At 52.1% G+C, this 57,671-nt stretch carries 54 protein-coding genes (2 of these 54 only partly in view); 27 read left to right on the top strand and 27 right to left on the bottom strand.

Going from position 1 to position 57,671, the window contains the following annotated elements:
• The 3 genes from mnmG to JJD41_RS21250 all read left to right on the top strand — a co-directional run.
• On the top strand, positions 1–652 hold the end of the coding sequence (mnmG, locus tag JJD41_RS21260) for a tRNA uridine-5-carboxymethylaminomethyl(34) synthesis enzyme MnmG (protein WP_200669499.1). The gene continues 1,268 nt to the left of window position 1, outside the view; the window shows 652 of its 1,920 coding nt (coding positions 1,269–1,920); its start codon lies off the left edge, out of view; its stop codon occupies positions 650–652.
• 173 nt (positions 653–825) lie between these two features.
• Positions 826–2,049: a hypothetical protein gene (locus JJD41_RS21255; protein ID WP_200669498.1), complete on the top strand. Its 1,224-nt coding sequence runs from the start codon at positions 826–828 to the stop codon at positions 2,047–2,049.
• A 162-nt stretch (positions 2,050–2,211) separates the two neighbouring features.
• Positions 2,212–2,811: a TIGR04376 family protein gene (locus JJD41_RS21250; protein WP_200670234.1), complete on the top strand. Its 600-nt coding sequence runs from the start codon at positions 2,212–2,214 to the stop codon at positions 2,809–2,811.
• A gap of 196 nt (positions 2,812–3,007) precedes the next feature.
• On the opposite strand, the gene JJD41_RS21245 is transcribed toward JJD41_RS21250, so the two are convergent.
• The gene (locus JJD41_RS21245) at positions 3,008–3,178 is read right to left on the bottom strand and encodes an NblA/ycf18 family protein (RefSeq protein ID WP_168567678.1); all 171 of its coding nucleotides are present in this window, start codon (positions 3,176–3,178) and stop codon (positions 3,008–3,010) included.
• Positions 3,179–3,419: 241 nt separating this feature from the next.
• On the opposite strand from JJD41_RS21245, the gene JJD41_RS21240 reads away from it, so the two are divergent.
• The 3 genes from JJD41_RS21240 to JJD41_RS21230 all read left to right on the top strand — a co-directional run bounded on the left by JJD41_RS21240 (position 3,420) and on the right by JJD41_RS21230 (position 5,890).
• Complete coding sequence (locus JJD41_RS21240; RefSeq protein WP_200670233.1) at positions 3,420–4,043, top strand: phycobiliprotein lyase; 624 nt, start codon at positions 3,420–3,422, stop codon at positions 4,041–4,043.
• 9 nt (positions 4,044–4,052) lie between these two features.
• The gene (locus JJD41_RS21235; RefSeq protein WP_234489042.1) at positions 4,053–4,664 is read left to right on the top strand and encodes a hypothetical protein; all 612 of its coding nucleotides are present in this window, start codon (positions 4,053–4,055) and stop codon (positions 4,662–4,664) included.
• A gap of 461 nt (positions 4,665–5,125) precedes the next feature.
• Positions 5,126–5,890 carry a phycobilisome rod-core linker polypeptide gene (locus JJD41_RS21230; RefSeq protein WP_200669497.1) on the top strand — a complete coding sequence of 255 codons (765 nt, stop codon included), beginning with the start codon at positions 5,126–5,128 and terminating at the stop codon, positions 5,888–5,890.
• A 210-nt stretch (positions 5,891–6,100) separates the two neighbouring features.
• Here JJD41_RS21230 and JJD41_RS21225 read toward each other — a convergent pair whose 3' ends face one another.
• Positions 6,101–6,976, bottom strand: coding sequence for an S-layer family protein (locus JJD41_RS21225; RefSeq protein ID WP_200669496.1), 876 nt, complete (start codon positions 6,974–6,976; stop codon positions 6,101–6,103).
• 76 nt (positions 6,977–7,052) lie between these two features.
• Between JJD41_RS21225 and JJD41_RS21220 the strand changes: the two genes are divergently transcribed.
• Positions 7,053–7,813 (top strand): IS5 family transposase gene (locus JJD41_RS21220; RefSeq protein WP_200664346.1). Its coding sequence is split into 2 segments (ribosomal slippage): positions 7,053–7,479 and positions 7,479–7,813, totalling 762 coding nucleotides; the frame shifts between segments, so codons are not numbered across the junction.
• Here the strand turns inward: JJD41_RS21220 and JJD41_RS21215 are convergent.
• Positions 7,716–9,434, bottom strand: a complete 1,719-nt coding sequence (locus tag JJD41_RS21215; protein WP_200669495.1) for a filamentous hemagglutinin N-terminal domain-containing protein — start codon at positions 9,432–9,434, stop codon at positions 7,716–7,718. The genes JJD41_RS21220 and JJD41_RS21215 overlap by 98 nt on opposite strands.
• 282 nt (positions 9,435–9,716) lie before the next feature.
• On the opposite strand from JJD41_RS21215, the gene JJD41_RS21210 reads away from it, so the two are divergent.
• The 6 genes from JJD41_RS21210 (at position 9,717) to JJD41_RS21185 (ending at position 17,520) form a co-directional block, all read left to right on the top strand.
• The gene (locus JJD41_RS21210; RefSeq protein WP_200669494.1) at positions 9,717–12,488 is read left to right on the top strand and encodes a CHAT domain-containing protein; all 2,772 of its coding nucleotides are present in this window, start codon (positions 9,717–9,719) and stop codon (positions 12,486–12,488) included.
• Between the two features lie 262 nt (positions 12,489–12,750).
• Positions 12,751–13,953 (top strand): DUF389 domain-containing protein, encoded by a 1,203-nt coding sequence (locus tag JJD41_RS21205; protein WP_200669493.1) that lies wholly within the window; start codon positions 12,751–12,753, stop codon positions 13,951–13,953.
• Positions 13,954–14,062: 109 nt separating this feature from the next.
• Positions 14,063–15,340 (top strand): adenosylhomocysteinase, encoded by a 1,278-nt coding sequence (gene ahcY, locus JJD41_RS21200; protein ID WP_168567649.1) that lies wholly within the window; start codon positions 14,063–14,065, stop codon positions 15,338–15,340.
• 144 nt (positions 15,341–15,484) lie between these two features.
• Positions 15,485–16,108 carry an exopolysaccharide biosynthesis protein gene (locus JJD41_RS21195; RefSeq protein ID WP_200669492.1) on the top strand — a complete coding sequence of 208 codons (624 nt, stop codon included), beginning with the start codon at positions 15,485–15,487 and terminating at the stop codon, positions 16,106–16,108.
• 109 nt (positions 16,109–16,217) lie between these two features.
• A complete protein-coding gene (locus JJD41_RS21190; RefSeq protein ID WP_234489041.1) occupies positions 16,218–16,859 on the top strand; it encodes a DedA family protein in 642 nt (213 codons plus the stop codon).
• A 64-nt stretch (positions 16,860–16,923) separates the two neighbouring features.
• Positions 16,924–17,520 (top strand): YqaA family protein, encoded by a 597-nt coding sequence (locus JJD41_RS21185; protein ID WP_234489040.1) that lies wholly within the window; start codon positions 16,924–16,926, stop codon positions 17,518–17,520.
• A 67-nt stretch (positions 17,521–17,587) separates the two neighbouring features.
• Here JJD41_RS21185 and JJD41_RS21180 read toward each other — a convergent pair whose 3' ends face one another.
• Positions 17,588–18,244, bottom strand: coding sequence for an ImmA/IrrE family metallo-endopeptidase (locus JJD41_RS21180; RefSeq protein ID WP_200669491.1), 657 nt, complete (start codon positions 18,242–18,244; stop codon positions 17,588–17,590).
• 2 nt (positions 18,245–18,246) lie between these two features.
• The gene (locus JJD41_RS21175) at positions 18,247–18,609 is read right to left on the bottom strand and encodes a helix-turn-helix domain-containing protein (protein WP_370583917.1); all 363 of its coding nucleotides are present in this window, start codon (positions 18,607–18,609) and stop codon (positions 18,247–18,249) included.
• A gap of 280 nt (positions 18,610–18,889) precedes the next feature.
• On the opposite strand from JJD41_RS21175, the gene JJD41_RS25065 reads away from it, so the two are divergent.
• From JJD41_RS25065 to JJD41_RS21150, 5 genes are all read left to right on the top strand, one after another.
• Complete coding sequence (locus tag JJD41_RS25065) at positions 18,890–19,225, top strand: hypothetical protein (RefSeq protein ID WP_234489039.1); 336 nt, start codon at positions 18,890–18,892, stop codon at positions 19,223–19,225.
• A gap of 61 nt (positions 19,226–19,286) precedes the next feature.
• Positions 19,287–19,982 (top strand): hypothetical protein, encoded by a 696-nt coding sequence (locus JJD41_RS21165; RefSeq protein ID WP_200669490.1) that lies wholly within the window; start codon positions 19,287–19,289, stop codon positions 19,980–19,982.
• A 91-nt stretch (positions 19,983–20,073) separates the two neighbouring features.
• On the top strand, positions 20,074–20,406 hold the full coding sequence (locus JJD41_RS21160; protein WP_200669489.1) for a hypothetical protein: 333 nt from the start codon (positions 20,074–20,076) through the stop codon (positions 20,404–20,406).
• 71 nt (positions 20,407–20,477) lie between these two features.
• Positions 20,478–21,491: a coiled-coil domain-containing protein gene (locus JJD41_RS21155; RefSeq protein WP_200669488.1), complete on the top strand. Its 1,014-nt coding sequence runs from the start codon at positions 20,478–20,480 to the stop codon at positions 21,489–21,491.
• 61 nt (positions 21,492–21,552) lie between these two features.
• Complete coding sequence (locus JJD41_RS21150; RefSeq protein WP_200669487.1) at positions 21,553–22,653, top strand: coiled-coil domain-containing protein; 1,101 nt, start codon at positions 21,553–21,555, stop codon at positions 22,651–22,653.
• A gap of 86 nt (positions 22,654–22,739) precedes the next feature.
• Here JJD41_RS21150 and JJD41_RS21145 read toward each other — a convergent pair whose 3' ends face one another.
• From JJD41_RS21145 to JJD41_RS21125, 5 genes are all read right to left on the bottom strand, one after another.
• Positions 22,740–24,149 (bottom strand): glutaredoxin family protein, encoded by a 1,410-nt coding sequence (locus JJD41_RS21145; protein ID WP_370583916.1) that lies wholly within the window; start codon positions 24,147–24,149, stop codon positions 22,740–22,742.
• A gap of 110 nt (positions 24,150–24,259) precedes the next feature.
• Entirely contained in the window at positions 24,260–24,886 is a 627-nt protein-coding gene (locus tag JJD41_RS21140; protein ID WP_200669486.1) for a 4Fe-4S single cluster domain-containing protein, read from the bottom strand.
• A 73-nt stretch (positions 24,887–24,959) separates the two neighbouring features.
• Positions 24,960–25,520 carry a ferritin-like domain-containing protein gene (locus JJD41_RS21135; RefSeq protein ID WP_200669485.1) on the bottom strand — a complete coding sequence of 187 codons (561 nt, stop codon included), beginning with the start codon at positions 25,518–25,520 and terminating at the stop codon, positions 24,960–24,962.
• A gap of 119 nt (positions 25,521–25,639) precedes the next feature.
• The gene (gene hemN, locus JJD41_RS21130; RefSeq protein WP_200669484.1) at positions 25,640–27,028 is read right to left on the bottom strand and encodes an oxygen-independent coproporphyrinogen III oxidase; all 1,389 of its coding nucleotides are present in this window, start codon (positions 27,026–27,028) and stop codon (positions 25,640–25,642) included.
• 56 nt (positions 27,029–27,084) lie between these two features.
• Complete coding sequence (locus tag JJD41_RS21125; RefSeq protein WP_200669483.1) at positions 27,085–27,801, bottom strand: biliverdin-producing heme oxygenase; 717 nt, start codon at positions 27,799–27,801, stop codon at positions 27,085–27,087.
• A 251-nt stretch (positions 27,802–28,052) separates the two neighbouring features.
• On the opposite strand from JJD41_RS21125, the gene acsF reads away from it, so the two are divergent.
• Together acsF and JJD41_RS21115 are read left to right on the top strand one after the other, a co-directional pair.
• Positions 28,053–29,129, top strand: a complete 1,077-nt coding sequence (gene acsF / locus JJD41_RS21120; RefSeq protein WP_200669482.1) for a magnesium-protoporphyrin IX monomethyl ester (oxidative) cyclase — start codon at positions 28,053–28,055, stop codon at positions 29,127–29,129.
• A gap of 166 nt (positions 29,130–29,295) precedes the next feature.
• A complete protein-coding gene (locus JJD41_RS21115; protein WP_200669481.1) occupies positions 29,296–29,871 on the top strand; it encodes a Uma2 family endonuclease in 576 nt (191 codons plus the stop codon).
• Between the two features lie 6 nt (positions 29,872–29,877).
• Here the strand turns inward: JJD41_RS21115 and recJ are convergent, their stop codons facing one another.
• The 3 genes from recJ to JJD41_RS21100 all read right to left on the bottom strand — a co-directional run bounded on the left by recJ (position 29,878) and on the right by JJD41_RS21100 (position 33,825).
• Entirely contained in the window at positions 29,878–32,205 is a 2,328-nt protein-coding gene (recJ, locus tag JJD41_RS21110; RefSeq protein WP_200670227.1) for a single-stranded-DNA-specific exonuclease RecJ, read from the bottom strand.
• Between the two features lie 122 nt (positions 32,206–32,327).
• Complete coding sequence (coaE, locus tag JJD41_RS21105; protein ID WP_200669480.1) at positions 32,328–32,951, bottom strand: dephospho-CoA kinase; 624 nt, start codon at positions 32,949–32,951, stop codon at positions 32,328–32,330.
• A gap of 220 nt (positions 32,952–33,171) precedes the next feature.
• A complete protein-coding gene (locus JJD41_RS21100; RefSeq protein WP_200669479.1) occupies positions 33,172–33,825 on the bottom strand; it encodes an S-layer homology domain-containing protein in 654 nt (217 codons plus the stop codon).
• A 482-nt stretch (positions 33,826–34,307) separates the two neighbouring features.
• Between JJD41_RS21100 and JJD41_RS21095 the strand changes: the two genes are divergently transcribed.
• On the top strand, positions 34,308–34,493 hold the full coding sequence (locus JJD41_RS21095) for a hypothetical protein (RefSeq protein ID WP_168567620.1): 186 nt from the start codon (positions 34,308–34,310) through the stop codon (positions 34,491–34,493).
• Positions 34,494–34,595: 102 nt separating this feature from the next.
• Here the strand turns inward: JJD41_RS21095 and cobA are convergent, their stop codons facing one another.
• Positions 34,596–36,155: a uroporphyrinogen-III C-methyltransferase gene (gene cobA / locus JJD41_RS21090; RefSeq protein ID WP_200670226.1), complete on the bottom strand. Its 1,560-nt coding sequence runs from the start codon at positions 36,153–36,155 to the stop codon at positions 34,596–34,598.
• Between the two features lie 145 nt (positions 36,156–36,300).
• Here cobA and JJD41_RS21085 point away from each other — a divergent pair, with 145 nt between their 5' ends.
• Positions 36,301–37,110 carry a hypothetical protein gene (locus JJD41_RS21085; RefSeq protein WP_200669478.1) on the top strand — a complete coding sequence of 270 codons (810 nt, stop codon included), beginning with the start codon at positions 36,301–36,303 and terminating at the stop codon, positions 37,108–37,110.
• Between the two features lie 165 nt (positions 37,111–37,275).
• Here the strand turns inward: JJD41_RS21085 and JJD41_RS21080 are convergent, their stop codons facing one another.
• Positions 37,276–38,241: a sensor histidine kinase gene (locus JJD41_RS21080; RefSeq protein ID WP_200669477.1), complete on the bottom strand. Its 966-nt coding sequence runs from the start codon at positions 38,239–38,241 to the stop codon at positions 37,276–37,278.
• Positions 38,242–38,509: 268 nt separating this feature from the next.
• Positions 38,510–40,120 carry a hypothetical protein gene (locus tag JJD41_RS21075; protein WP_200669476.1) on the bottom strand — a complete coding sequence of 537 codons (1,611 nt, stop codon included), beginning with the start codon at positions 40,118–40,120 and terminating at the stop codon, positions 38,510–38,512.
• A 337-nt stretch (positions 40,121–40,457) separates the two neighbouring features.
• On the opposite strand from JJD41_RS21075, the gene JJD41_RS21070 reads away from it, so the two are divergent.
• Positions 40,458–42,158 carry an ArnT family glycosyltransferase gene (locus tag JJD41_RS21070; protein WP_200669475.1) on the top strand — a complete coding sequence of 567 codons (1,701 nt, stop codon included), beginning with the start codon at positions 40,458–40,460 and terminating at the stop codon, positions 42,156–42,158.
• 25 nt (positions 42,159–42,183) lie between these two features.
• On the opposite strand, the gene JJD41_RS21065 is transcribed toward JJD41_RS21070, so the two are convergent.
• The 4 genes from JJD41_RS21065 to JJD41_RS21050 form a co-directional block, all read right to left on the bottom strand.
• The gene (locus tag JJD41_RS21065) at positions 42,184–43,458 is read right to left on the bottom strand and encodes an RNA-guided endonuclease InsQ/TnpB family protein (protein WP_200669115.1); all 1,275 of its coding nucleotides are present in this window, start codon (positions 43,456–43,458) and stop codon (positions 42,184–42,186) included.
• A 174-nt stretch (positions 43,459–43,632) separates the two neighbouring features.
• On the bottom strand, positions 43,633–44,034 hold the full coding sequence (locus JJD41_RS21060) for a hypothetical protein (protein ID WP_200669474.1): 402 nt from the start codon (positions 44,032–44,034) through the stop codon (positions 43,633–43,635).
• Positions 44,035–44,603: 569 nt separating this feature from the next.
• A complete protein-coding gene (gene surE, locus JJD41_RS21055) occupies positions 44,604–45,401 on the bottom strand; it encodes a 5'/3'-nucleotidase SurE (RefSeq protein WP_200669473.1) in 798 nt (265 codons plus the stop codon).
• Between the two features lie 111 nt (positions 45,402–45,512).
• On the bottom strand, positions 45,513–45,920 hold the full coding sequence (locus JJD41_RS21050; protein ID WP_370583915.1) for a hypothetical protein: 408 nt from the start codon (positions 45,918–45,920) through the stop codon (positions 45,513–45,515).
• Between the two features lie 113 nt (positions 45,921–46,033).
• On the opposite strand from JJD41_RS21050, the gene pheS reads away from it, so the two are divergent.
• On the top strand, positions 46,034–47,038 hold the full coding sequence (pheS, locus tag JJD41_RS21045) for a phenylalanine--tRNA ligase subunit alpha (RefSeq protein ID WP_168567630.1): 1,005 nt from the start codon (positions 46,034–46,036) through the stop codon (positions 47,036–47,038).
• A 152-nt stretch (positions 47,039–47,190) separates the two neighbouring features.
• Here the strand turns inward: pheS and JJD41_RS21040 are convergent, their stop codons facing one another.
• The gene (locus JJD41_RS21040) at positions 47,191–49,113 is read right to left on the bottom strand and encodes a GTPase family protein (RefSeq protein WP_200669472.1); all 1,923 of its coding nucleotides are present in this window, start codon (positions 49,111–49,113) and stop codon (positions 47,191–47,193) included.
• A 121-nt stretch (positions 49,114–49,234) separates the two neighbouring features.
• Between JJD41_RS21040 and JJD41_RS21035 the strand changes: the two genes are divergently transcribed.
• A complete protein-coding gene (locus JJD41_RS21035) occupies positions 49,235–49,864 on the top strand; it encodes a CatB-related O-acetyltransferase (protein ID WP_200669471.1) in 630 nt (209 codons plus the stop codon).
• Here the strand turns inward: JJD41_RS21035 and JJD41_RS21030 are convergent.
• The gene (locus JJD41_RS21030; protein ID WP_200669470.1) at positions 49,838–49,990 is read right to left on the bottom strand and encodes a hypothetical protein; all 153 of its coding nucleotides are present in this window, start codon (positions 49,988–49,990) and stop codon (positions 49,838–49,840) included. The genes JJD41_RS21035 and JJD41_RS21030 overlap by 27 nt on opposite strands.
• 41 nt (positions 49,991–50,031) lie before the next feature.
• Here JJD41_RS21030 and JJD41_RS21025 point away from each other — a divergent pair, with 41 nt between their 5' ends.
• Positions 50,032–51,012, top strand: coding sequence for an aldo/keto reductase (locus JJD41_RS21025; RefSeq protein WP_200669469.1), 981 nt, complete (start codon positions 50,032–50,034; stop codon positions 51,010–51,012).
• 381 nt (positions 51,013–51,393) lie between these two features.
• Here the strand turns inward: JJD41_RS21025 and JJD41_RS21020 are convergent, their stop codons facing one another.
• The 4 genes from JJD41_RS21020 to JJD41_RS21005 form a co-directional block, all read right to left on the bottom strand.
• A complete protein-coding gene (locus JJD41_RS21020) occupies positions 51,394–52,710 on the bottom strand; it encodes a recombinase family protein (protein ID WP_200669468.1) in 1,317 nt (438 codons plus the stop codon).
• A 57-nt stretch (positions 52,711–52,767) separates the two neighbouring features.
• The gene (locus tag JJD41_RS21015; protein ID WP_200669467.1) at positions 52,768–53,133 is read right to left on the bottom strand and encodes a VOC family protein; all 366 of its coding nucleotides are present in this window, start codon (positions 53,131–53,133) and stop codon (positions 52,768–52,770) included.
• 140 nt (positions 53,134–53,273) lie between these two features.
• Positions 53,274–53,633: a c-type cytochrome gene (locus tag JJD41_RS21010; RefSeq protein WP_200669466.1), complete on the bottom strand. Its 360-nt coding sequence runs from the start codon at positions 53,631–53,633 to the stop codon at positions 53,274–53,276.
• 74 nt (positions 53,634–53,707) lie between these two features.
• Complete coding sequence (locus JJD41_RS21005; protein WP_200669465.1) at positions 53,708–55,612, bottom strand: protein kinase domain-containing protein; 1,905 nt, start codon at positions 55,610–55,612, stop codon at positions 53,708–53,710.
• An 82-nt stretch (positions 55,613–55,694) separates the two neighbouring features.
• Between JJD41_RS21005 and JJD41_RS21000 the strand changes: the two genes are divergently transcribed.
• The gene (locus tag JJD41_RS21000; RefSeq protein ID WP_200669464.1) at positions 55,695–56,621 is read left to right on the top strand and encodes a DMT family transporter; all 927 of its coding nucleotides are present in this window, start codon (positions 55,695–55,697) and stop codon (positions 56,619–56,621) included.
• 78 nt (positions 56,622–56,699) lie between these two features.
• On the opposite strand, the gene JJD41_RS20995 is transcribed toward JJD41_RS21000, so the two are convergent.
• A protein-coding gene (locus JJD41_RS20995; RefSeq protein ID WP_200669463.1) for a WD40 domain-containing protein crosses the window boundary here: on the bottom strand, positions 56,700–57,671 show its 3' end. Its footprint extends 2,679 nt past the window's final position; 972 of the gene's 3,651 nt are visible here — the last part of the coding sequence; the start codon falls outside the window, past its right edge; its stop codon occupies positions 56,700–56,702.

The raw sequence follows: 57,671 nt of genomic DNA, 5'->3' as shown, positions 1-57,671 counted from the left end.
CGATTTGTGTACGAAGGATTTACGCGAACCGTACCGGATGTTGACGAGTCGTTCGGAGTACCGTTTGTTGCTGCGATCGGATAATGCGGACCGCCGCCTGACGCCGTTGGGTCGGGAACTGGGAACGATCGACGATCGCCGTTGGCAGTTGTTTACCCGCAAGCAGGGGCAAATCGAGGCGGAGAAAAAACGGCTGCAGGAGACGCGGATTAAGGAACAGGAGGAATTGGGGGTGGCGATCGCCTCGGATACCCAACAACGGATTAAAGGGTCGATTACGTTGGCCGAACTCTTGCGCCGTCCGGGGTTCCATACCGCCGACCTCGACCGCTACGGTCTGGGGAATCCGTCCCTGAGTGTCCCGGAACGAGAAGGGGCGGAAATCGATATTAAATATTCCGGTTATATCGAACGCCAACAACACCAGATCGAGCAAATGTCTCGCCAAGCCAACCGCAAGTTACCCGCGAATTTGGATTACAGCCAAATCGAAACTCTTTCGATGGAAGCGCGGGAAAAATTGGCGAAGGTCAAACCGCTTACGGTCGGTCAAGCTAGCCGTTTGGGTGGGGTGAATCCGGCGGATATTAATGCTTTGTTAATTTATTTAGAAGTGCGAGGACGGCAATTGGCGACCTCGGCTTCGAGTTAAGGGCGATCGCGACCCGATCTCCCTCCCCTTCTCCCTCCTCGTCTGTGGTTGCACGATCTCCCGTGCAAGTGGTAAGACTAAACCAAAGATAATGGAACGCGGGAGCGGCGATCGCTCGTTTCTGTTGTCTCCTTCGCGGCGGTATCCCATCATTTCCCTTTCCCTAAAAAGCTATGTCTCAGGATCTCAGCACTAAACCCATCGACCCCGCCCAAGCGGGAACCTCCGGCGATCGCATTCCGGGAGAACCGTGGTCCGTGGATGCGTCTGCCGATCGCCTGATGGACGAACTGTTTGAAGATGTAGACCGGGTGCTCGAAGGCGGCACCTCCCTGCCGAAATCCGTCAAAGCCCCGGAAACGGTCAAGTTAAAGTCGATCCAAGTTCCCCAGATCGTCATGCCGCCGTTGGTGATGCCGCGTCCCCCTCGCGAAGACGCGACCACCGTGGACGCGAAAGCTACCCGAACGGGAGACAAGAAGAAACAAAAAACGGGCAAATCCTTCGATCGCCTCTTGTTCGGCGGCGCCTGCGCCTTACTCGCCCTCACCGTCGGCTTATTGCTCGCCAATCGCGAACCGTTGCAGCGTCTCTGGTTCAAATTTCAACCCCAAACGGCTCAAGCCCCCGTTCCGGCGGCCAAAACCCCCGAACAGCTCCAAGCCGATGCCGATGCCGCTTTTGTGGAATACATGCAGCGATCGCTCGAAGCGATGGATCGCCAAGCAGTCGGCGCCCCGACCGAACCCGTCCCGGTGCCGAATACGGCCCTGCAAGTGCCGATGCCCCCGGCGCCCACGGTCAACGTCAACGTCCCGCCTCAAAACGTGACGGTGACCGCACCCCATCAGGGCAATTTGGCAGAAGTGTTGAATCGGATCGCGATCGCCCTCGAACGCGGCATCAATCCCACCCTGGTTCAACCGAATCTCACGGTTACCGTTCCCAAATCGCCCAAACCGCCACAACAAACCGCCGCCGCCCCGTCTCCTGCGGCTTCCCCGTCTCCTGCGGCTTCCCCTTCTCCGACGACGGCCCCGTCGCCCAAACCCGCCCCGAAAGTCGTCGCCCCAGAACCGACGGTCGCCGCCGCGCCACCCCCCGCCGCCGCGAGTCCGTCCCCCGAACCCGCCCCCGAACCCGCGCCCCCGGCGCCGACGGCTGAACCGACGACCCCCGCTTCTAGCGCCCCGGGAACGGTTCACACCTTAGTGGGGATTTTGGAGTTGGGCGATCGCTCCGCCGCCCTGTTCGAGATTAACGGCGTCGCCCGCCGCGTCAACATCGGCGAAAGCATCGGCTCTAGCGGCTGGACCTTGGTCGAAGTCGAGCAAGGCGAAGCCGTCATCCGCCGCAACGGAGAAGTGAGATCTATTTTTGCCGGACAATCGTTCTAACTCGTGTATTACTACTCGTGTTGTTCGTTATTGGTCGAACGGCGTGAGGTTTATTGGGGTCAATAAACATTTGTACCGATGGGGGGAACGGTTGGCACGGATCCGGCGATCGCGCTCGACCGCCGCCGTCCGATAACGAACCTATGCGAGGAGTTTTTGCCGATGAGCTTATTCGATGATGTCAGTCGTTTTTTAGAAAGTCGTCTCGACGAATTCATGCGTAACAATCCCCATCTAGAATTACAAGTTTTAGAAGAACAGTTACGCGAACAAGAAGAAGACGCCCTCAAGCTAATTGCCGAGTCCCAGCTCAAAGAAAAGCAGTTACAAGACCAAATCCTCTCCACCGCTCAAGAGATCCAACGCTGGCACGAACGCATCTCTAAAGCGCGCCAAGCCGGACGCGACGACCTCAAACGCGCCGCCGAGGAACGCGAAGCCGCCCTTCTGCGCCAAGGAAATCAGTTGTGGGGACAAATGCAAGGGGTCAAAGATCGGATTGCAAAAGCCAGAGAGTTACAACGCCAGATCCAAGTCCGCCGCCAAGAAGTGAGAGCGAAAGCGACTGAGGCGGCAGCGTCGCGAGCCAAAGCCGAAGCCCAAAACAGTCAAAACACTCAAAGCAGTCAGAGCAGTTGGGATACGGGGTGGAATCAGAATTATCGCAGCTTTAGCAGTTCCATGGACCCCCTAGAGCAAGAGTTCCAACGCTGGGAGACCGATGACGAATTGGAAAAGATGAAACGCAATATGGGAAGGTAGAGGGTTTTAGATTTTGGATTTTAGATTTTGGATTTTGGATTGAGACCGTAATGCTTCCGTTCTAGATTCTAGCTTCGAGGCGGGCAAGATGCTCGCCCTAGGGTTTCCCACTTGCCACGCCACACACCAAAAACGCTCCCCTCGTTCGGACGAGTGGGAGCGCTTTTGTCTTTTCCGTTGCTCGGGCGCAGTTGCACTACGCCCCTCGCTTCAGTAAGTGCTTGAACAAATTGTCTTTGACCATGTTTTGTCTAAGGACTTCGAGTAGGTATTCTTGCGCCTGTTCCCGGCTGAGGCTCTTGACTTGGTCGCGCAGGACTTCGAGTTTGAATTGTTGTTCTAAGCTGAGTTGAGTGGGAATATCCATGATTTTCGCTCCTTGTGGTCTGTTGTTGTTTGTCTCCCCCGTCTTTAAAGACGCGGTTTCGAGCAAACGGGTTTCGCTTAAATGTAAATTATCGTTACTTTGGCTTGACAATCTGTCCAATATGTACATTTTAAAACTAATTATTGCTACAAAAATTTATCAAAGGGTTCAGGATTTATCATAAAAGGGGTCAAACTAGAGCCAATTGACGAAATAAAAGGGATAAAAATTCATGAGTCAGATGGACGCAATGGAATTTTTCAGACAAAGTGCCGGGAAGTGGCGATCGCAACGGACGACGCACCACCTGGCTTTTAGAAGAGCTGAAATGGGGGATTCTCAGATTGAGGTGGAAACCCTGGAAGCGGATCATCCGAAAGTGATTGAAATCTGCGAGTTGCACGAGGTCGATCCGAGTCGGACTGTCGGCGGGGCGTTCGTCACCTGGCACGGGTCGATGGATTGGGACCGCGACAGTGAAAATCACCAAGGTTCGACGGTATTCGCGTTAGTACCGGAAGCAGACAATCCGCGACGCGGCCAGCTTTTGCGCGAGCGCGGCTATGCGGAAATTGTCCCGGTGGCGGGTCGTTACGAAATTGACGATGAAGATGCCTTAGTGCTGACGACGGAGTACGAAACCATGAGCGCGATCGAGCGGTTTTGGTTTCCCCAACCGAATATGCGGGTGAGAACCAGTACGGTGAAACGGTTTGGCGGGTTTAGCAGCGCGTCTTTTTGTACGGAAATTCGCATGGAGGAGTCGGCTAACGGTTCCGGGTCGGCGACAGGCGGGGGCAGCGCGCCAGGAGCTAGCAACAATGGCGCCAACGGCGCGCAGTTTTATTCTGTATTGGGATGGTAAAGATAGAGATTGAGCCGAGTTCCAGAGTCAACTGATGTTTTCGGGTCGGGCGCCGGGAGCGCGTCCGCCGCGATCGCCGATCCGTTCGTTCGGGGGAGTGACTACCTCAATCGAGTGCGGCAATTGGCCTTAGATCCGAGCGATATCGAGCTACCGGAGGACATTAACGATCGCATTCACATTTGTACGTGGATTGGCGAGCATGGCGATGCCGTCAACGCCGAATTGCAAAGCTGCCTCGACGCTTGCCATCAATGTTTTGGGGGCGATCGACGGCGCCCGATGCGGATTCTGGCGGCACCGTTAGCCGAACGTCTCGGAGTAGATGCCCTGTGCAACATTCACCTCGATCCGGTGGTGATTTTTGTCGATGTCGGACGGATCGATCCGGCAGATTGGTTGAGCGTCGTCGTTCACGAATACGCCCACGCCCACCTCAAATCTCCCGGTCACGGGCGATCCTTTTTAGAAGTGGTCACTCATTTATGTTTGGGATTGGGACTGCCCCCCCCGACAGTGGAGGGAACCGGAGACGCCCCCGACGATGAAAAGCTCTTGCGCCATTGGCCTCATTGCCAGTCCACTCGGGATCCCCAGAGGTGGTGGCGGGGCAGTCCCTAAAAATTGTCGAGAAATATTACAGATTGTTGCGTTCCCTCAGAAAAATGAGACTGAGATCGCCGTCATCCCTTACTCTGAATGATGTCTATCCAAATGAGCTGCACAACACCAGTCACCATCTGCGATCGAGGCGGGTACTAGGTTTCGCGCAGTCCAGCCGACTGACGCATTCAGCAGCCAATTTTCCCGGTGTTTGGGGAATCTCCACCCCTAACCTTTAAGTTGGGTGGAGAGGATGTCAATCTCGATCGCCCGACCTACTGGAGGCACCCAGGAAGTCATGCCTGTAAACCCCAAGCGAACGAGATCGAACGAGGTGACTCGCTCGATCTCGCACAGTCCGGGATACAGGAAATTCCTTCAGTGATGGAGGAACTCCCCTCAGCTCGTCGTTCGAGAGGCCGGGGGGAGGTGTCAACCATAGAAAAATAACCAGATTTTCAGATTACGGAGATTCTGACGTGGCAATTCCTTTGTTAGAGTACGCTCCAAACAGTCAAAACCAGCGTGTTTCTGGATTTGAAATACCGACTGAAGAGCAACCTAGAATTTACTCCACCGAAACCATGCCCTCGCCGAGCGAGATCGAGGAGTTAATCTGGGCCGCTTACCGCCAGATTTTCAGCGAACATCAAATCCTCAAAAGCAACCGCCAGACCTTTTTGGAGTCTCAACTCAAATACGGTCAAATTACCGTGCGCGATTTCATTCGCGGTTTGGTGCTTTCGGATGCGTTCCTGCGCTTGAACTTCCAGACCAACAGTAACTATCGCTTCGTCGAAATTTGCGTCCAACGGGTTCTCGGACGCGACATCTACAACGAGCGTGAAAAAATTGCTTGGTCGATCGCGATCGCGACCAAAGGCGTTCAAGGCTTCATCGACACCTTACTCGACAGCGAAGAATACTTAGACGCTTTCGGCTACGATACCGTTCCTTACCAACGCCGTCGGATCCTGCCGCAACAAGCCAAAGGCGAAGTTCCTTTCAACCTCAAAACCCCGCGTTACGGCGAATACCACCGCAGTCAATTGGGTTTCCCCCAAGCGATCTGGCAAGTTCAAGTCCGCCGTTTCGTCCCCCAAGACAAACAAGCTCGCGAAGGCGACCCCAACCGCTTTTTGGGTTTGGCGCGGCAGCTTAACTTTGCCAAAGGTGCCACGCCTCCGAGGGTGTCTACGGTCAACATGAACTATCAAAACATGGTTCCTTACCGCAAGCGCTAATCTCAATTGAGTCGGTCGGCTTAATTGACGATTTTGCTCGGTCAATTGAGGGACAAGACGCCAAAGACGGGACACGGGAGAAGATCTCAAAAAGATCTCAAGTGGTTTGTTTTTGGTGGCTTGTCTCTTCTCGCCAGCTCTGCTCAATTTGTGCAACGCCGTTGTTCTCATTCGATCGCGATCGCGATATTTGCCAAAAGGTTCGATCGACTAAAAACAGGTCGGCACCTTAATCAAGCTCGCTGCCGTTCGAGGAGCCACCAACTCCAGACGATCGCCGCGCTTGACCCAGTGCGTGGCTTCCCGGGGGGCTTCGGATAAGATTTCCGACTGGGGGGAGGGGGCGATCGCGCCCTCCTCGGTCCCGAAATCTTGCAAGTCTTGCCAAAAAACTTGCGGGACGATCGCCTCAGTGGGAGCGTTCGGCAAGCCGCCGCGTCCGACGAGGGCGAACGAATTCTCCCGATGGGTCACGCAGCCGTAATTGAGTTTCAAACTCCCCGCCATTAACGGAGTCGGCAATTGCAAAGACCCGCGACTCGGATCCACTTCCGGAGAATCGATCGCCACCGTACCCGAAATCCCAAACTGAGAACTCGCCGTGATATCGCTTTCCGAGGTCAGCCTCGGACGAAAGGCGATCCCGAAAATCCCGCGCGCCTCGATCTCGATCTGGCCCCCGACCCCTTCAAACGCATTGGCGACGATATCGCTATTCCCCTCAGCCACGACTAAATCGCTGTTGAGGGTCAAATTACCGCCGTTCCCCGTCCCTCCCGCTTCCGTCGTAATTTGACTGCGATCGCGCAAGGTCAGAAGATCGCCAATATACACTTGCAGGTCGCCGCCTTCCCCGGATTGGGTCGATCCGGTAATTTTTCCTTGATTTTCCAGCATCACCCGCTCCACATTGAGGGTCAGGGTCCCCGCATTACCGTCGCCGTCGTTTTTGACGCTAATCAAACCGCGATCGCTCACCCGCAACATGGGGGTCGTTATTTGCAAATCCCCGGCATTCCCGGAAACGCGATCGGGAAGGCGAAACAGTTCGCGCAAGAACGGATCGAGAACGTTAGGGTCTGTCATCAATTAAGAAAATTGACAAAAATAGTGAAATGTGTGTAGCCTGCTACCCGTTCACTCAAGATAGCTCAAAACCGGGATGAAACGGCGTTACGCTTTACGAGACGACCAATGGCAACGCATTGAACACCTGCTTCCGGGTCGTCCGGGTACAGTTGGGGTCACAGCTAAAGATAACCGTTTATTCGTCGAAGCCGTGTTGTATCGCTTTCGAGCAGGGATTCCTTGGCGAGATCTTCCCGAACGCTTTGGGGATTTTCGAGTCGTCCACACACGCTTCACTCGCTGGTCAAAAACTGGGGTGTGGGAGCGCGTTTTCCAAGTCCTCTGCGAGGAAGCCGATAACGAATATGCTGCCATCGATTCCACCATTGTGCGAGCGCATCAGCACAGTGCTGGAGCATCAGGGAGTTCAGCCGAAGAGGAAAATATCGGTCGTAGCCGAGGCGGGTTGAGTACGAAAATTCATGCGGTGGTGGATGCTTTGGGGAATCCCATATCTTTTTTTTAACTCCCGGTCAGGCCAGCGATCTAGTCGGTGCCGAGCGGTTGCTACCATCAGTGGAAGTCCAGGCACTGCTAGCGGATAAAGCTTACGATGCCGACGAACGAGTCAGACAACCGTTGCACGAGCGAGGGATTGAAGTCGTCATTCCCTCGAAAAAGAATCGAAAACAAGCCCACGATTACGATCGATTCTTGTATCAAACCCGACATCTGGTGGAAAACTTCTTTGCCAAGCTCAAACAGTATCGAGGGATTGCCACTCGTTATGACAAGCGCTCGGTGAACTTCCTGGGTGGCATTTACCTGGCTGCATCCGTGATTTGGCTGGCTTAAATGTCCGCAGGCGCTTTCCTCCACATTTGGTCACTTTTGTCAACCTACATAATTGATGACACGCCCTAGACGAGGCATCGATTTGACTCGTATTAAATAACGCCGGAGTCTCGCCGCGTACTTCGATAAATTCGGACGCCTCCACGGTCAAACTGCCTGCATTTCCAAACGCTACATTAGTCGCACTCACCCGTCCCCCTTTTAAAACCGAGAGTCGTCCGGTGGCGATCTCCAAATTACCCCCCGGTCCGGTCGCAAAGGTCGAGGCGGATAAAATCCCCTCGTCAATATTGACCGCTTCGCGGGTTCGCACCTGTACGTTACCGCCGCGACCCGTACCGAAGGTAATCGAGGAGACTTGTCCGGAGTTGGCGACGGTTAAGGTTCCGGCGGATAAGTCCAGATTGCCGCCACTGCCCGATCCGAAGGTTTGAGCGGTCATCACCGTACTAGTCCGGGTATCGGATCCGACAAAAATCGACTGAGTGGCGTCGATGCGGATGTCGCCGCCTTTTCCACTGTCGAAACTATTCGATCGCACGTCTCCTTGTCGTTCCAGACGGACTCGGGTCCCCGTAATGACGATCGCGGCCCCTTCTCCCGAGGCGATCGTTTCGCTTTTGAGGCTGCTGCGAATACCGTCACTACTGGTTCCGCGCAGGATGACGCCGTCGCGACTGGCGATTTGCAATGGTGGCGCCGTTTCGCCGCCTCGGTTTTGGGAAAAGATCGAGGATCCGCCTTCTAAGGTCAGCAAGTGCCCTCGCACGTCGATCGCCCCGGGACGATCGCCCGTGACGCCGACCAAAGCGCGCGATCGCAGGGTAATCTCGTCAAACTGGTCGATGGCGCTGTAATCGAAGCTGAAACCGGAATCTGTCCGGGCCAGACCGACGCGAACCGGGCGATCGTGACGACCGACCGCCCCCAAGGCGATCGCGCCGTTGTCCGCTTCGAGAATGGCGCCGGACAGGTTCACGGAACCGCCGATCAGGGCGAGGGTCGCACCGGGTTCGACGCCTAAATTGGCGGGGCGATCGCCGCGAACTGTCGGCACCGGGCGCGTTTGAACCGCCAGGTCGTGACCGAATCCGGCGGCATCAATCGAGCCGGGTTCCCTGCCGAATTGGATCCCCGTCGGTACGCCGACCGTCAGTAATGGGGGCGCGTTCGCTTCGCTGGCGCTGTAGAAACTGCCGTTGTCCCACACGAGGCGATCGGCGCTGGTGGCGACAAAGGAACCGCCGAGTTCGAGGCGCGCATTCGGCCCGAAGCGAATCCCGTTAGGATTGAGTAGAAACAAGTCTGCGCCGCCATTGGCGCGAATTAAACCGTCGATTTGCGATCGATGGGTTCCGGTGACGCGGGTCAGAATTGTAGCAATCTCCGGCCCTTGGTTAAAAAAGGCTTCGCCGCCTGTCGGGAGGGAAAAGTCTTCAAAACTGTGGAAGAGTAAATCGCCCGATCGCGTGCCGCCTGTAATGACGCGAACGCCGTCAGTTTCCGTGACAGTGGAGTTTTCCGGCAAACTGCGATCGGGAATAATTTGAGCGCGTGGGGGCGATGCAGTCCACAGGAGACAGGCGATCGAACTGAGGAGTAATCGTAGAGCAGAGTTCATAGAAAAAGGACGACCAGCAAGCATGAATCGTGGCCGATGTCTCCCGATGAGTTGGCAAAATCGAGGCGCGCGATCGCGAGTTCTTCTATGCTAACCTTGCGCCCCGGGCAATGGCGACGCAGCTAGCCGCGATCGCACGCAAGGGAGTTATAACGGAAACGAACTACGATCGATCTCGATGGCGAAACTCTGCATCTACTGGAGAACCCACCCGTTGGTTACATTCCCAGTTTTTCCAACAGTCGATCTCTAAGCCTTTTGAGGGCGATCGCCCGGAATTTTATGCAGCACTTTCGCTATTTTCGCGTTCCTCTGTTTTTTCTCGCTTTATTATTGTTTGCTCTGACATCTTCCACCCCTGCGAGTCAGGCGCGCCGCTTCCTCGCCCCCGTACGCGCACAAAGTGAGTCGGCGACTCCACGAGAGCGCATCCAACACGCCGATCGCCTGTCCCAACTCGGACTCGAACAAGTGCGACAAAATCAGCTCGATGCGGCTCGGCGATCGTGGCAGGGCGCCTTAGAGATTTACGAGGAGGTTGGGGATAAATTGAAACAAGGCTGGATCGCCATCAACCTCGGACTCCTTTATGAAACGTTGGGGGACGACGAAGGCGCCGTCGCCTACCACCAGCAATCCTTAGAGATCGTTCGCGAACTCGGCAAATCCGACGCGGAACGGGGGGTTCTCCATAACTTGGGTCGGGTTTACGAACGTCTCGCCGAGTATAAACAAGCCCAGCAGGTTTACCGACAATCTTTAATGCTGGCGCGCCAAATCGGCGATCGCCAGGGGGAAAGCGAAGCCCTCCACAATCTGGGGAATGTCTACCAAGCGATCGCCGAGTATAAACAAGCCCAGCAGGTTTACCGACAATCTTTAGAGATTTCCCGGGAATTGGGGGATCGAGAAGGGGAAAGGAGTTCGTCCGTCGGACTGGGGAATGTTTATCTGAGTCGGGGAGAATATGGGCGATCGCAGCAATTTTACCAGCGCGCTTTAGTCGTCGCGCGAGAACTGGGCGATCCGACTGGCGAAGCGGATGCGCTGGTAGGTCTGGGGTTGGTGTTCCACGCCGTGGGGGAATATCGGGAATCGGAATATCATTTGCAGCAAGCACTCGCCATGAGCGAGCAACGGGGCGATCGCCCGAAACAAGGGCAAATTCTGACCAATCTCGGTATTGTTTACGAGAGTCGCGGGGAATATCCCCGGGCTTTGCAGGTGTATCGAGACTCTCTCACGATTGCTAGGGAAGACGGCGATCTCGCCACCCAAGCGAAAATTCTCGATAACTTGGGAACGGTTTACAACCATCTCGCCGAGGGCGATCGGGCTGAAGACGCTTATCGGCAATCGCTGGCGATGAGTCGCGAACGGGGCGATCGGGTCGCCCAAAGCAATACCCTCGGCAATCTGGGGATTCTCTACGAACGCCGTGGCGACTTCGATCGCGCCATCCGCTCTTACCTGCAATCGTTAGCGATCGCCCGCGACATTGGCGATCGGCGCGCCCAAGCCAACAGCCTGCACAATCTCGGCAGTCTTTATGAAAAGTTAGAACAATACGATCGCGCCGAGCAGTATTTATTGGAGTCGATCCAAATCCGCGAGCAATTGCGGCCCGATCTCAGCGACAGCCAGAAAATTACCCTGTTCGACCAGTACAGGCGCACTTACGAACGGCTACAAAGCGTTTTGATCGCCCGCGATCGGATCGAGAAAGCCCTCGAAATTGCCGAACGGGGTCGGGCGAGAGCGTTTGTAGAATTACTCGCTCGGCGAGTGAGTGAGGATTTCGATCTCGCCTCCGCCAGCGCCCCTCCCGATCTCGATCGCATTCGAGCGATCGCTCGGCTTCAGAATGCCGTAATCGTCCAATATTCGATAGTTTTAGATGAGTTTACCGTCGGCGGTTCTCCCCAATGGCGCGAATCACAATTGTATATCTGGGTGATTCGACCGACGGGGGCGATCGCCTTTCGGCGCGTCGATTTGACCCCGTTATGGCAACAGCAACAGACCTCGATCTCCGAATTAATTTATAAATCGCGCTGTTTCGGCGATTTTAGCTGTTATTCCCAGTTCGAGACCGCCGGACGGGGAAACCAACCGCCCCAGGCGATCGATCCCAGACCGCCTAGAAGTTTCAATCTCGGCGCCCAAGCGACTCACATCGAACCGCCGCCGGAATGGGAAGCGACCTATGACGAGTTAAAACAACTGTACCAACTGTCGATCGATCCGATCGCCGATCTGCTCCCCACCGATCCGGATCGGCACGTGATTTTTATCCCTCAAGATTCCCTGTTTCTGTTGCCGTTTCCCGCCTTAATCGACGAAAACGGGCGCTATTTAATCGAAAAACACGCCATGCTGACCGCCCCTTCCATTCAAGTGCTGGAGTTCACGCGACAACAAAGTGAGATACTGGCAAATCGCGAGGTTTTGATTGTCGGCAATCCGGAAATGCCTCTGGTCGCGGACGGGGTCGGCGAACGGGCGATCGCCCTCAAACCGTTACCTTATGCCGAACGCGAAGCCCGCGAAATCGGCCAAATTTTGCAAGCAACGCCGTTAATCGGCAAGCAGGCGACAGAAACCGCAGTGGTCGAGCAGATGCAAACGGCGAGGCTGATTCACTTGGCGACTCACGGCAGTTTTGACCCGCAACAAGCCCTCGACAGTTGGATCGCACTGACTCCTTCACCCACCGACGACGGCTTGCTGACGGCGGCGGAAATTTTCGAGTTAGACTTGAATGCGGAGTTAGTGGTGTTGTCCGCTTGTGAGACTGGACGGGGGAAAATTACGGGGGACGGGGCGATCGGGTTGTCGCGATCGCTCATTTCCGCCGGAGTGGCGAGTGTCTTGGTCTCTCTGTGGTCCGTCCCCGACGATACCACCGCCGTGTTGATGGAAGAGTTTTATCAGCATTGGCTCGTTTCCGGAGACAAGGCTCAAGCTTTACGACAGGCGATGTTGAAAACGATGGCGAAAGATCCCAATCCCTATGGATGGGCCGCATTTACGTTAATTGGCGAGGCAGAATAAGGCTGTATCGGCTGTATGTCTTTGGTTGCCGCTCTTTTTATTTTAAATGATAATAAACATTGAAACCCGATCGCCAGGATTCATACAAATCAAACTGGTCGTTCGCGAAGCGGCTCCCTTGGAGCATCGCCGAGGCGATCCGATCTAACTCGATTCGTGGGGACGATCGCCCCTTTACCAGAGAAAGGCTCTATAATTAACAACAACTTTAGACCGGGCGCTTGATTTTTTATCTATTATTTGAAAACAGGCGATCGCTTCCATGCAAAAAGCCTCCTTTGAAGATCTTTTACGACTGCGCAAGCAACTATTAGAAGATGCAGATTTTGACTTAAATTATGCTGTTTTAGTCATCAGTTCTTGCGCGATCGCGACCATGGGTTTACTCAATAACAGTCCCGCCGTCATTATCGGCGCGATGATTATTGCCCCATTAATGATGCCCTTGCGCGGAGTCGCCCTCGGCGCCTTAGAAGCCGATATCGACTTAATTCGTAAAAGTTTGATAACCGTCGGTGGCGGGACGGCGATCGCCATTTTCCTTTCGTGGACGATCGGTCGTCTCGTCAACTTACCGATCTCCGAATTTGGCAGCGAAATCCTCTCGCGAACCCAACCCAATCTTGCCGATCTTGCAGTGGCGATCGCCGCCGGAGCGATTAGCGGTTTTGCCAAAATCCGCCCCAAGTTGAGCGACGCCTTAGCCGGAACCGCGATTTCCGTGGCTCTGATGCCGCCGTTGTGCGTGGTCGGGCTCAGTTTAGCTCAAAACTATTGGGTAGCGAGTTGGGGGTCTTTCCTGCTCTATTTCACTAACTTTTTAGGGATCGTTCTCGCGTGCATGTTGGTGTTTGTTTGGGGCGGTTACTATATCGAAACCCAAAAAATCGGGCGAGCGTTGGGCTGGACTTTTGCCCTGACCGGGGCGATCGCAATTCCCTTATTTTTCAGCCTCTGGACCTTACTGCGCGAAGCCAACGTGCGATCGAATCTCAAAGAAATTCTTAAGCGCGAAACGATTACTGTCGGACAACAAGTTAACTTACTCTCGGCGATCGAGATCGATTGGACGAAACAACCGCCAGAAGTCTTTTTAAGCGTCGAAGTCAAACAACCGATTACCTCCAAACAAGTCAGAGAAGTTGAAAAATTTCTCGATCGCCGCATGGGACGCCAGTTCACCTTAGTATTTCGAGAAAGTCAAATCCGGGAAGTCCGCAGCACGCCTAGCACGGGCATCTCCGAAGTCTTAGAACCCTTCGACCCGGCGACGGGGGGTTTGGGCGGCGATCGCCTCTACCCTCCTCCGTCAGAGGATATGTTAAAACCGAAAAAAACAGCGAACCCAACCCTCGATCCGGGGGTTCGGGAACACGAAGATCCCTCCCGCAATCAACCCCAGCCAACTCCCACCGCACCGACGGAAAACTCAACACCCACGCCAACTCAATCCCCCTCTCCTTGAGCCTGCTTCACAGGGGGGTCCCCTGACATTCCGGGCGGGTGTGTACTAAGGTGGTAAGGTTGGCAAACGTAAAAATTGTCGTTAATTTGTCGTTCGAGGAAACCGTTTCATGACAGCAACTTCCACTCAAGTCAAACATGAAGTCAAAGATCTTTCTCTCGCCCCTCTAGGCAAGCAACGGATTGAGTGGGCAGGTCGCGAAATGCCCGTGTTGGCTCAAATTCGCGATCGCTTCGCTCAAGAAAAGCCCCTGGATGGCATCCGCTTGGTGGCTTGCTGCCATGTAACCACGGAAACCGCCAATCTCGCCATTGCCCTCAAAGCCGGGGGCGCTGACGCTATTCTGATCGCCAGCAATCCCCTCAGTACCCAAGATGACGTTGCCGCCAGTTTGGTTGCCGACCACGGTATCCCCGTGTTCGCCATCAAAGGTGAAGACAACGAAACCTATCACCGTCACGTCGAAATCGCCCTCGACCACAAACCCAACATCATTATCGATGACGGCAGCGACGTGACCGCTACCCTCGTCCAGCATCGCCAACATCAACTCCCCGATATCATCGGCACCACGGAAGAAACCACCACCGGGATCGTCCGCTTGCAAGCGATGTTCAACGACGGCGTTCTCTCGTTCCCGGCGATGAATGTCAACGATGCCGAAACTAAGCATTTCTTTGACAACCGTTACGGAACGGGTCAATCCACCCTCGATGGCATTATCCGCGCCACCAACATCCTGCTGGCGGGTAAAACCGTCGTCGTCGCCGGATACGGCTGGTGTGGTAAAGGTGCCGCCTTACGCGCTCGCGGTATGGGTGCGAACGTGATCGTCACCGAAATCAACGCGGTTAAAGCCCTCGAAGCAACTATGGACGGCTTCCGCGTCATGCCGATGGAAGAAGCGGTGCGTTACGGCGACTTGTACATCACCGTGACCGGGAACAAGCACGTACTGCGCGCCGAACACTTCGAGAACATGAAGGATCGCGCGATCGTTTGCAACTCCGGTCACTTCGATATCGAAATCGACCTCAAATCCCTCGGTTCGATGGCTTCTGACGTTCGCACCGTGCGTCCGTTCACTCAAGAGTACCGTCTCAAGTCCGGTAAGTCCGTCGTGGTTCTCGGGGAAGGTCGCCTGATTAACTTGGCGGCGGCGGAAGGACACCCCAGCGCCGTGATGGACATGAGCTTCGCCAACCAAGCCCTCGGCTGCGAATATTTGGTCAAGAACAAAGGTAAGCTCGAACCGGGTCTGCACTCGATTCCGACCGAGCTCGACCAAGAAATTGCCGCGCTCAAACTCAAAGCGATGGGCATCAATATGGATATCCTGACGGACGAGCAAGTTAAGTACATGAACTCCTGGACCGCAGGAACTTAATGACTAACTGAATTAATTTAAGGATTTAGGGTGGATTCGTCCACCCTATTTCGCTATCTTAACGGTTTTTTCTGCGTTCCTAGTATTTTTTGACGATTTCATTTTCACGATCTCACTAGAATTTCACTAGAAGTAGTTAACCCTGTGGCTCGACTTTCTGTTGAATTAACTCGCTACTTTTTCCAAGAAGAACGTGCTGCCGAAGTTACGCTTTCCGATATGTGGACGTTGGCTGGAGAGCGGATTTTCGGGTTTCTATTCGTGGTTTTAGCGCTACCTTCGGCTCTCCCCGTTCCCGCGCCGGGTTACTCGATTCCGTTTGGAATTGTTTTATTATTTTTGGCGGTGCAGTTGATGATGGGATCGAAACAGCCTTGGTTACCGGAAAAAATGCTGCGCCGTCCGATCGCCCTCAGTACGGTTCAGGGGTTTTTAAAAGCCGGGATTCCTTGGTTGCAAAAAATTGAGGTGCTGTCCCGTCCTCGCTTCAGTTATATCTGTACTAGTGTTTCCGGTCGTTTGATTATCGGTTTGGCGATCGCTTTGATGTCGATTTCGATGATGATTCCGATTCCGGGAACCAATACTTTACCCGCGATGGGCATTTTTATTACGGGATTCGGTTTACTCGACGATGACGGCGCGATCTCTCTGGCGGGTTTGGTGGTCTGTGCGATGGGTTTCGTACTTTCGGCATCGATTTTGTTTTTCGGTTATGAAGTGGTCAAACGGGCGATCGATCTGGTTCGCGAGTCGATCGGATTATAATTGACGGATTCATTTTTCCCCGAACGGCGATCGCCTGTTATGCTCGATAGTGGCGGGCGATCGCCGGATTTCCACTCTAAAATCTAAACTCTACATTCCCCAAAATCGAATGTTGTCTGAATTCGCGAATCTGATTAACAGCTTGAGCGATTTACCCGAGGCGATTAAGGCGTTCGGTTTGATCGGAGTCTGGACGATCGTTTTACTGGAAACGGGGGTTTTCTTCGGCGTCTTTTTGCCGGGAAACAGTATGCTGTTCACTGCAGGGGTCTTGGCCCAACAAGGTTTATTCGATCTCGGTGCGCTGACAATGGGTGCGTTCGTTTGTGCGGTTCTCGGTAACAATATCGGCTACAGTACGGGCTACCGTTTCGGACGCCGTTTGTTCCGTCGCGAAGATTCGTTAATTTTTCACAAAAAACATTTGGTCGCCGCCCAACTTTTCTACGAAAAACACGGCAGAAATACGATCGTGATGGCGCGATTTTTGCCGATTATTCGCACGTTTGGGGCGATCGTGGCCGGGATCGGCTCGATGAATTATCGCACTTTTTTAGTCTATAATACCGTCGGCGGTGCGGTTTGGGCGTTTGGTATTCCCCTCCTCGGTTATTATCTCGGGGCCCTGATCGGCGACGATATCGATCGCTATTTACTGCCGATTATTTTGGTTATGATTACCGTATCTTGCACCACGTCTCTCGTACAGATTTATCGCGAACACAAAGCCAGCAAAACCAATCGTCTATGAGGCAATTTTTGCCCTCGAATCTCACCGAAGTTCTTGTGATCGGGTTATCTGCGATCGCCTACCCTTGAAAATTCAACAACTATGCAAGCGCGTTTATGATTCGACGATCGCCCTGAGTGAAAGCCGTTATGGCGCGATCGCCTTGTTTTTTTTGGCTGCCGCCGAATCGGCATTTTTGCCGCTTCCCGCTAACGTGTTGCTGATGGCTTTATGTTTGGGAAAACCCTCCGCCTCCTTTCGTTTTGCCACGATTTGCACCGTCGGTTCCGTCCTCGGAGGCATCCTCGGTTACGGCATCGGTCTATTTGCCTTTGAAGCTGTAGGCAAACCCTTATTAAACTTTTACGACCCGCAACGTCAAGTTTTTACAGAGGTTAAAAATCTGTACCACGATTGGGGATTTTGGGGAGTCGTTATCGCAGCCATTACCCCCATTCCCTATAAGTTATTTACCCTAGGATCGGGAATTTTAAAATTCGATTTCGTTCAGTTTCTCCTCGCTTCGATCGTCGGTCGCAGCTTGAGAATTTTTACCGTTTGTACTCTCATTTTCTTCTTCGGCGATCGCATCAAAACATGGCTTGAAGGGAATTTAATTGAGTCGATCGCCGTAATTGGAACCCTCGCGATCGCACTACTGCTCTTACTCAAACTGTTCTGAAGCACGGGCGATCGCGGTTTCATCCGTACAGGTGCCTGGGATTCGTTCGAGACCGTCGAGGGAGAGACTAGCCGTATACAAACGCTTTCCCGGGATAAATTTGGCGCGATCGCTTGGGAATGTAAATCCATTCCAAATCTTGCAAGCGATTGACCAAATTGGAGATACTGACCCCCAATTGCTCGCGCATGGCGTATAACTCGGCCCATTCCGTCAAATTCCGGCCCTGGCGCATGTCTTCCAAAATGTGGCGCGGCATCAGCAAGCAACTGGCAAAATATTGCGCCTGCCACTCAATGGATTGCAACTGGGTCAAATTCGGCGAAATTCCTTCCCTCAGTTCCCGATTGCCCCGACAGACAAACGGTAAGTGAGACTTTTGTGAGGTGCTTTCAGCCGCTTCTAGATCGACATGTAATAACCAATGGCCGATCTCGTGGGCGAGGGTCGATTCTTGGAAGCCTTGGGGCATCTCCAAAATCTCCTCGTTGATTTCGATGCAGCGCTCTAATGGCAAAATCCGAGCGGCGATCGCCCCTTCCTCGTCCGCCGCGATCGCATCCCAAACTACGCCGAGATCCAGAAAATCGGCCACCAACGTCGGATCGAGAGGCCACTGGGGGACGAATTGCGAACCGCGTTGCTTCATTTGTCGCAACAGTTGATTCGCCCGGTATTCGATTTGAGCTTTTGTATAAAAGCGGTACGGTTTGAAAATCCCCAAGGCTATTCCCCCTGACTGGCTGCCTCAAACACTTTCTGCGCAAATTCCGGATTCTCTCTCATACGCCGCAACAGCGCGGGCATAGTTTTGTAATTTTGCTTGAGAAATTCTTCGTAAGCTTGCGGCATCCGTCCCGCCAAAACGATCAATTCTTCTTCGTCAAGATCCAAATGAGCCGCTAAACCCCGGATCACTTCTTCTTTCGGCGCGTACTCCGAGCGATCGTTTTCCAGTTTGGACAGATAGGTAAAGTCTACATCGATCCGATGGGCGAGTTCGCGCTGGCTGAACCCTTTATCCTTGCGGCTTTGACGGATGAGTTTCCCGAAGGTCAAGCCTGTGGCTTCTCGATCTGCTTCTTTCACGGTGATTTCCTCTCGATACGAGCCATTGCAAAAGCGTGTCTTGTTGATGACACCAGCATTGTAGGCGGTTTTGACAAAAAAATCAACTCCAGGGGTTGACGCAAGATTCAACACGAGCTAGACTGAGTTTAGTTGAATAAAGGTTCAACACAAAAACACTATAGATAGGGTTTAAAACTGGATGCAGTCCCAATCTACCCCTATATATAGATGTTTCTCTCGGGATGGCGATCGCGCGCCCCCCGATCCCCGCCTTGAAGTCCGATCGAGGAGAACGACGATGCTCAAAACCTGGAGTGACACGCACTACAAGCTAGAAGCACAAGATTGGTTGTATATCGCCAAACATGAAGATCGGGGGGCAGCCTCCCTGGTGTGTCCGGGTTACGCTCGCGATGGCGCGGGATTCAGCATTCACTTTACCCCGGCTCACATTGAAATTTTAAAGCACTTACTCGCCGCACTCGAAACCTGCGAACCCTCCGCAGAAGCGACGATCGCCTCCGAGACCGTCGAGGAGTCGAATTGGGTTGAAGTTTATCCCCCGGGGGAAGCGCAAGGCGCACCCTACAAATATCCAATTCCCGCACGCAACGATCGCCCCGTCATTCGCTGAAAGCGGGTTCGGGCGATCGGCCAACAGATCCCCCAACAACAAACAAATAGGAGCAGTCAAAATGGCTAAGAAAGCAACGATTTCCGTCTTCGGAACTAAACCGGAAAATGCAATCGTGGTTCCCGAACTTCCTCTCGCCGTCCGCAATAATTGCCAGAGTGGAAAATGGACGATTGGCGATGAAGAATACGGATCGAAACTGTCGATGACAATTTTGAAATTTAGCAAGTTTTTCGGCAGTTTAGGACAGACCCACAATACCCTTTGGGGACAAATTTGGTTCGTGGCCGAATCCGGCGAATTGCCGAAAGGGGTCGTCATGGTCACCTATATTAAAGGGCGTTCTTTAAGCGACTTCAATCGCTTAGTTGCCTCAGTTCAAGCTCGGGGAATCGAACCCGCCGAAGGCATTTTTATTCCCGAATTTCTCAAGCATTCCGGACAAAAACCGGATGAAACGGGCGTCCTCAAGCCGATCAATTACTATTCTTTAAAATGGGATTGGCTGGAACGTTCCGAGTGGGACAGTTTGGAACAAGCCGCCGCCGTTTTAAGCGACTCTCAAAATCTCTCGCGCATGATCGATTTGGAAAGTACGACCAATATGGTTTGTCTCGACAACTTGCCCCCTCATGAAATTGCCTGTTTGATGGCTGCCTACAGCAACGGTCACGACAGCCAAAATGGCGATTTGGCCTTACCGGGGGGTGAGTCGGAAGCCGCAAACCCAGAAGCACAAATGGCTCCTGCTTTTTAAACAGCGATCGGGATCGTGCTTCGCCGACGGCTCGATCGCCGAGGCGAAGCGATCCTTTCAAAGGCAACCGAGATAACGGTAGGGTGTAAAAATGAAGGAATTGACAAAATTGAGCAAATTAAGCGATCGCCGCGAAACTCAATTACGCGGAAAGTTAGTGACGATTGACGACATTCGCGGCGATGGTTTAAACGATCTCGATCTGCTGGCGCAAGATTTTCAACACATGAGTTTAGTGGTCAAGTCGGTACAGCGAAATTACAGGCGATTGCTCAAACAAAATCGACGATTGCAAGTCTTGCTGTTAAAATCGATGGATCGGTGTTATTGTTGGCCGGGAAATCGCTGCGATCGCTGTCAGGAAATTCTCGAAGTTTTGGGCAACCCATCCCTTTGCGATTACGTCGAGTTAACCGAAGAATAATCGAGATGGCATGACGGGCGATCGCCTCGGTCAAGTCTATCTAAAAACTGTAAGTTTAAGGAGTGTCAATCATGCCCCAAGAGAGTGCTGCTAAAGATAGTAAGGCTCAAATTTTAACTGAATTTCGTCAACTGCTCGCCGAGCGATCGAAAATTGAATCGAAAGTCGCGACCAAAGAAGAAGAGGCAGAAAAAGAGAAGAATAAAGAATTACTCGCCGTCGCTTCGACTTATACGATCGATAGTATCGTTAAAGGATTGGCCGATTTACAGTTAGATTTCGGCACGATCGTGCAGTCCCTCGCCGACAAAGTCGAGACCGAATCGGAGAAATTAGAGCAATTACGACGGGCGATCGCCATCGAAGGCGATCGGTTGGAAGAATTACGCAAAGTGCGAGTCGTTGCCGATGCCCTTCACATCTTCACTCAGGAACATCGGGAAAAACTGGCCAACTTAGAAAAAACCGCCAACGAACAGCAAGAAGCCATCGAAAAAGAGATGGCGAGCGAACGCAAAGCCTGGGAAAAAGAACAAGCAGAATTTGAGGCGAGGGCGCAAGAACAACAAGAATTACGATTGCAAGCGCGCCAACAAGAAGAGGCAGATTATCAATATAAAATCGAGCGCTTGCGGAAAGTCGAAATGGACGAGTACGAAGAACTCAAACGAGTTCAAGAACGAGAATTGCAAGGGGCAGACGTTCAGAAACAGAAAGACTGGAGCGAACGCGAACGCGAACTCGACCGCCATCAAGCCGAATACGAACAAAATCTACAAAAAATTGAAGGATTTGAGGAAGAATTGAAGCAAGCCTATACGAAGGCCAAAGAAGAGGCGATCGCCGAAGCCCGTCGCGAAGCGAAAGTTAAGGCTGATTTGTTCGAGAAAGAGTGGGAAGGAACGAAAGAAGGTTACGAATTAACCATTCAATCTTTGGAAAATACGATCGAGCGACAAACCGCAGAAATTGCCGATATTACCGCCCAATTGCAAGCGGCGATGCGACAGGCTCAAGACTTGGCGATGCGCGCATTTCAGAATACCGATCGCGGCGATCGTGCCAGTACGAGTGGCAATAAATAAGCCCGCCTAATTTCAAGCCGACCGCTACAGTTAGAATAGTCCAAGAATTGCAACAAAGACGATGGCTAAAAAAATCAATTCTCGCAGTACGAAAGCTGAAATCCTCGAAGCTTTTGAAGAGCTAAAAAAAGAAAAATCGTCCTTAGAGTCGCAACTGAAAAAAACAGAGAAAGAGAAAAAGGAGATCGCGAGTAATCCCTTAGCTGCCGCGCAACAAACCACCCCTTCTGCTGAAGTTAAACCGAAAATGAATGCTCCAAAAACCGCTAAAGACAAGATGCACCAAACCATCGAAAGCCTGCAATTATTACAATTGGGCTTTGGGAGTGCCGTCAGCGAACTTTCGGAACAATTGACCGCCGAAGCCTCGAAACTGTCTGAATTGCAAGCCTCGGTAAGTGAAGAGATTGAAGAATTAGAAGCCCTTCACGAACTCGAAGTCGAAGAAAATACCCTCGATACATTACTCGAAAGTTATCAAGAGCGATCGAAACAATTTGACAGTGAATTAACGCAACAACGGGAGACCTTAGAACAACAAATCCAGGATTTAAACAAAAACTGGAAAAAGGAAAAAGAAACCCACACTCGCGAAATTCAAGAACGCAACCGCGAACACCAGCAAAGTCAACAACGGGACGAGGAAGAATATCGCTACGACTTACAACTCGCCCGAGATTTAGATAAGGAAGAATACGAACAGCGCAAACAAGCCTTATATCAAGAGCTAGAAGAAGCCCGAGAAACCCAAGAGAAAGAATGGGAAGAACGGGAAAAGGCGATCGCCGAACGAGAGAAACAACAAGCTGAAGCAAAAGCCAAAGTCGAAGCCCATGAAAAAGAACTCGAAACCAACATTAAGAATGGCAAAGACAATGGTCGCAATATCGGGAATTATCAGGCAAAAGTCGCCGCAGATTTACGAGCAAAAGAAGTGGAAGGTGCCACCCGATCTTACGAACTTCGGATCAATTCTCTGCAACAAAGTATCCAAAACCAAGAAGCACGAATCCAAAGCTTGAACAAACAGCTCGAAGGTGCATTAAAACAAGTGCAAGACCTGGCGGTTAAGGCGATCGAAGGAACGGCGAATTCTAATTCTCTGCAAGCCATTAAAGAAATTGCCGTCGAACAAGCCCGCAATCAGCAGAAGAATAAATAAGTTCTGAATGAACTTCTGAATATTCGTTCAACCGTAGGGACACGACATGTCGTGTCCCTACCCGTGCGATCGCCCTTTTTTATCGATTAAGCCAAGATTAAAAATTCCGGCTTAAATAACATCAACAAGCCAAAGAAAAGCATGAAAGTACCGCCGACTAATTTGAGAATGCGACCTTGATTTTCATTGAGTCGGGCGGATTTAAAGGAATAGATAAAGTTCGCCAAAATCGCCAAGAGGGGAAGGATATAAATCGCCGCATAGATCGCCGTCCAATAAGAATAACACGGCCACGCATTGGAGCCGCACACGTTAATCAGCGTAGCCATATAAACGGTGGGTAAAATGGCCGTACAACCGAGTTCGATGATATTGACAAAAATAGCGAGTAAAATCGTGCCTCCTACCGCAGCGAGCAAGCGAATTTTATTCCCTTCGGCGCTTTTGAGTTCCCGAACAATTTTCCCGGCTTTTTGGGTGATCGTTAACTGCTGCTTTTCGGAAAGGGAAAGGGAAACCGACTGTTTGAAGAAGAAGTAATCTTTAATGTTAATCAGTCCTGCGATCGCAATGAAGGCACCTAAAATCCATAAAAAGATAGTGCCATATTTTTCGAGAAACACCGAACCGACTAACACCATTAACATAATAAATAGAAAATACATCACGGCTGAAGTCGTGATAAATGTGCCGCCGACAATGCTCATATCTCGTCGGCTTTTGGTGTAAGTCAGTAAAGAGAGGAGAATAATTAAGACGGTAAAAGCACAAGGATTGAAGCCGTCGGCAAGGGCGATCGCCGATACAAATAAAGGAAAGGGGAGTTGACTGGCAAACTCTTTAATAACAATGTCTGGAGTTGAAGCAATAAAGGCAAATAAGCTAACAATTGTGAAGGCAAAAGCACCGCCCATCCAGTAGCGCTGGTGCTGTTCGGTTTTTAATTTATTGCGGGTGAAGGGATAGCTTGAAACATAGAGAATTGGAAGAAGAAACCAAGCCAAGTTTTTTTTTACATTTTGAGCTAAGTTTGGTGTTTCTCGATCGCTGGAAAGGGAGAGAGACGCGCCTATTTCTTCTTCGACGGCGCGAATAATTTGATTGCGATAACCGATATAACCTTGGTAGGCTTCATTATATTCTAAAGCTCCCTCGCCATTGACGTAGCCGATGAACGATCGCTCGCCGATAAACGTGCGCGGAACAGCACCGGAAAATACCCCATATTTCGCCCGAAATTGTTGCCACAATTGGGGTTCTTCCGTGACTTCGTGAAAATGGACTGTCACGCGATCGCTGCGATCCATTTCATGCATTAACGGCTTCTGTTCGGCGCAATGGGGACAAGTATAACTGTAGAAAAAATAAACGTCTAAAACACCATTTTCAGTTTGAGCGAAGGAGTAAAGCGGGGTCAGAAAGACCGCCACAAACGCCAATACCCCGAGGAGAATATTTTGCCAATTTTGCCAATTTTGCCAAGATCTATGTCTCACTGGCCCGACCTCTAGAATTAGAAAGTATTTCTACTTAATTCCGATCTTGAGCCATTCACTCCGGTTTCGGCACAGGTATTTACAAAACTTACAACAGGCGGTCCAACAGGTTATCCTTCCGCCAAATCCATTTGTCCTCGAAATCCGGTAATAATGCGGGTTCCATCTTTGAGAACGTGAATCTCGATTTGGTCGCTGGCCCAGGTAATTTTATCTTCAAATTCGGGATTAAAAATGCGTACCTTTTGATTGCGTGAAGAAACGGGAGATTCTGGAGAATGAATCGCCTGATTTTCTAAATAGGGTCCGTCGATCAAAATATCGAGTTCGGCTAGTAATTCTTGAGATCCAGGAGGGGCTTTTGGCGATTGCAATTCGTCCAAAGTAAAGCCACTAAACGACATCACATTTAACCCCGCCGCTTTTAATTTTTTGGCGAGTTGCGTTAATGCGGGAGCCTGCCAAAATGGTTCGCCACCGGAAAAAGTCACTCCTTGATTGTGAGGATTACTCAATATTTTTGCGGCCAATTCATCTACAGAAATTACTTGATTGAGTTCAAACGACCAAGAAGCGATATTAAAACAGCCGGGACATTCGCGGATGCAGCCTTGCACCCAAACAACTGCGCGCGAACCCGGTCCGTTGACTTCGGATTCGTCTACATAGCCCATCATATTAAGATGTCCCGGGGGAATTTTTGCGAGTTCGGGTAAGGGATCGATCGTTGTACTCATGATGTTAAGTTGGTTCGCTATTTTTTAAGTTGTAGGGTAGGCACATTTTACCCATCCTACTTTCCCTATTCTATCAGCGAGAAACTCGCTGCAAACAGCGTTGAAATGCGGGTAAATGTCGTTGTTCCGAGATATTTCGCAACCGCAAGAATACGGATCGGATATCCGGTTCTTCAACAAAATTTAAGAAGCGATCGTACATTTCCACGTTGTCAATTTCTCCCTGCACCCCCATTTCACAGGCTTCTTTTAAAGTGGCGGGGGCTTCGATATTGTTGGCGTAACGATCCTCGGGGAGGGGAACGCCGTATTTTTGGAAAAGCGGTTCCCACATTTTGGCGTGGCGGTCTTCGGCGATGACGATATTCGTAAAAGGGCGAATTTCGCCAAATTTATCGATAACCGCTTGATATAAAGCGCGAGCTTTATATTCGTCTTCAATGCCTTCAATCATGGCTTGAACGGTACGATCGCTCGGTGTTGTGGCCGCTTGGCTGACGGCGGTAGTATTTAAAGTGAGAGCGACGATCGCCCCCGTGCAGGCGGCGAATTGACCGAGGCTTTGACCGCGATTTCGACCGCAATTTTGGCCGCGATTTCGGCGAGAGTGATGTTGATTTCTGCGATGGGGCATGGGTTTGTCCGGGTGAATTTTTAGCTCGAAAAACGACGAAGCATTCGACGATCGCCTCGGGAGACTTCCCGCCTGTTTGCGAAGGTGAATGCTTCGCTGTTTTAGACAGAAACAATAACTTAAATTGCTTTTGACAGGCGCTCTAAATTATGTTCCGGCGTGTGGGCGTCGAACACGAAACCGATATTACGAATGAGTAAGCGTCCCACGGGAGTTACTTCGATTTTTTCAGAATCGAGGCGCACTAAACCATCGGCAGCTAAGGCTTCCAAGTCGAATAATTCCCGATCGAAATAAGTATCGAAATCGATGTGATGCCGCTCTTCCATTTCCTGTTTGTACAGCGTCCAGTGGCACATCAATTCCATAATCACATCGCGGCGAATTTTGTCGTCGCGATCGAGATGGTAGCCTTTTTCAATCGGCAATACTCCCTCGTCGATCGCCCGATAAAAGTCTTTGAGACGTTTTTGATTCTGCACGTAAACGTCATCCAACATACTAATCGAGGTTAAGCCAAAACCGAATAACTCAGCCGTTCCCGCTTTGGTGGTATACCCTTGGAAATTTCGGTGTAACTGCCGTTCTCGCTGGGCGATCGCCAATTCGTCATTGTCTTTGGCGAAGTGATCCATCCCGATAAACTGATAGCCATTTCCGGTTAACTTCTCGATGGTCATTTGCAAGATATCGAGTTTTTCGGAAGCGGTCGGCAGTTCGTCTTTGGGTAAATTTTTCTGGACGGGTTTCATCCAGGGAACGTAAGCAAAATTAAAGACGGCGACGCGATCGGGATCGAGTTGTAAAGTCTTGTCGATCGTTTCAGTAAAGGTTTGCAAGTTTTGATAGGGCAAACCATAAATTAAATCGACGTTGACGCTTTCAAATCCGGCTTCGCGAATCCATTCCATGACTTGGAATAGCATTTGTTCCGGTTGAACTCGGTTGATGGTTTCTTGAACTTTGGGGTTGAAATCTTGAATGCCGAAGCTAATCCGATTGAACCCAAATTGTTTGAGCAGTAAAATATAGTTGCGATCGACGTAGCGGGGATTAATTTCGATCGAAATTTCCGCATTGTCTTCAAAGGTGAAATGGCGATCGATCGCCTCCCACAAGCGTTCGACGTGGTGGGGTTCTAAGTAGTTGGGGGTTCCGCCACCCCAGTGCAGTTGGGTGACGCGGCGATCGCGGTTCAGTTGCGGCGCCACGGCTTCGATGTGGCGGGAGAGATAGTCGAGATAGGGTTCGACGACGGGTTTATGTTGGGTGACGATGACGTTGCAACCGCAGAAATAGCAGGCACTTTGGCAAAAGGGAAGGTGAAAGTATAACGAAAGCGGTAATTTCTGCTCGTTTCCTCGGGCGATCGCGCCGTGAAACTCCGACACGGGGAAGTTTTCCGTCAATTGCGTGGCGGGAGGATAGCTAGTATAGCGGGGCGTGTTGCGGTTGTATTTGGCGATCAGTTCGCTGTTGAATTTAACTTGGGGGTCGAACCGTTCCATGACGCTCTTTTGCTCTTAAAGTGTGATAATTGGGTAGAAACAGACGAATACTTCGTTTATTGCGCGACCGCACTTTCCGTACTTCCGGCGCGGCGATCGCGGGTGAGGCGATCGAACTCATCCCGTCCGATCGCCGCAATCAGATCGGCTTCGAGGTCGTGAAACAAGCCTCGACTGAGTTTGAACGATCGCTCCGCTTCGGCGGCGATGCGATCGGCTTGCGCTTCGTCCACCTCTAACTCGTTCAAGGCTTGGCGGTAACGTCCTTTAAAGGCGTTTAAATCGCCAATATTGCTGAAATTGTAGAAAGCATTGCCGCGATCGCCCTCTAAATTCAAACCCGTTTGGATAATTTTTCGGAAGCTTTGACCGCCGGACAAATCCCCCATGTAACGGGTATAAGCATGGGCGATCAGTAACTCCGGTTCCTCGCTCGAAATTGCGCGAATTCGCTCTACAAAGCGCTCGGCTCCCGGCAAATAGGGGATTTCGGCGCGCCAATTCTCTCCGTAATAAAACTTTAGATCTTCTTCCAAGTTGGCGCGGCGATTGAGGTCGTGGAAATACATCGCTTTGACGATCGAATTTTCCAAATTTCTTTGGATTTCCTCTTCTAAAGCGCTGTAGACGAAATACAAACTCGCTATGAGTTTCTTTAATGAGTTCGGTTCGACAACTCCTTTGAGAAAACACTTTACAAAACCCTGATTTTCCGATGAAGTATGGGGTTTTTTTGTCGTTTCACGAAGCTTGATTGCTAAATTACTACTCATCTGCTAAATCTAATAGTTGCTGCAGAAAAAAGCCGCCAACCCTTCCCTAAAATTGGAAGGTTTGAACTCGGTCTGACTTCGCAATAGTGCCGAAGTCCCGCGCGGCTCTCTTTAGTGATGTAACTATATTACTATATGGGCGTTAATTTTTTAAAAGCGAGCTTTTCCGTTAAAAATCTTAATAAAAGTCGCTTTTAAGATTTAACACTATATAATGATGTGGCAATTTAAAACAGGGACATTTCGGAGTAATGGTCAACACTGCCCCCAAACCCAGCCAAAGCGAACTCAAACCGGGTACGAAGGAAATGGCGAAAGAGACGATTCTGACGCCTCGGTTTTACACCACCGATTTTGACGCCATTTGTCAGATGGACATCTCGTCTCAAGAGAGTGAACTGCGGGCGATGCTCGAAGAAATGCGCAACGATTACAACCGCGACCACTTCGTGCGCGACGAGGAGTTCGATCGCTCTTGGGACGACATCGACGAAGACAAACGCCGAGCATTTATCGACTTTTTAGAGCGCTCGTGCATGTCGGAATTTTCCGGATTCTTACTTTTTAAAGAAATTTCGCGTCGCGTCAAAAAAAGCAATCCCTTATTAGCAGAAATTTTTCATTTAATGGCGCGCGACGAAGCCCGTCATGCAGGGTTTTTAAATAAAGCCATGGCGGATTTCAAGATTCGGCTGGACTTGGGTTATTTGACAAAAGCTCGCAACTACACTTTTTTCAAACCCGAGTGGGTCATTTACGCGGTTTACCTGTCGGAAAAAATCGGCTATTGGCGCTATATTACGGTGTTCCATCACCTGCAAGCCCATCCCGAAAATCAGTATTACCCGCTTTTCCGTAAATTTGAAAGCTGGTGTCAGGATGAAAACCGCCACGGGGATATTTTTAAAGCCTTGTTGCGATCGCAGTCCTCCATGTGGAAAGGTTGGAAAGGGCGCTTGTGGGCGCGTTTCTTCCTGCTGTCCGTGTTCGCGACCCATTCCCTGACCGTCCTCGAACGGGCCGATTTTTACCGTTCCATCGGACTCGACCCGATCGCCTACGATAAAGAAGTGATCCGCCAGACCAATAAGACCTCGGCGCGCGCTTTCCCGGTGATTCTCGACGTGGAACATCCGCAATTCTTCAAACGGATGTACCGTTGCAGCGATCGCAACGAGAAAATCGCTGAAATTGAAGCCAGCAGCGCGCCGAAAGTCGTGAAATTCTTCCGCAAATTGCCGTTAATTGCGGGAACGGCGATCGACCTGCTGCGCCTGTACCTGATTAAACCGATTGACGCGGAAGCGACGCGTCAAATGGTCTGCTAACGCCGTGGCGTTTCTGGGGGAACGGCGAGGATAGAATGGAAAGCGAACCGAACCCCCGAACCGTCTCGACCAGGGAGAAGGGAGGGTCTGCGCCCTCAACGCTCCCGTCATCCGATGGGAGCGCAACGGTGGATCCTCCGGGTCGAATCACGAGCAGGCGACAACCATGATAAGCGAACCCGATCGCCATCGATTAACTGTAGAAGAATACCTCGAAGCCGAACGCCATAGCCCGATTAAGCACGAGTATCTTGATGGGGAAGTGGAGGCGATGGCGGGAGCGAGTGCATCGCATATTCTGATTACGGGTAATCTTTATGCACTGATTCGCGATCGCCTGCGCGGTTCTGGGTGTCGGGTTTTGTTTTCTGATATGAAGGTTTACATTGCCCGTCGCCATCGATTTTACTATCCGGATTTACTGGTGACCTGCGACGATCGCGATCGCCGCGCCGAATATTGCCTGGAATTTCCCAAACTCATCGTCGAAGTCCTCTCGGAAACGACCGAAGCAAAGGATCGAGGCGATAAATTTGCAGATTACAGCGAATTATCGAGTTTGCAAGAATACGTTTTAGTTAGCCAAAAACAACAACGGGTAGAGTGTTTTGAGCGCACTCCACAGGGTCAATGGATTCTGACGCGCTACGGTCCGGGGGACGTGGTTCGCTTCAACAGTGTGGGATACGACGGTGCGATCGCCGGAATTTATGAAGATGTGGACTTAGGCGATCGCCCCTAACCGCCTCTAAAAGCGGATTTTGCCTAACTTCGCCGGAGAGAAGCCATACCAGCGATGCAGGCGTTCGAGTTCCCGGACGAGGGAATCGGTTTTTGGAAAATCCTTGCAAGGATAGCCGAGTTCGCGCAACGCCGCCAGCACCGTACTCGGCGCCACCCAATGGGCTTGGGAAAACTTGAGCAGGTGCAAGGGAGTACCGGGCGATCGCGCGAGATATTCGCTCAGGAGCGATCGCAGCTTCTCCGGCGACGGCAGTGAGGGGAGTTGATTATATATATAAATTTGCTGGGGTTGCCCTTTCGCCAAAAGCCACTTTAAGTGAGTGAGAGACGGGGGCAGCGTCCAAAAAATGAAGGTTTCGCAGACCCCTTGGGGGCGATCGTAGTCGATCGCGGCGTGGGTTGGTCCCGCGCTGGGGCGCCCGTCCCCGTAGACGAAGACCCGCCCTTGCAGTTGTCCGAATAAGTCCTCTAGACGCGGTCCGGCGAGCCATTCCGGGCGGACGGAGACCGGGGGCGCCTCGGGGTTGACCAAGATCGGCTGTGCTGGGGGCGCGACTTCGGGAAAGCGGGCGCTGACCAGTTCGAGTTCGATGCTGGTTTCCCCATTCCAGACATTTTCGCGCAATTTATAGGCGACATCGACGCGCGGCGGCAGGGGATAGTATTCGCCCCAGCGCCAAGCGATCGCCTGAATCCGGTTGGCGGGGGAACCGTCGGTTTCTAAAGTCAGCTTCAGATGACCTTTTCCGACGATCCGTTGTTCGACCACCTTCGCGTTAGGCGTCCAAAAGACCGGGGCCGGGTTTTCGATCCCGCAGGGGTGAAGGGCATCAATTTCGCGGTAAAACTGCAAGTTAATGCGATCGAAGTCGAGGGCGGTATCGATCGCGATCGCGGGTTTGAGGTGGGACGGATCCAGACATTGACAGGCAAATTGGCTGAGGCGATCGCCGAAGCCTTGCAAATTATCGCCACTGAGCGAAAAGCCGCCCGCCGCCCGGTGACCGCCGTATTTACCGAGCAAGTCATCGCAAAATTGTAACGCTTCAAACACATCGAATTCTGGAATCCCACGCGCCGACCCGCGAACGTGGGTTTTTTCCGCATCTTCGTAAGTCCCGATAAACACCGGGACGCCGTAGCGTTCTACCAAGCGGGAGGCGACAATCCCGATGACCCCATGATGCCATCCGGACTGGACCACCAGCAGGACGCGGCGATCGCCCAAATCGATATTGCTGCTTTCCACCCAGGCGATCGCCTCCCGTTCGATCTCCTCGCACATTTCCTGGCGCCGGGCGTTAATTTGTTCGCACTGCATCGCCCGTTCCAGGGCCACCCCGCGATCGTCCGTAGTCAGCAGTTCGATGACGATTTGCGGGTCGCCGATGCGCCCCACCGCATTGATGCGCGGTCCGAGACGGAACCCGATCTCGTCCGGTTTCATCGCCCGCCCTTGTTTCGAGGCGCTACTCGTCGCCCCGGACACTTGAATTAAGGCTTGCACCCCCGCTAACTTAGAATTCGGTAACTGGCGCAATCCCCATTTCAACCAGCGACGGTTGACCCCGGTCAGGGGCGCCAGATCGGCGATCGTTCCCAGAGTCAGCAATTCGCGTAAAGGATTAATCAGGGGTTGGGCTTTTTTTAATTTTTGCGCCAGACAGACCGCCAAAATATAGGCGACACCGACCCCGGCGACCCCGCGATAGGGAGAATCTTCGCGAATCAGTTTCGGGTTGAGAATGGTGGTGGCGGGGGGAACTTCCGGCGGGACTTCGTGATGGTCCGTGACGATGACATCCAAACCGAGATTGCGCGCCAAAACGATCGGTTTGAACGCTGCAATTCCGTTATCGACGGTCAGAATTAGTTTGACCCCTTCCCGGTGAAATTCTTCGACAATGCGTTCGTTAATTCCATAACCGTCTTTCATGCGGCTGGGGATGGCATAATCGACATTGGCGCCGAGGTAGCGCAAGGCGCGCAGTAATAGGGCCGTACTGGTCATCCCGTCGGCGTCGTAGTCGCCGCAAATCGCGATTTTCTTGTTCGTGGCGATCGCGTGAATCAGCAAATTAATGCTTTCGTCGAGGGCGGGAAAATCGTCTAAAGGCGAAGGAAGATCGAGAGAATCGGGATGGATGAAACCTTGGGCCGCCTCAACCGTGGTCATCCCGCGATCGATCAAAACTTGAGCTAAAACCGGGGAAAAATCCGGGGAAATTGCCCGCGCCAATTCCTCGGCGAGTTGGGGGGATTGGGGGTAAATTTTCCACCGATGGTTCGGTAGTTTGGCTTGAGTTCGGCGACGAAGCGTAGGATCGGGCATGATCGGAGGGCGTAAGCGGTCGGCAATGTCATGACCCAAGTGGGTTGGGCGATCGGGTTTTTTCGGTTTTGCGATCGCTTGAAATAAGGCGATCGCGGCCATGACGATGCTAGCCGATCCTATCAGTTATTTTGAGCGATTCGCGATCGCACGGCCCGATCGACCTGTTTGTAAAGTTGGGAAAGATCCCCACAATTGTCGAGAACGACATCGGCGCGATCGCATTTCTCTGCGAGAGGAAGTTGGGAATTAATGCGTGCTTGAGCTTCTTTTTCACTCAAGCCATTGCGTTGTTGGAGGCGATCTCGCTGCAGTTCGGCAGAACAAGAAACAACCCAAATTTCGCTGGGTAAATGGGTGAGATTGGCCTCAAAGAGTAGGGGAATAGCTAACACGGCGGTTGCGTCTGGTTCGAGTTGGGCGATCGCCTCCAAAAACCGATCTCGAACGGCGGGATGAATTTGCGCTTCAACCCACTTGCGTTCTTCCGTATTATTAAAAATAATTTTACCGAGTTCCGGTCGATTTAAACTTCCATCTTCTAAGCGGATCTTCGCACCGTAGCGATCGTAGAGTTGGTCTAAAATGGGCGAACCTTTTTCGACCACTTCCCGCGCGTAAACATCCGCATCAAAAATCGGCAACTTATAAGTTTTTGTCAAGTAATCGGATACGGTTGTTTTCCCCGTAGCAATGCCTCCAGTCAGGCCGATCAAGCGATTGTTATTACTATTAATATTGTTCATTTTAATCACTTGCACCCTTATCGAGCAGAGATTTTATTTGATAGCCATCCTCAATCAGCGATCGGTGGAGGCGATCGCAGCATAGATGATTAAACCCGATCTTCAATGAGGTTCGATCCTATTGCGCTAGTACATTTATCGGGTTCACCTCCTTACTCCTCTAGATTTAAAAAGACAAACAATAGAATCTCGATCTTCTTCCCTCCTGCTTCTTCCCTCTTCAATCCACCGGGAAATCGGGAATCGTCCCCGGATTTTGTTGTTTTTCTAAATAGCGGTCTAACACATAAACCATGTCCGATCGCGTCATCGGTTGTAACGGCGAGATCGATTGAGTTCCTTCTAAATTAACCAATTCCTCGATTAAAGCCGTCGCGATCGCCTGTCGCGCCCAATAGGGAACGCGATCGGCGTCCGCATACCGTTTTAAAATCCGATCGACTTCGCCATCACCTAACGGTAAAACGCCGTAAGCTTGGGTAAAAATTGCGAACCCTTCCGCGCGCGAGATCGGGCGATCGGGATAAAAATATCCCGGACGATAGCCGCTCATAATTCCCGTTTTAACGACCCATTGAATATCGTCATACGCCCAATGACCGGAACTGACATCGACTAAGGAACTCGCCGCATTTTCATCGACGATCGCCCGTTGTTGCAATTGAAACGTTTTCACTAAAATAGCGGCGAGTTCCGCCCGGGTGATGCCCCGTTCTCCATGAAAACTGCCGTCGGGATATTCACTCATCAATCCCGCGCCGATGACTCGTTGAATCGCCGCCTCGGACAATTGGGAAAGTCCGGGAAAAGCAATCGCTGGAATCAGGGCGATCGCCCCTAATAAAATCAGAAAGTTTGCTTTTGTTTTCTGCATGATTTCGATCCAAATCGTTTGTGTTTGTTCTTTGGTGTTTCTTTGGTGTTTGTTCTTTCTCGATTGTCATTTCCCAATAGCCATTTCTGGATTGGGGTTGCTTTAGGGTTAATGCGATCGAAAACCGCCCCGGTCAGGGGAATCATGCGATCGCGCCTCCCCAATTGGGATCCTCCCCGCTTTGAGTTTCTCAAAAAATGGGCGACTCCAACACCAACCGGATTCCTCCCGCAAAATTGCCGATCTCGCCAAAATCAACAAAATCGATATTTTACGTGGGTATAATTGCTTTTTGATAAAAAAGCCGTTATGCTTAGCAGCATTCCGCCAACAGAGGCGCAAGAGCCTCCGTAAGGATCTCAGTATGTTCGCGTACAAATCGAAATCCGTATATCCACTGATGCAAAACGAGCGATTCCACCGATGAATTTTGAGTCACAGTCGCCCAAAATAAGCAGTAGTAGAGTACAGAGGACATCGAAATGCTGAGTAATAGCCAAATCCAAGAAGTCTTTATCAACGCCTCGCTTTCCCAGAAAGTGACCCATAGGGAATGGAACTTGCTGCAACACCTGATGCAAGCGCCGTTAAACCAAGAAGAGAAAAGAATGATTAGACGGATCGTCCATAGCGTCGATCGCGGTTGGTTTAGTTTGGTCGCCTCTTAGACTCGGATCGAAGACCTATCTAGCGATTCGGTCGATCTGCGTCGGGGTTCAACCCACGACGGGCGACCTTTTCCCTCCCCAACGATCGCGCCTGCTGCAGCGCTATCGCCGTTTAGAAAAATCGACTAACGCAGCAACCAAACCCTCTAGCGTGTATTCTTCCGCCTCGATATCGACCCGACCGAAATAATCGCGACAACTTTGAGAGGTTTGCGGTCCGATGGAAGCAATACAAACCCCATTGAGTAAAGAGTGCCAAGATTCAGCAGCGCGAACGCCCGTATGAGTGAGGGACTCGCGTTCTAATAATTGAGCGAAGTATTTAACCGTTTTAGAACTCGCAAAGGTCACAATATCGACCTCGCCGCGTTGCAAGGCGTCCCACGCAGGAGGCGAAATCGTCGCGGGACAGCCAGATTGGTAGGCGGCGACTTCTTCGACCTGCGCCCCCCAGTCGGTGAATTCGGCGACCAAGACCTCGCGACCGCCGGACTCGACGCGGGGAAACAGAATTTTGAGACCTTCGAGATCCTCGGGAAAGGTTTCCACGAGAGAATCGGCGACATAATCCGGCGGGATGAAGTCGGCGACGAGCGATCGCCCCTGCAGGACTTTCGCCGTTTTTTTGCCGACCACCGCAATTTTAAGATGAGCTAAAGCGCGGCAATCTTTACCCAAGCGAACGAGGCGATCGCAAAAATAGTCCACCCCATTCGCCGAGGTCAAAATCAGCCAGTCGAACTCGTGCAATTGCGCGATCGCGCGATCGAGACCGTCCCAACTCGACGGCGCCGTAATTTCCAACGCAGGCATTTCGATCGCCCGCGCCCCCTCCCGAGTCAACAAATCGGTAAACGTACTCGACTGACTCGCCGAACGAGTCACCAGAACCGTTTTACCCGCCAACGGCGCCCGAACTTGCGGGTTGAATCCTTGAGACACGACCTCACACTCCTTTCCATACAACTGCTCTCGTAATTTGACCACATCCCCGACCACCACCACCGCCGGAGAGAGCATTTCCCCGCGCGTGCGATCGAGAATATTGGCTAAACAGCCCGTCCACACCCGTTGAGCTTGCGTTCCGGCGGCGCGCACGATCGCGATCGGAGTTTGCGACGACTTCCCCCAGCGTTGCAACTGCCAGAGAATCTGCCCTAATTGGCGCGTTCCCATTAAAATGACCAACGTGGGCAGTTGGGCGATCGCCTCCCAATTCAAACTCTCGGGATCGTGACCGCTTAACACCGCAAAGCACGAACTCAACACCGGATCGGTCAACGGAATCCCCGCCAATTCCGGCGCCGCCAACACCGACGAAATCCCCGGAACCACCTCAAAGGGACAGCCCGCCGCATTCAGGGCCTCGATTTCCGAACTGCAGCGCCCGAACACGAACGGATCCCCGCCCTTGAGACGCACCACCGCCTTACCGTGCAAACACTGTTCCACCAACAGGCGATCGATCTCCACCTGAGACCAACTCGGCTGACCCCCCCGCTTTCCGACGTAGAGGCGATCGCAATCCGGCGGCGTCAACCCCAACACCCCCTCATCGACCAGCGCATCGTAAATCAGCACCTGCGCCCGTTCTAAAACTTGGCGTCCGCGTACCGTCAGATACGCCGCATCCCCCAATCCCGCGCCGACGAGATAAACCATGCCTTTGACTCGGGAAGCAGACGCATCATTCACTTGAGTTTTCCAAAAACAACAGTCAATATAGTATCTTCGATGGGGAAGCTCAAGGCGATCGCCCGTCGCTCCCCCCGTCAACATCGCCCGTTTTCATTCAAATTCCCGCTTTATGTCCAGTCCCCCTCAAACCATTTCCCTCCTCTGTCCGACCCGGGGACGACCCGAAAAAGCGCTGAAATTTTGCAGTAGCGTCCTCGACACCGCCCGCCGACCCCAGCGCGTCGAAATCCTGCTCTACCTCGACGCCGACGATCCCCGGCGATCTCAATACTTGCAGTTATTCCGCGATCGTCAAAACGACTTCGATCGCCTCTGGCGCTGCGCCTTCCTCATCGGCGAACAGATGAGCATCTCCAACGCCTGGAACGAACTCGCCAAACGCTGCCGAGGGAACCTCCTGATCATGGCCGCCGACGACCAACTTTACAACGATCGCGGTTGGGACGACCGTCTCGACACCGAAACCGCCAAATACCCCGACGAAATCTTCTGCATGTGGTTTAATGAGGGACACTGGCAAGACAAACTCTGCACCTTCCCCATCGTCAGCCGCAAATGGTGTCAAACCCTCGGTTATTTCACCACGGGTTTATTTGAATGTCTCTATGACGACATGTGGATTTGGGAAATCGCCAAGCGCGTCGGACGCACCCACTACATCGGCGACATCCTTACCGAACACTTTCACTGGAGTTACGGAAAAGGCGATATCGACGAAACCTACGCCCGCAAACAAGTCGATCCGAACTCGCGCCAGTTAAAACCCGCCGTCTACCGCGATATGGATTTATACTGCCGTACCGCCCCCTATCGCGCCACCGACGCCCGCCGCATCGCCGCCGTCATGCAAGGGGAAGTCCGCTTGCATGAAGTCCCGTTAATGGTTCCGGGGAAAGCCAGTATTTTTGAAAGAGTCTAGTAGGGGTTTGGTGACCAAACCCCTACTGCTCTAGGGTTTGGTGACCAAACCCCTACTAGATTTTTTGATCTTGTCTTTATATTTTCCGTGGGGCGGTGGTGGGGGCGTCTGGCCCGCCTCTTGACGACCGCCTCTTGACGCCTAGGTACGGAAGCGACAGAAGCCCTACCCCGCTTGAGGTTGAGAAATCGGCAACTCGATCGTAAACGTACTGCCTTCCCCGGGAGTCGAATGACAGTACAAACGACCGTGATGAGTTTGTTCGATAATTTGTCGGGAAATTGACAACCCCAATCCGGTACCGAGTCCCATCGGTTTCGTCGTAAAAAATGGCTCGAAAATGCGCTCTTCCAATTCGCTAGGAATTCCCGCGCCATTATCCGTAATCGCAATTGAAACCGAACTCTCGTCCAGTCGTTTGGTGACGATCGCAATTTCTCGTTTCTTCTTCGGTCGATCTTCCGTCGCTTCCTCTTGGGAAGACTCATCTAGCAAAACATCGATCGCATTACTCAACAAGTTCATAAACACCTGATTGAGTTGATTGATATAACATTCGACTTCGGGAAGTTCTTCAAACTCTTTAACGATCGTAATATTTTGCTTGTAACGATTGTTGAGCAGAACCAGAGTATTTTCGATCCCTTCTTCTAAATTGGCCGCTTTCATCTGCGGTTCGTCGAGGCGGTAGAAGTTCCGCAAAGTCAGGACCAGACTGCGAATGCGATCGGCGCCGACTTTCATCGAATTGACAATACGCGGCAAGTCGTCGAGAACGTAATCGAGTTCGACTTCATCCAAAACATCTTCAATTTCTTCGGAATTTTCCGGACAAACCGACTGATAAACTTCCAGAACTTTGAATAAATCGTCGATGTGTTCTTCGACGTAGGGTAAATTACCATAAATAAAATTAATCGGGTTATTAATGTCGTGGGAAATACCCGAAACCATTTGACCGAGCATCGCCATTTTTTCCATTTGGATCATGTGTCCTTGGAGGCGTTCTAGCTCGCCAGCAATTTCTTCAACTTTCGTATCTTTTTGGGCGATCGCTCCTTTCAGGTCTTCGATAGTTTTTTCTAATTCGGCGTTGCGTTGTTCGAGCTGTTGCAAGTTGGCTTCAGTCATGGTCAACTCAAAATATCAAAGGAATCGGAGTGAAGGTAAACTGCGAAAGGGGAGAATCGACGAAAATCGTGTTTTGACGATCGCCTTAAGGGAAAAGGGAGCCATCAAACTTGAATCTGTCCCCTAGTTTGCCGCTCCTGGAGGGCGATCGCAACACAACTTTGACCCATTCGGATCGGTTGAGACGGCCCCCAGACTCCCTTCACTCTATCCACAAAGGAGCGATCGCGCGTGTGAGCCAGATCGCCTCGCCATCGCCACCGACCGCTTAGCGAGAATTATTCGACGGTGGGAACGAGGGTTTTCCCGCATTGCGGATATTGACCACTTTACTGAGCAGGTCGAACCAAAACGACGACCCCATCGAAATCGCCAACCCGCTAATAATCCAACCGAGAACCCGTCGGATGTAAGGAACGGGCCATTTTTGCTCGTCGGTTAACTGCTGCTCGACGTTATACTGCCCCCAGCCTAACGGAAGACTGATATCGTCGAGAGATTGGCGCACGTCCCGTTTAATTTGGTCGATGGTCTGTGGCGTTAGACCCGTTTGAGCCGTGGGCATACTCTCGGAAGGATTGCCCCCCGATCCCGCCGGAACCCCCCGAGCGCCCGGAGCTTGACCGGGAGGCGGAGCGGTAGGGTTGGACAAATTCCCGGCGGGCCACGACGCCGTTCTCAAATTCTGCTCGATCAAGGAATCGGAATATTGAGTGACCGTGGCGCGCAAAACCGAATCTTTTGATAAGTTGCTGATAATGTACAGGGTGTCCGCATTTGCAATCACCGCCACGACGATCCCGATTAAAATCGCGATCCCCCGTGCGTTGCGCTTGTAAACCCCAGTGGCGCGGTCCATGGAGCGATCGAACCAAGTTTCAATTTCAGATTGCAATTGCGCCATTTCTTGAGCGACATCTGCATTCTCCGTTCGGACTCGTTTCGCTAAGGTTCCCAAACTTTCTTTGAGAGATTCGGGTAAGCTATCGACCAAACTTTCGATCCCTTGATAGGTGGCACTATCGCGATCTTGCAGGGATTGGACGATCTGTTCGTAGCCCGCTTGTTTGCGGCGAATGATGTCGATAGTTTGCGACGCGCTCGGTTTTAATTGATTGAAGATCACTTGTTTTTCTAGATCCCCGTAGTGTTCGCGGTGAAATTGGCGAACTTGCATTAAAAACCATTCGCCTTGGGGACCTTCCTGCGGCAGGAAAACCTGGCAGTTTTCGATAAACAGTTGGAGTTTGCGATCCATCGAATCGAGGGCGATCGATAGAGAAATTCGATCTTCTTTAAAATCGGCGACGATCTTATCAAAACTGCGTCCTAAAAGTTTTAATTCTCGTTCGAGAGAACTGCGGCTCGATTCGGTGAAATTGGCGTGTTTAAAAATACTGACCAGTTCTTTTAAATTTTGATGTTTGTATTCGTCGAGGCGTTCTTCGGTAATGACGTGGGCAATATCGGAGATTTTTAAAGTGTCCATCAGGGTCGCGGCGAAGTTGGACGCGGGAATATAAGAAGGACCGCTTTTTTCATTGCCGAAAACACTTTGGGTTCCGGTCAGTTTGTGATAAGCCGTTCCGAAGGTTTGACTGACTTTTCGGAACCCCATCGCCAAGACGCCGACGGCTTCTTGATTGAGGTTGTTGATCAGGGGATGGGCGTAGAGGCGATCGGCTAATTCCTGCACTTCTTTACTTTTGGTGCGTTCGGAACTTCCGGCGAGTAAGACTTCAATTGATTTTTTTAAATGTTCGGCTCTCCACTGGAGCAAAGTGGTGATAATTTCTTGAATTTCCGAAGCCAACAAGCTGACGATCAGGTAAATAAAAATGAGGCTGATAGCGAGGTCTAAAATGATAGGAATACTCATGGAAATCTAGACTCCAAGTTAGAATTAGAGGAGGAGGGAGGGGAGCAGTCGATCTCGACATCCGCTACTATACGTCATGGTTGACAATATCCCGAGCAGTTTTAAAAAATTTGAAGTAAAGGGTGAGGATGGAGCCGCCCGCAAGGGGGCGTCGGGAACAGTAAAGTCAGGAAATGACCGGGGTGGTGTCGCCGTTAAATAGCGATCGCCCCCAGAAAAATCTAAACTTAAAAATAACAAGGGAGGCTGGCGGGGGTAGACTTGGATCTCCTCGTTCGCCAGTCAGACCCCAGGGTGAACCCGGATCGAAAAGCTAGTCAAGCAATTGCACGCAAGCATGTATCGGGAAATTTTTACATCTTACGAACCGAGTGGCGGTTCCCATCGCACGAAAGGTTGGATCGAACAGCTTTGGGTTTTAGGGCTGTTACTCGCGGCGATCGTTCTCTATCAAATGAATTTAGGCGAGTTACCCTTACGCGATTGGGATGAGGGTATTGTCGCACAGGTCGCTCGCGATATTTGGCGCGGGGATTTGAATTGGTTGCATCCGACGATCGCCGGAGAACCGTATTTTAACAAGCCTCCCCTCGTGCATTTACTCGTGGCGATCGCCTATCGTTTCGGTGGCGTCAACGAGTGGACGACGCGCTTACCCGGCGCCATGCTCAGCGCTATTTCGGTTCCTTTACTGTATGGAATTGCGCGCGAAGTCTTTCCCCTACGCGGTCCGGCGATTTTCTCGGCGTTAATTTATTTAACCCTGTTTCCGGTCGTCCGTCACGGTCGCTTGGCGATGTTAGATGGGGCGCTGTTGTGCTTTTTCCTATTAACTCTCTGGTGTTTGCTGCGATCGCGCCGGGATTTACGCTGGGGGTTGGGGGTCGGCTTCGGTTTGGGGGCGATCGTCCTGACCAAGGGAGTCGTAGCGATTTTGCTCGGGACGATCGCCCTCGTATTCACCCTCTGGGATACCCCGCGCTTGCTGCGATCGGGTTACCTCTGGACGGGTTTACTCTTAGGTATGACCCCGGTCACCCTATGGTATGTCGCTCAGTTGCTCTATTACGGCGATCGCTTCGCCAGCGCCCACTTTCTCAGCCAATCCTGGCAGCGTTTACTCGCCCCCGTGGAAAACCACTCGGGGCCGCCGTGGTTCTACTTGCTCGAACTGTTGAAATATACCTGGCCCTGGTTGCTCTTTTGGCCCGCAGGCGTCCATCTGGCGTGGACCAATCGCAATTTGGGATGGGCGAAGTTAGTCCTCGTCTGGATCGGAATCTATCTGAGCGCCATCACCGTGATGAGTACCAAATTACCCTGGTACGTCTTGCCCGTCTATCCGGCGATCGCCCTAACTTGTGGCGCCCTACTCGCTCAAGTGTGGCAGGGCGACGTTTACGCCCATTCTAGCGTCCCCTCCACCGCCTCCGGTCCGCTTTCTCCCTCCCAATTCTATCCCCGTTATTGGGTCGTCATCCTCGGTATCCTCGCCCTCGGCGCTTGGGGCGCGAGTGCCTATTTCGGGCTGTTCGATCCGAGTGTGGATCCCGTATTGCCGATCGCCCTGTTCGCACTGGCCCTGACCTTCAGTGTTTCGGCATCGTTAGTGTATCGAGAAGACCGTCAATTTGTCTTAATTTTGTTTTGGGGAATGTACGTTTCTTTATGTCTGTTCGTTTCCTGTACTCACTGGGTGTGGGAGTTAGCCGAAGATTATCCCGTCCGACCCGTGGCGCAAATCGTGCGGGAATACACCCCTCCCGAACAGGTCGTGTACACGTCCCATCCCTATCACCGCCCGTCGCTCAACTTTTACAGCGATCGCCAAGTGATCCCCGCCGATCTCGAGCAACTACAACAACATTGGAAAAAAGACGACCATCCTTACCTACTGCTCGATCCCGAAACCCGCGACCGCCTGCAATTGAAGCAAGCCAAGGCGATCGCCGAAGCCGAAAATTGGATTTTGATCGCTCGCGATCCGACGAAAGGACTCGGGAGTTGGGAGTTGAGAATTGAGACGGAAATCCATTGACATACTCCCGGCGCTGAATCAAAGATTACAGCGCGGGATTCTCACAGATAGTGATTCTTGATTCAGCGAGACAACGTATTGAATCTGATTTCTCATCATCAACAGAGGTCGGACTCTCCTCAAGCGTTCCCGGTCTCCCGGCAGTTTCCTTATGCCCTAAGGTACTGTTGTTATTCCACTCAACACCTAGAATGTTCATGCCCCTTTTTAAAATATTTAATGCTGCATTCGTATCTCGACAAATTTCGATCTGGCATTGAGGACATTGATGAGTTCTAGTGCTGAGTGATTTTTTCACTCGATGACCGCAATTTGAGCAGTCTTGGGAGGTGTAGTTAGGAGTAACAGCAACCACGGTCTTGTCCCAGATTTTCCCAAAATAATCTAGCCATTGAGTGAATTGATACCACGAAGCATCAGAAATCGACTTAGCCAAGTGATGGTTCTTAACCATGTTTTGTATCTTGAGGTCTTCGTACACCACGACATCGTTAGATGTCACTACGCATCGGGCTAACTTAACTGCCCAATCTTTACGTTGGCGTTGAACCTTCAAGTGTGCTTTACCTAGTCTGATTCTGGCTTTATGGTAGTTATTTGATTGTGGTTTTGCCCCTTTTACAAATTTTCTAGATAGTCGCCGTTGAAGTTTCTTAATTCGAGCCTCTGCTCGTCTTAAATACTTGGGGTAGATAGCGGCATTATCGTTCTGGTCTTTATAGAAATACTTCAGACCTAAATCAATACCGATCGCCTCTCCAGTATAGTTTCCCGGCTCAGACCGTACACTGTCAAAACAGAATTGAGCATAATAACCATCAGCCCTTCTCACCACTCTGACCCGGTTAATTTTAAGTCGGAATAAATCCTCTCGGGTTTCGCGATTACAAAACAAAGAAAATCGACCCGCTTTAAAGCCATCGGTGAAGTTAATTGCTAAGCAATCCTCTGACAGCTTCCATCCGGTCGTTTTATACTCAACTGAACGAGAATGCTTTTTAAACTGAGGATAACCTTTCTTCTTAGCGCCTTCGTGGCAACGGCGATAAAAGTTAGAAATTGAATTCCAAGCCCTCTCCGATGATGCCTGACGAGCCATTGAGTTTAACTTTTTGGCAAAAGGGAACTCACGGGCTAGTTCTTTGCAAAGCAGGGATAAACGAGCCTTATTGACATTTGGCTCGTCGCGCCATAGTCGAACTGCCTTATTTCTAATAAATTGAGCAGTTCTGATGGCATTGTCTAAGGCTCGATCTTGTACCTTAGAGCCGTTTAGTAGCTTGGCTTCTCTAACTATCATGACTTAATTTGACCGCAGAGAAATGCGGATAAGCACAAATCCTGCATTCTTTTTTGTGGGTGGCAATTCATCTCACCGCCAAATCAAAGATTATGGCGGGAGCCTTCTTGCAACATTGAAGTAATTTAGCCTGACTTCTTGGCTTATTCCTTCTACCTCCCCATTCCCAAACTCTTATTCCCTCCCCATCCCCGTCGATTCGATCGCCTCTCCCATGCGATCCAATAAATCGTTGAAGGGATTGCGTTCCGGCATCCAAATTTCTAAACTCGTCAGGGCAAATCCCGCGATCGCCAATCCCGCAATGACCGCGACCAGGGACGGACGACGACGGAAGCCGACATCGCGCAACATGCGGGCGACCGGGCGGCTTTGTCGGCGAATCAGACGACCGACGCCCAATTGTTTCAATGTAAATGGATCGCGGACGTAGTGACCGCTCCAACTGACCACCAAGCGCGCCTGACAATAGGGACAAGTATAAAGTCCGCCGAAGACTTCGCGCGGGTGAGTTGTTCCAGTGCGGTTGCATACCGGGCAGGTGACCGAGTGACTGTCAAAGGTGTGAGCGTTCATACGTCTTTCCCACTTTCCCAAAACCGTGGTTTACCAGATTTTTTTGTGCGTCAGACAACACCTCAGATGTTGTCTGTTTCCCCGTGGGCGATCGCCAATATTTGCAGTGATTTCACTTGAATCTTACCCTGAAGGCGATCGCCGCTTTTGAAAGAAAATACGGCTGTATTCGAGCTTGACTGGATTCTGTCGTCCGGCTTTTGCTGCTGCCATGATTCGGTCGAGAGCGGTATTCTCCCTCTTTTGGCTGGGGAAAACGCAACCCCTGCCCGTATTGCGCGATCGAGGTCGCGATCGCCCGCAGGTCGCGAAGCTGTCAGCTTTCAACCCCATGAAGACAACATGGGAAACAATCCTGGAAGGATTGCATTTCGGTGTTGCCGATCGACAGAAAGTTGACACCCAAATGATTGGCATCTGACTTGTCAGGGTGCAAGGTCACGATCGCCTCTGGGACGATGGGTTGCAATTTGACAAGATGACCTTAGTCTTAGTCTACTCCGCTTCAATCTTCTAGCTCAATAGCTGGTTATGCTCGAAACATTTGAGCGAGACTGACCAAGGGCACTCTATTCTTTAGAAAATTGGCGTTTGGCAAGGCGATCGAAGTCGCTGGCCGCCGTTAAATCGTAATGTAATGGGGTCAGCGTAATATAGTTCTCGCGAATCGCTTCGACATCCGTAGGAATGCGATCGCTAATGCGCGGATCCGCAGGTTGTTCGATATCTTCAAGCACTTCCCCCGCCAACCAATAATAAGTTTTCCCGCGCGGGTCGCTGCGTTTTTCAAAAATATCGACGTAGCGACGCAATCCCTGGCGCGCCAGGGTCACTCCGGCAATCTGGGCGATTGCCACGGCGGGAATATTGACATTGAGCAACATCGGTTTTTCCAGGGGATCGGCGGCGAGGGTATCGAGCAAGCGACAAGCAAATTGAGCCGACGGCTCGAAGTCTCTAGACGTATAACTCGCCAAACTAAAGGCAATACTGGGGATCCCTTCGAGCAAGCCTTCCATCGCGGCGGAAACCGTACCGGAATATAAAATATCGTTGCCCAAATTTTGACCCTGATTGATACCGGACAGAACAAAATCCGGCGCGCGATCGAGCAACGCCCACAATGCCAGTTTGACGCAATCGGCAGGAGTTCCGGAACAGGCCCACGCCTTCACCGAGGGGTCGAATAAAGATTCGACGATTTCGGCGCGAATCGGTTGGTGCAAGGTCAATCCGTGACCTGTCGCCGATCGCTCGCGGTCGGGACAGACGACGCTGACTTCGTGACCGACCCGGGCTAAACGATTGGCTAAGGCATAAATCCCCGGGGCATAAATCCCGTCATCGTTACTAATTAAGAGTTTCATGTAACAGATTGTTGAGATGCAAAAGTCGTGCGCTTCGATTGTCCGAGATCGACCCGGATCGGAGCAAGTTGGCGATCGCCTGGGGTCAAAATCTCCTCGGACTCCCGGAGATCAAACCCCCTTACAAAAGTCCTCAACTCCCGTTTTTACGGCGTAGAAGACCACCGGGGCCACCAAAACGGGCGGGCAAAGTTTGGCCTCGACCAGCGCCTTCACCGGACCCGCGATCTCGTCGCGATCGAGCTGTTCGCGAACCGACGGCTCGCACAACACCGGACGGCAGCGTTTCGCCATGCTATCGAGCCATCCTTCGGACACGTTGGGTTCTTGTCCGGCGTGTAACGCTAAATCGATCGCCGCATCTTCGAGGTCTCCCTCGCAATCTTCGATCGCGTCGAGGGCTTTACACGCTACCGGATGGTCGGACAATTGCGCTCGATAACGGGCAATTTCTTCAGAAGTTAGCGAAATCGTCATGGAACTGATGAGTTGTAAGGGTGAATTTTCTGCACGGGCCACGATCGATTGTAGGGCAACGAAAAGCCGCTCTCGTCCCCTTTCTCCGTCCCTAGTCGGCGATCGGTGTTTCGGGGTAAACTCAAACGAGGCGGCTTTATTTGAACATTCGTTGCATGACTACTCAGCTAAGCGACCTGGAGACTCAGTTAGAACAGGTGCGGTCGGTCGCCTCCGGCGCGATCGCCTCTGCAGACACCCTCGACGCCCTCGAACAATTGAGGGTCAAATATTTAGGCAAAAAAGGCGAACTCTCCCTCGTCTTGCGCGGTATGGGTAAACTCGACCCGGGCGATCGCCCCCGCATCGGTTCCCTCGCCAACGAGGTGAAAGAAGCCCTGCAACAGCAGCTCGACGATCGCCGCAGCGCCCTCCAAGCCGCTCGGATCCAAGCCCAAATCGAGGCGGAAACCCTCGACGTGACCATGCCCGGGGTTTATCGTCCTCAAGGGCGCGTCCATCCCCTCAACTTGACCGTAGACCGCGCGATCGATATCTTCGTCAGCCTCGGCTACACCGTCGCCACCGGACCGGAAATCGAAACCGATTATTACAATTTCGAGGCCCTCAACACCCCCGCCGATCACCCGGCCCGGGACATGCAAGATACCTTCTATCTCCCCGGCGGTCATCTCTTACGCACCCACACCTCCCCGGTGCAAATTCGCTACATGGAACAACACGAACCCCCGGTGCGAATCGTCGCCCCCGGTCGGGTGTACCGTCGCGATACCGTCGATGCGACCCACGCCGCCGTGTTCCACCAAATCGAAATTTTAGCGGTCGATAAGGGGCTGACGTTCACCGACCTGAAAGGGACGATTCAAGTGTTCTTACGCCGCATGTTCGGCGCCGATCTCCCGGTCCGCTTCCGCCCGAGTTATTTCCCCTTTACAGAACCTTCGGCAGAAGTTGACGTGCAGTGGCAGGGTAAATGGCTCGAAGTCCTCGGCTGCGGTACGGTAGACCCGAACGTACTCAAAGCGGTGGGTTACGACCCGGAAATCTACACGGGATTTGCCGCCGGGTTCGGTGTCGAGCGGTTTGCGATGGTCCTGCACGAACTCGACGACATCCGCCGGGTTTACGGCAGCGATTTGCGCTTTTTAAAACAGATTTAACTGAGAAGCCGGGTTTCTGTACGCTCCCGATCTGCCCGCCTTCAATGCGGGCGGACACACCCGGTTTCTCGCTTTTGACGATGATTCTTTACTTGGCTCGTTGAAGGAGGAACCCCACACCGTACCCGGAACGGGTGGGTGTCGGGAGGATGTCAGGAAGATTCTTGATGCTCCAAATACCCTTTAAACCGAGCTTTCAATTCGTCGGAGCTGAGATTTTCGATCCAATATTCGACAAAGGCATGACCGAAAGCCCAGGCGTTGCGATCGGGAGACGCACTGTTATCGCGCAGGACGGGCCATAAGGCGAGTAAATCGAAGCCGCGATCGCCGCGCTCTTCTTTTAACAAATTAAACAGGTCGTAAGCCATCTGCAATTTACCGATAACCACGGGCAGTTGTTCCACCGGAATTTGTTCCGCCAGCAGGTAAGCCAGAGATGGCGACCCGGTGGATAAGGTGGAAAGAAATTGCAAAATCGGACTTTTCAGAAAGGCGGCAAGTCCCTGAGTCGTGGTCATTTGGAAGGTGTAGCGGTCGATAATTTTCGCTGCCGCCGCCGTGCGCGACTCGCGATCGCGCAAAAAGCGGGCGAGTCGGTCCTGCTTGGCAGGTTCGATCGCCTCAATGAGCTCTATAGAAAGGGCTTCGAGGTTCCACGCCGCGCGATCCCCCCCGGGATCTGCACTCACCAAAGGCAGCACGCGATCGCAGCGATCCCCAAATTGTTCGAGGCGGTATTGAGTGGCTTCGCGAATCGCCACTTCTTTCTGGCGATCGCCGAATACCCAATCATAGGGCGGTTCCCACTCCCGCATCGGACGCAGGCGGTCTACTTGGGTGACGATCGCGATCGCCCGCAAATCCGGCACCTGCGATCGCATCTCCTCCAAAAAGTCCACATCCATCTGCAACGCCGGATCCAGCGCCGGAGTCACCAGCAGCAACAAATCCGCCGTTTTCGCATAGTCCAACACCATCTCGCGCAATTCGGGCCGATTCACCTGTTCGTAACCCGGCGTATCCCACAAGCTCAGGCGTTCCCCGGTCTGCGCCTCCCATTGATAACTCTCGATCCGGTCCGTACTCGGTAAAACGTCGATTTCAGCCAGATCGGCGTTAAATAAAGTATTGATAACACTACTTTTCCCCGCCCCCGTGCGCCCGACGAGCAGGATATTCACGGGTTTTTCCACAATTTCGGTCGCGGGTTCGGCGCGATCGAGAATTTCGCGTAACGTTTGGGTCTTCGACTCCGGTAACTTTTGTGGCTCGCTGACCGCTTCCAACTCCGGCGGCGTACTCTCTCCGTACAGGGCGATCGCCTGCCGTGCGAGATTGCGTAAGGCCGCTTCCCGCGCCATTTGGCTCAAATTGACCACTAACTCCCGTTCGGCCCGAGAACTGCTTTTCTGGCTCGCCTGACGGGCTAACGCCGCCGCCGGATTCAAAATCCACTGGGCCCATCCCCACGCTTGCCACAACTTGCGCGCCGACGGCTCCAATTTTTGATACATTTGATACCCTTGGTAGGCTTGGCCGACGGTGACTTGATTGAGAACTGGGGAAAGCTGCTGCATCCAGCGATCCACGTCGTCCACGGTGCCGCGAATTAAGCCGTAAGCCTGGGGAATGTAGATATTTAAAAGGGGATATTTGACCTCGGGATGGTAGATATTGGCGATCGCCACGACGAGCTCTTGCGCCCGTTGCCAAAATTGCTGCCAATCTTCCCAAATCGGCGGATCTTCCCGCGCCGCTTGCAAACTCTCGCGCAAGACGGCTTCGACTTTTTGGGTCGCTTCTTTGTCGGTCATCGCCTGGGGCGCTCGTTCCGTGACGCTTTCGAGTTCTTGACTCACTTGGGCGATCGCCGCTTCCACTTGCGCCACCCCCGATCGCGTCCAGCGTACCAGCAACCAGCGCCAACCGACGAAAACAAGGGTAAAAATGGCCCAAATCCAGTTAATTCGCCATTCGTGGATCTGCCAACCTGCCGCCACTAACAGGAAAATGACGATCGCGGCGATCGGCATCGCTAAAATCAGACTTTGCCACCCTTTTAAACGCACCATTGTTCTTTCCCCAAACTTCGCATCAGCGCCATTCCCATTATCCCGATCTCAATCGGACTCAGATCGGCTTTAATAAGACTCGATACTTTTCTATTTGATTCTGTTTTAACAGGCGATCGCCATGACCTACGGACCGTCCCCCGCTCGAAAATATCCCCTCCCCGGCCAAACTCGGCTCGTCTACCTCAAAAATATTATTACCAATCCCAATATTATCGTCGGCGACTATACCTATTACGACGATTTCGAGAATCCCGAAAACTTCGAGCGCAATGTTCTCTACCATTTTGACTTTATTGGGGATCAATTAATTATCGGTAAATTTTGCGCGATCGCCTCCGATGTCAAATTCATCATGAACGGCGGCAATCATCGCACCGACTGGTTCACCAATTATCCCTTTCCCGTGTTTGGACAAGGTTGGGAAGTGGCCATGCCCGAATCGTGGCCGGATAAAGGCAATACCTGCATCGGTAACGATGTTTGGATCGGTTATGGCGCGACGATTATGCCGGGCGTTCGGATCGGGGACGGGGCGATCGTTGCCAGTCAATCGGTCGTCACGAAAAATGTCGAACCCTATACCGTTGTCGGCGGCAATCCCGCCCGCGAAATCCGCAAACGATTTGACGGACAGACGATTGAAGAACTGCTAAAAATTGGTTGGTGGAATTGGAACATTGACAAAATTACTCGCCATCTCAAACTCATTTGTAATAGCGATTTAAAAGCGTTGCAAGCGGCGCGCTAATTTTAATTCAATTCGACGATGTTCGCGAAACGCTTCAATTTCGATCGCCCCGCGATCGATCCCGGCTGAAAAGTTCCCGAAGCTGGCGCGATCCATCCCAACGGGCGATCGCCAATTTGCCCGCAATTGGGTATTCTAAAGAAACGGAAAATCGAGATAACTGCACGATGTCAACTGCCAACCAACTCGCCTTACCGACAATGGGTTGCGGGACCTGGGCCTGGGGAAACCGATTGCTGTGGGACTACGATCCCAGTATGGACGACCAATTGCACGCCGTGTTCGATTTATGTGTCGCTCACGGGGTCACCTTATTCGATACGGGCGATTCCTACGGAACGGGACGACTCAAAGGACGCAGCGAGGAATTATTAGGTCAATTTGCCAATGCCTATCGCGGGTCGAATGCAGACCGCATTTGTATTGCAACGAAATTGGCCGCTTATCCTTGGCGGTTGACCCGAAATTCGATGGCGTCGGCGTGTGAAGGTTCGGCCCGTCGTTTGCGCAGAAAGGTGGATTTGGTGCAGATGCATTGGTCTACGGCGAATTACGCTCCTTGGCAAGAATGGGCCTTGTTAGATGGCTTGGCGGATTTGTACGATCGCGGCGAAGTTAAAGCGGTCGGACTGTCGAATTACGGACCGAAACGATTGCAGAAAGTTTATCAAAGATTCCGCGATCGCGGGGTGCCGATTGCAACGTTACAGGTTCAGTATTCTTTGCTTTCAACGTATCCGGTCAGCGAGTTAAATGTAAAAGAGATTTGCGACGAGTTGGGCATTCAATTGATTGCTTACAGTCCCCTGGCGTTGGGTTTGTTGACCGGGAAATATTCGGCGAACGGGCCGTATCCGAAAGGGTTACGAGGCTTTCTCTGCAAGCAGTTATTCCCGGAGATCGATCCCCTGTTGGATTGTCTGCGGGCGATCGCGCGATCGCGCCAGAAAACAATGGCGCAAGTGGCGCTCAATTGGTGTATGGGTAAGGGAGCGATTCCGATTCCGGGGGCTAAAACTTTGGAGCAAGCCAAGCAGAATATCGGGGCGTTGGGTTGGCAATTAGATGCGGGAGAAATGGCCGAACTCGATCGCGTTTCCGAGAGTTTGGACAAGCAAATGGTACAGAATATTTTTCAAACTCGGTGATGGCTAATGTCAAAAAATTAAGCCTTAAATCAGCTAGACCCTGGGATGTCCCTCTTCTGTCACTGTGGGAAAACCATTGTTTTGACTGATTTCACGAATCAACCGATCGCGAAAGGAAACGGATTGGGATTGTCGGTGAGTTATCGAATTATGTAAAAACAGCATGGAACTTTATCTATTGACTCGACCGTAGGGATGGGAAGTACGGTAAAACTGACGATTCCGGTTTCTTGTTGCGCGTTGACAAATGGCTCGATCGCGATCGAGGTTAACGGCGATCGCCGAATCTTTGCGAACAGTAAATAACTAGGGGGCTGTTTGGGAAACTTCAAGCGGTTTTTTGCCAATATTTCGCTTCAATATTGAGCGTCATTTCCTCTCTCAAAATTCAAAAATAAAACTGAGATTGAGCGTCCACTCATTCCCGTCGCGAATAATTTCAATTTTCCGGATAAATTCACGGAAGTAAAAACGGCGTTCTGCTTCCGATAAATCCTGCCAAAATTGAGGGATAGACACCGCTTGAGCGGTTTCGCGCAAGTTGACCGGAGGTAACTCGGCGACTTGACTTTTGAGTTGGGAGATTTCCGTCCGCAATTTGTAGGCGCGCAATTCCTCGGTTTCGCGATCGAGAATCCCTTGGGCGCACAAATGGGGGAGGCGATCGAGAATCCCTTGTTTGGCGGCGATCGCCCCCGTTAATTGTTGTTTGAGACTCCCTAAATCCGGCATTTCCAGGGCCGCGACCGCCCGGGGAAGGTCTTGACAAATTCGCTCGATCGTGCATTGAAGCACGCGATCGTAAGCGATCGCCTTACACTTCGGTTGGCGCGGGCATCGGTGCGGACGTAAGTATAAATATTCCCCCGGTTTTTGGCGGCGGGTCACCCGGGTAACCGTGGTGGAAGACTCGCATTCGCCACAGACGACTAACCCCGCCAGAGAACGGGGCGCGCTGGCGGTTCGCGGCGGGAGGCGGCGGTTGCGGCGCAGCAGGCGATCGACTTGGGCGGCTTCTTCCCGCGAGATAATCGGGACGTGGGTATTGGCGATCGTTTCGCCGTTTTTGTACGCCAAATCGCCGCGATAGGCGGGATTGGTCAACCAGCGCCGTCCGGTAGTCGCCGAGATTTTTTTATTATATTTGCGATCGATATAGCGCACGGCGCCGCGCAAGGATCCGTACAAGAGGAAGCGTTCGACGAAATCTTTGACGACGATCGCCGCCGAGCGATCGAGGGCGTAACGGTCTTTTCCCCGACGGTATCCGTAAGGCGCTTTTCCCGGTGGGGGTAAGGCTTTGATGCGATTGCGGGCGTGTCCTTTGCGAATTTGGCGACTGCGTTGGCGCTGCTGCAGTTCGCCGAGGAGTTGCAACAGGTCGCCTCGGGTCACCGGGGAAGTTGGTGCGTCAGTTTGTGAGGGCATCGGTTTCGATTCGATCGCCACGATCGCCGTTCCCAGGGCTTCGAGTTCGGCGAGGCGATCGCATACCTCGCGCACGGAATCGCCGAATTCTTCCAACCGACGCACTAACAAGTAATCTGGCGGATGTTGGCGCGCCGTTTCTAACAGGTTTTCCAGTTCGGCGCGATCGCCCAAATCTCGATAAACGCGATCGATTTCCCATCCCCAAATATCGGGATCCGGGGGCGATTCTAAAAGCGGATCGCTATAGATATAGGCAATAATTTTCATGGTTGCACTCGCGGCGATCGAGCTCGTCTCAATCCCTCGACATCCCCTTAAATTCCCTTACGAAAGTTGACTCAGTTCGACAACATTTCCATCCGGGTCTCGCGTAAATAAGGCGGCGCGACCGGACGCACTCATTTGTACCTCGTATCCCGCTTCGACTAATTTCTGTTTCGCTGCTTCCACGTCCGCCACACAGAAGGCTACATGAGCATTGCGTCCCCATTTTTCCCGATTGTCCAACTCCGTATGAGCTTGAGAATCGACGATTAAATGCAGTTGAAACGAACCGATTTGATACCAGACTCCCGGAAATTTTAAAACTCGCTCGACTTTAGGCAACCCTAAAATATTGGAATAAAAATTTTCGGCGCGATCGAGATCGGAAACGAGTAAAGCGGTATGCAGATATTGAATGATTTCCATGATAGCGATCGAAAAATGACTGGATAATTTAATCCCGTAAGGGACAAGTTTCTTCAAGTCACCGTTTTAAGGATTGACGGGGATTGAGGAGGATTGCGGGGGATCCTCCCTCATTGGATGGAGAAACGCGAGATCGATGACTATTTCCAGCCTCGTTCGGCTTGGGAAAGGACGTAAGCGGAAACAGCTTCTATCTGTTCGGAACTCAACCGATCGCCATAAGCAGGCATGGGATTTTTACCTTCTTGAACTTTACGGGCGATCGCTTCTAAAGAATCTAAATGATGTCGCTTGAGGGTATTTTTTCGCAAGTTCTTTCCCCGGCGGATAATGTTACCACCATTGGGATGACATCCGGCACAATTGGCCTCAAACAGTTCGGCACCCTCGACAGAATTGGGCATAGAATCGGCAGCAACAGCAGGGAAGCTACCACTGAATATTAAGAGGATCGCCGCGATCGCGATCGCCCAACTTTTCCAACGCTTATGATGGATCATCTTTGTACTACATAACTTCGATCGAGATCGATTTTAAAGGGTAATCAAAGCTTCTCAAAATGGCCGTAAAAGTTTTAGTGAATTCCGCCCCCTCGACCCTGGCGCCGCTTGTACGAGACGATACTCCTCAATCGTCGCTCGGCGTTTGCCGCCCTAATTTGGGATAATCTTGACTTTAATTGGCTGATTTTACCGAAAAATAGACTATTGTTAACACTTTTTGGCTGAATCTGAGTTTCTTCTCGTCCCCAGTGCATCAGACTCACGGCAATGTGGATACTGACAAAGGCGATCGCCGTCGCGATCGCGTCGAAAAGGCTGACCCGAGCGATCGCGCCAATATAGAGTGCGATCGGTACGACCCACAATCCTCGAATCGGTAAGGACGATCGCCCGTCCCGGCGGTAATATACGTGAGACTCTGCCCTCGGGAACCCCCATCGCACGTCTGGGTTGCCGACGATCGCGATCGTGGCGGCGATCGTTCCGAAGGTCATTCCTTTTCCAGAAAATGCTGTTGCTACAATTAAGCCCACGACAAGAGCGGCGATCGCGGCAATCTCGCGGCGATCGTGCCGTTGTGTAATGTCCGGGGCGGCTGCGGTTCGCAGTTCCAGGGCGATCGCGTAGGTCGGCGGTTCGCTATTGCAGCGCAAAATCAGTTGACGGCGATAACATGCGTCCGGACTGAGCTGACGGGGATTGACGGTGACTTGGCAGTCAAAAAAGTTACTTTTAAAATGACTCGGTTTAAACGAAATCCACGGGTGTGCTTCCGGCGTGTGAGGGGGATCGTTCGGATGGGGGGCGACTTCCCAACTCCCTTCGAGAAGCGTTCCGGGCATTTCGTTGCCGATGGTAATCGTTTGAGTAACCGAGTGAGTGAGATCGGAGGCGTGGAGTTCGAGACAGTCGTGACTGAGTTGGATTTGAGGGGTGCGGACGGCGGCGGCGGGGGCGATCGCCCGCAGGGCCGCGATCGCGTCGGGGTAGCGCCGTTTGGGGTCGGGATCGGTCAATTTTTGCAGCCACCTGCCAAATGGCGAATTGGGCGACGGGCCCCAGGTCGGCCAGGGCGTCATCTCACTTTCAGTAATTTGCCGGAGGGCGGGGCGATTCTCCGTTGGAGACGCTACGCGATCGCACGGCGACGACTTAGGAGTATCGCCCGGGGCGAACCCTGCCAAGATCGTAACGCCGAGGCTGTAGAGATCGGCCCCTTTCCCAAAGGGGGCGCCCCGCCGCACTTCTGGGGCGAGAAAAGGATCGTCCGCCGTGAAATCGACGCCCGCGATCGAAAACCCCACTAAATAAACCTTGAATTGGCGATCGATCGGCAGATTTTCCGGTCGGATGTCCCGATGCAAGATCGGGGGAATTCGCTCTTGTAAGGCGACCAAAATTTTAAGTGTTGAAATCGCTATTTGCTCGATTTTTTCGATCGGTAAATTAGCATAATCATCTAAGGATTTAAAACAGCGATAGTCGCGGACTAAATAAATATTATCTTTCAGGATAAAACTATCGCGATAACTTAAAATATGAGGATGACGTAAATAGGTTAGTTCTTGAATTTTTAAATTAATTTCATCCTCGTATTCCTCCGAGTTTGCTGGGGGAGGAGCCGGGAGTTGTTCGATCGCCACCAGGGGGTTGGAAATGTCTTTTTGGGGACGATCGCACCCGTTAAAAATTGGAATCGCGAGATAGGTAACCCGGCGATCGCCCCGCTTCGGATCGAGTGAGGAAATCACTTGATAGCCGAAGTCGGACAAGTCTGGCAGTTGACCGAAAGATTGCATCATCGAGTAAATAAAACTTAAAAATAAATGGCGATCGCCAATTCCTCGCCAGCTCGCTTTAAAAAAAACAATTGTAAAATCTAATTTTTCGGATTCTAACCCGGAGGCGATCGAAAATGATTCAAAATTGTTAATCACCCAAATGGGTGAAGATTTGAGTCGTTCTAGAATAGACAATTAGCATTTTACCCTGTCTGTCGTAGGAAATGCAAAGTAGCGAGTCGATCGGGCGATCGTCTCGCTCCACGGAGAAATAATCATGGGACTTCATTCAAGTTCGGGGCGGTGGCGCTTGGGGCTGGCGCTTTCCGTGGTGACCGCTTTCTTGTGGGGAATTCTACCGATCGCCCTCGAAATTACCTTACAAGGACTCGATGTCTATACCGTGACCTGGTTTCGGTTTTCGATCGCCTTTGGAATTCTCGGGCTTTATTTAGCGGCGCGCCAGCAATTGCCTCCCCGGGCTAAATTGCGGGTCACTTCGTGGAAACTGCTCGCCGTCGCCACCATATTTTTAGCCATTAATTATTTATTTTACTTGCAAGGTTTGGCGCAAACCTCCCCCGCCAACGCTCAAGTGCTAATCCAACTCGCCCCCGTGTTGATGGGAGTCGGGGCGATCGTGATTTTCAAAGAACGTTACACCTTGCAACAGTGGGGGGGCGTCGGGGTTCTCAGCGCCGGATTCGTGTTGTTTTTCCACGAACAGCTCAAAATGGCGATCGTCAACGCTTCGACCTACCTCCTCGGCAATCTAATTCTCGTCATTGCTGCCGCCACTTGGGCCGTGTACGCCCTCGCCCAAAAGCAACTCTTACAACAATTGCCGTCTTCTAATATCATGCTCCTCATTTATGGGGTCTGTAGCGGACTGTTTGCCCCGTTGGCCTCCCCCCACTTGTTAGGAAATTTAACCCCGTTACAGGGCGCTACATTGCTGTTTTGCGCCTTAAATACGGTGGTCGCTTACGGCGCATTTGCCGAAGCGTTGGAGCATTGGGACGCTTCCCGGGTGAGTGCGATTTTAGCGACGACGCCGATTGTCACTCTGGTCGGGGTCACTCTGATGGGGCAGTTTTTACCGAAGTTAATCGAAGCGGAACATCTAACGTATGGAGCGATTATCGGAGCGCTGTTGGTGGTTTCCGGTTCGATGTCGATCGCCCTGGGGCGGAAGGGGGTTTAGATTTTAGGGTTTAGAGTTTGGATTTTAGATTGACGGGATCGGGCGTTTGTCGCGAACGGCTCTCAATTTCTCTAGATCCTACTCCCCGAGTTCGATCGCCCCGAGAGCTTTTAAAGTCGCTTTGCGGGCGGGAGTCAATCCGGTGACTCCGGCGATCTTCATGCCTTCGTAAAGGCGTTGGGGTCTCAGGGAGAGGGTACATTCTCCGGTGGCGAGATTCCAGAGTTTGAGGGTTTGATCTTGGGAACCACTGAGCAAAGTTTGGCCGTCGGGACTGGGGGCTAAAGACCAGACGGGGCCGCGATGACCGTCGAAGATGCGATCGCACCGTCCGGTTTCGAGATTCCACAGGCGGATCGTGCGATCGATGCTACTGCTGGCGAGACGCAAGGGGGCGGGGGATTCGGCGCCCCTCACCGGAGGACAGAAGACCACGGACCAGACTAGACTCTCGTGTCCTTGCAAGGGACGATCGCCCTGTCCGGTTTCGAGATTCCAGAGGCGGATCGTGCAGTCCTCGCTCGCACTGGCGAGGGTTCGACCGTCCGGGGAGAAACTGACGGCGCAGACAAAACCCTCGTGTCCGAATAAAGTTTTCAAACATTCGCCAGTGGCGACATCCCAGAGACGCACGCTGTGGTCGGCGCTGGCGCTGGCGAGGGTTCGACCGTCCGGGGAAAAGGCGACGCCGAGGACCCAGCTTTGATGTCCGCGCAGCCATTGGAGAGCGCGTCGATCGCGGGTATCCCAGAGGCGGATCGTGCCGTCGGCGCTGGCGCTGGCGAGGGTTTGACCGTTGGGGGAAAAGGCGAGCGATCGCACGGATCCGGTATGACCGGGGAAGGTCGGATAGGGGCGATCGCGATCGCAATCGTACAGCCAGATCGTTTCGTCTTCGCTCCCACTGGCGAGTAACTGTCCGTCCGGAGAAAAGGCGAGAGTCCGAATTGGTTTGTGATGGTGTTGCAAGGTTTCCACCCAGCGTCCGCCGTGGGGATCCCACAAGGAAATCAGCCCGTCGGCGCCCCCACTGGCGATCGTGTCGCCTTG

The sequence above is a fragment of the Oxynema mangrovii CENA135 genome (assembly GCF_016632315.1).
In the GTDB taxonomy this organism is placed as follows: Bacteria; Cyanobacteriota; Cyanobacteriia; order Cyanobacteriales; family Laspinemataceae; genus Oxynema; species Oxynema aestuarii.
This window is presented reverse-complemented; position numbering and strand designations above follow the sequence as displayed.

Bases quoted from the DNA above. Each gene is read 5' to 3' on its own strand.
- JJD41_RS21255 (WP_200669498.1), top strand. From the start codon at position 826: ATGTCTCAGGATCTCAGCACTAAACCCATCGACCCCGCCCAAGCGGGA.
- JJD41_RS21250 (WP_200670234.1), top strand. From the start codon at position 2,212: ATGAGCTTATTCGATGATGTCAGTCGTTTTTTAGAAAGTCGTCTCGAC.
- JJD41_RS21245 (WP_168567678.1), bottom strand. From the start codon at position 3,178: ATGGATATTCCCACTCAACTCAGCTTAGAACAACAATTCAAACTCGAA.
- JJD41_RS21240 (WP_200670233.1), top strand. From the start codon at position 3,420: ATGGACGCAATGGAATTTTTCAGACAAAGTGCCGGGAAGTGGCGATCG.
- JJD41_RS21225 (WP_200669496.1), bottom strand. From the start codon at position 6,976: ATGACAGACCCTAACGTTCTCGATCCGTTCTTGCGCGAACTGTTTCGC.
- JJD41_RS21215 (WP_200669495.1), bottom strand. From the start codon at position 9,434: ATGAACTCTGCTCTACGATTACTCCTCAGTTCGATCGCCTGTCTCCTG.
- JJD41_RS21210 (WP_200669494.1), top strand. From the start codon at position 9,717: ATGCAGCACTTTCGCTATTTTCGCGTTCCTCTGTTTTTTCTCGCTTTA.
- JJD41_RS21205 (WP_200669493.1), top strand. From the start codon at position 12,751: ATGCAAAAAGCCTCCTTTGAAGATCTTTTACGACTGCGCAAGCAACTA.
- ahcY (WP_168567649.1), top strand. From the start codon at position 14,063: ATGACAGCAACTTCCACTCAAGTCAAACATGAAGTCAAAGATCTTTCT.
- JJD41_RS21190 (WP_234489041.1), top strand. From the start codon at position 16,218: ATGTTGTCTGAATTCGCGAATCTGATTAACAGCTTGAGCGATTTACCC.
- JJD41_RS25065 (WP_234489039.1), top strand. From the start codon at position 18,890: ATGCTCAAAACCTGGAGTGACACGCACTACAAGCTAGAAGCACAAGAT.
- JJD41_RS21165 (WP_200669490.1), top strand. From the start codon at position 19,287: ATGGCTAAGAAAGCAACGATTTCCGTCTTCGGAACTAAACCGGAAAAT.
- JJD41_RS21160 (WP_200669489.1), top strand. From the start codon at position 20,074: ATGAAGGAATTGACAAAATTGAGCAAATTAAGCGATCGCCGCGAAACT.
- JJD41_RS21155 (WP_200669488.1), top strand. From the start codon at position 20,478: ATGCCCCAAGAGAGTGCTGCTAAAGATAGTAAGGCTCAAATTTTAACT.
- JJD41_RS21150 (WP_200669487.1), top strand. From the start codon at position 21,553: ATGGCTAAAAAAATCAATTCTCGCAGTACGAAAGCTGAAATCCTCGAA.
- JJD41_RS21140 (WP_200669486.1), bottom strand. From the start codon at position 24,886: ATGAGTACAACGATCGATCCCTTACCCGAACTCGCAAAAATTCCCCCG.
- JJD41_RS21135 (WP_200669485.1), bottom strand. From the start codon at position 25,520: ATGCCCCATCGCAGAAATCAACATCACTCTCGCCGAAATCGCGGCCAA.
- hemN (WP_200669484.1), bottom strand. From the start codon at position 27,028: ATGGAACGGTTCGACCCCCAAGTTAAATTCAACAGCGAACTGATCGCC.
- JJD41_RS21125 (WP_200669483.1), bottom strand. From the start codon at position 27,801: ATGAGTAGTAATTTAGCAATCAAGCTTCGTGAAACGACAAAAAAACCC.
- acsF (WP_200669482.1), top strand. From the start codon at position 28,053: ATGGTCAACACTGCCCCCAAACCCAGCCAAAGCGAACTCAAACCGGGT.
- JJD41_RS21115 (WP_200669481.1), top strand. From the start codon at position 29,296: ATGATAAGCGAACCCGATCGCCATCGATTAACTGTAGAAGAATACCTC.
- recJ (WP_200670227.1), bottom strand. From the start codon at position 32,205: ATGCCCGATCCTACGCTTCGTCGCCGAACTCAAGCCAAACTACCGAAC.
- coaE (WP_200669480.1), bottom strand. From the start codon at position 32,951: ATGAACAATATTAATAGTAATAACAATCGCTTGATCGGCCTGACTGGA.
- JJD41_RS21100 (WP_200669479.1), bottom strand. From the start codon at position 33,825: ATGCAGAAAACAAAAGCAAACTTTCTGATTTTATTAGGGGCGATCGCC.
- JJD41_RS21095 (WP_168567620.1), top strand. From the start codon at position 34,308: ATGCTGAGTAATAGCCAAATCCAAGAAGTCTTTATCAACGCCTCGCTT.
- cobA (WP_200670226.1), bottom strand. From the start codon at position 36,155: ATGGTTTATCTCGTCGGCGCGGGATTGGGGGATGCGGCGTATCTGACG.
- JJD41_RS21085 (WP_200669478.1), top strand. From the start codon at position 36,301: ATGTCCAGTCCCCCTCAAACCATTTCCCTCCTCTGTCCGACCCGGGGA.
- JJD41_RS21080 (WP_200669477.1), bottom strand. From the start codon at position 38,241: ATGACTGAAGCCAACTTGCAACAGCTCGAACAACGCAACGCCGAATTA.
- JJD41_RS21075 (WP_200669476.1), bottom strand. From the start codon at position 40,120: ATGAGTATTCCTATCATTTTAGACCTCGCTATCAGCCTCATTTTTATT.
- JJD41_RS21070 (WP_200669475.1), top strand. From the start codon at position 40,458: ATGTATCGGGAAATTTTTACATCTTACGAACCGAGTGGCGGTTCCCAT.
- JJD41_RS21065 (WP_200669115.1), bottom strand. From the start codon at position 43,458: ATGATAGTTAGAGAAGCCAAGCTACTAAACGGCTCTAAGGTACAAGAT.
- JJD41_RS21060 (WP_200669474.1), bottom strand. From the start codon at position 44,034: ATGAACGCTCACACCTTTGACAGTCACTCGGTCACCTGCCCGGTATGC.
- surE (WP_200669473.1), bottom strand. From the start codon at position 45,401: ATGAAACTCTTAATTAGTAACGATGACGGGATTTATGCCCCGGGGATT.
- pheS (WP_168567630.1), top strand. From the start codon at position 46,034: ATGACTACTCAGCTAAGCGACCTGGAGACTCAGTTAGAACAGGTGCGG.
- JJD41_RS21040 (WP_200669472.1), bottom strand. From the start codon at position 49,113: ATGGTGCGTTTAAAAGGGTGGCAAAGTCTGATTTTAGCGATGCCGATC.
- JJD41_RS21035 (WP_200669471.1), top strand. From the start codon at position 49,235: ATGACCTACGGACCGTCCCCCGCTCGAAAATATCCCCTCCCCGGCCAA.
- JJD41_RS21025 (WP_200669469.1), top strand. From the start codon at position 50,032: ATGTCAACTGCCAACCAACTCGCCTTACCGACAATGGGTTGCGGGACC.
- JJD41_RS21020 (WP_200669468.1), bottom strand. From the start codon at position 52,710: ATGAAAATTATTGCCTATATCTATAGCGATCCGCTTTTAGAATCGCCC.
- JJD41_RS21015 (WP_200669467.1), bottom strand. From the start codon at position 53,133: ATGGAAATCATTCAATATCTGCATACCGCTTTACTCGTTTCCGATCTC.
- JJD41_RS21010 (WP_200669466.1), bottom strand. From the start codon at position 53,633: ATGATCCATCATAAGCGTTGGAAAAGTTGGGCGATCGCGATCGCGGCG.
- JJD41_RS21000 (WP_200669464.1), top strand. From the start codon at position 55,695: ATGGGACTTCATTCAAGTTCGGGGCGGTGGCGCTTGGGGCTGGCGCTT.